The 56858-nt window shown below is 66.4% G+C and carries 50 protein-coding genes and 2 pseudogenes (1 of these 52 running past the window's edge); 21 read left to right on the plus strand and 31 right to left on the minus strand.

What is annotated here, in order from left to right; genetic code table 11:
- Positions 1 to 108: 108 nt before the first annotated feature.
- Positions 109 to 1002, minus strand: a complete 894-nt coding sequence (gene pdxY, locus POR01S_RS19685; protein ID WP_042137861.1) for a pyridoxal kinase PdxY — start codon at positions 1000 to 1002, stop codon at positions 109 to 111.
- 185 nt (positions 1003 to 1187) lie between these two features.
- On the opposite strand from pdxY, the gene POR01S_RS19690 reads away from it, so the two are divergent.
- Entirely contained in the window at positions 1188 to 1625 is a 438-nt protein-coding gene (locus POR01S_RS19690) for a DUF4345 family protein (RefSeq protein WP_017638634.1), read from the plus strand.
- Here POR01S_RS19690 and POR01S_RS19695 read toward each other — a convergent pair whose 3' ends face one another.
- Positions 1626 to 2558: a LysR family transcriptional regulator gene (locus tag POR01S_RS19695; RefSeq protein ID WP_042137863.1), complete on the minus strand. Its 933-nt coding sequence runs from the start codon at positions 2556 to 2558 to the stop codon at positions 1626 to 1628.
- 120 nt (positions 2559 to 2678) lie between these two features.
- On the opposite strand from POR01S_RS19695, the gene fpr reads away from it, so the two are divergent.
- On the plus strand, positions 2679 to 3458 hold the full coding sequence (fpr, locus tag POR01S_RS19700; RefSeq protein WP_007160677.1) for a ferredoxin-NADP reductase: 780 nt from the start codon (positions 2679 to 2681) through the stop codon (positions 3456 to 3458).
- A 137-nt stretch (positions 3459 to 3595) separates the two neighbouring features.
- Complete coding sequence (locus tag POR01S_RS19705; RefSeq protein ID WP_042137865.1) at positions 3596 to 4282, plus strand: dihydrofolate reductase family protein; 687 nt, start codon at positions 3596 to 3598, stop codon at positions 4280 to 4282.
- Here POR01S_RS19705 and POR01S_RS19710 read toward each other — a convergent pair.
- The 6 genes from POR01S_RS19710 to POR01S_RS19735 form a co-directional block, all read right to left on the minus strand.
- Positions 4279 to 6504 (minus strand): putative bifunctional diguanylate cyclase/phosphodiesterase, encoded by a 2226-nt coding sequence (locus POR01S_RS19710; protein ID WP_027601506.1) that lies wholly within the window; start codon positions 6502 to 6504, stop codon positions 4279 to 4281. The two genes, POR01S_RS19705 and POR01S_RS19710, sit on opposite strands and share 4 nt — an antisense overlap.
- Positions 6505 to 6855: 351 nt before the next feature.
- Entirely contained in the window at positions 6856 to 8232 is a 1377-nt protein-coding gene (ppnN, locus tag POR01S_RS19715) for a nucleotide 5'-monophosphate nucleosidase PpnN (RefSeq protein ID WP_042137868.1), read from the minus strand.
- Between the two features lie 119 nt (positions 8233 to 8351).
- On the minus strand, positions 8352 to 9047 hold the full coding sequence (gene tsaA, locus POR01S_RS19720; RefSeq protein ID WP_042137870.1) for a tRNA (N6-threonylcarbamoyladenosine(37)-N6)-methyltransferase TrmO: 696 nt from the start codon (positions 9045 to 9047) through the stop codon (positions 8352 to 8354).
- 31 nt (positions 9048 to 9078) lie between these two features.
- Entirely contained in the window at positions 9079 to 9345 is a 267-nt protein-coding gene (locus POR01S_RS19725; protein ID WP_007160672.1) for a hypothetical protein, read from the minus strand.
- A 69-nt stretch (positions 9346 to 9414) separates the two neighbouring features.
- Entirely contained in the window at positions 9415 to 10041 is a 627-nt protein-coding gene (locus POR01S_RS19730; protein ID WP_042137872.1) for a CatB-related O-acetyltransferase, read from the minus strand.
- Positions 10042 to 10095: 54 nt separating this feature from the next.
- The gene (locus POR01S_RS19735) at positions 10096 to 10839 is read right to left on the minus strand and encodes a haloacid dehalogenase type II (RefSeq protein WP_042137874.1); all 744 of its coding nucleotides are present in this window, start codon (positions 10837 to 10839) and stop codon (positions 10096 to 10098) included.
- A gap of 100 nt (positions 10840 to 10939) precedes the next feature.
- On the opposite strand from POR01S_RS19735, the gene POR01S_RS19740 reads away from it, so the two are divergent.
- On the plus strand, positions 10940 to 11527 hold the full coding sequence (locus tag POR01S_RS19740) for an HAD family hydrolase (protein ID WP_042137876.1): 588 nt from the start codon (positions 10940 to 10942) through the stop codon (positions 11525 to 11527).
- 92 nt (positions 11528 to 11619) lie between these two features.
- Positions 11620 to 13809 carry an ATP-binding protein gene (locus tag POR01S_RS19745; RefSeq protein ID WP_042137877.1) on the plus strand — a complete coding sequence of 730 codons (2190 nt, stop codon included), beginning with the start codon at positions 11620 to 11622 and terminating at the stop codon, positions 13807 to 13809.
- Here the strand turns inward: POR01S_RS19745 and POR01S_RS19750 are convergent.
- From POR01S_RS19750 to POR01S_RS19765, 4 genes are all read right to left on the minus strand, one after another.
- Entirely contained in the window at positions 13777 to 14814 is a 1038-nt protein-coding gene (locus POR01S_RS19750) for a lipoprotein (RefSeq protein WP_042137879.1), read from the minus strand. The genes POR01S_RS19745 and POR01S_RS19750 overlap by 33 nt on opposite strands.
- A gap of 20 nt (positions 14815 to 14834) precedes the next feature.
- A complete protein-coding gene (gene ypfJ / locus POR01S_RS19755; protein ID WP_007160666.1) occupies positions 14835 to 15695 on the minus strand; it encodes a KPN_02809 family neutral zinc metallopeptidase in 861 nt (286 codons plus the stop codon).
- Positions 15696 to 15957: 262 nt separating this feature from the next.
- Complete coding sequence (locus POR01S_RS19760; RefSeq protein ID WP_027598305.1) at positions 15958 to 17025, minus strand: NAD(P)-dependent alcohol dehydrogenase; 1068 nt, start codon at positions 17023 to 17025, stop codon at positions 15958 to 15960.
- A gap of 249 nt (positions 17026 to 17274) precedes the next feature.
- Positions 17275 to 18207 (minus strand): LysR family transcriptional regulator, encoded by a 933-nt coding sequence (locus tag POR01S_RS19765; RefSeq protein WP_042137881.1) that lies wholly within the window; start codon positions 18205 to 18207, stop codon positions 17275 to 17277.
- Positions 18208 to 18373: 166 nt separating this feature from the next.
- Between POR01S_RS19765 and POR01S_RS19770 the strand changes: the two genes are divergently transcribed.
- The 3 genes from POR01S_RS19770 to POR01S_RS19780 all read left to right on the plus strand — a co-directional run bounded on the left by POR01S_RS19770 (position 18374) and on the right by POR01S_RS19780 (position 21446).
- A complete protein-coding gene (locus POR01S_RS19770) occupies positions 18374 to 19438 on the plus strand; it encodes an SDR family oxidoreductase (protein WP_042137883.1) in 1065 nt (354 codons plus the stop codon).
- Positions 19439 to 19540: 102 nt separating this feature from the next.
- A complete protein-coding gene (locus POR01S_RS19775; protein WP_027598303.1) occupies positions 19541 to 20311 on the plus strand; it encodes a sulfite exporter TauE/SafE family protein in 771 nt (256 codons plus the stop codon).
- Positions 20312 to 20558: 247 nt separating this feature from the next.
- A complete protein-coding gene (locus tag POR01S_RS19780; protein ID WP_042137885.1) occupies positions 20559 to 21446 on the plus strand; it encodes an alpha/beta fold hydrolase in 888 nt (295 codons plus the stop codon).
- Between the two features lie 275 nt (positions 21447 to 21721).
- On the opposite strand, the gene POR01S_RS19785 is transcribed toward POR01S_RS19780, so the two are convergent.
- The 7 genes from POR01S_RS19785 to POR01S_RS19815 form a co-directional block, all read right to left on the minus strand.
- Complete coding sequence (locus POR01S_RS19785; RefSeq protein ID WP_027601515.1) at positions 21722 to 22693, minus strand: D-2-hydroxyacid dehydrogenase family protein; 972 nt, start codon at positions 22691 to 22693, stop codon at positions 21722 to 21724.
- 145 nt (positions 22694 to 22838) lie between these two features.
- Positions 22839 to 23645: an ABC transporter ATP-binding protein gene (locus POR01S_RS19790; protein ID WP_042137888.1), complete on the minus strand. Its 807-nt coding sequence runs from the start codon at positions 23643 to 23645 to the stop codon at positions 22839 to 22841.
- Entirely contained in the window at positions 23627 to 24640 is a 1014-nt protein-coding gene (locus tag POR01S_RS19795; protein ID WP_027598299.1) for a FecCD family ABC transporter permease, read from the minus strand. Before POR01S_RS19795 ends, POR01S_RS19790 begins: the two co-directional genes overlap by 19 nt.
- Positions 24637 to 25614, minus strand: a complete 978-nt coding sequence (locus tag POR01S_RS19800; protein WP_027601517.1) for a FecCD family ABC transporter permease — start codon at positions 25612 to 25614, stop codon at positions 24637 to 24639. Before POR01S_RS19800 ends, POR01S_RS19795 begins: the two co-directional genes overlap by 4 nt.
- 59 nt (positions 25615 to 25673) lie before the next feature.
- Positions 25674 to 26618 carry an ABC transporter substrate-binding protein gene (locus tag POR01S_RS19805; RefSeq protein WP_052382682.1) on the minus strand — a complete coding sequence of 315 codons (945 nt, stop codon included), beginning with the start codon at positions 26616 to 26618 and terminating at the stop codon, positions 25674 to 25676.
- A gap of 249 nt (positions 26619 to 26867) precedes the next feature.
- Positions 26868 to 28118, minus strand: a complete 1251-nt coding sequence (locus tag POR01S_RS19810) for a hypothetical protein (protein ID WP_042137890.1) — start codon at positions 28116 to 28118, stop codon at positions 26868 to 26870.
- 231 nt (positions 28119 to 28349) lie between these two features.
- Positions 28350 to 30473 (minus strand): TonB-dependent siderophore receptor, encoded by a 2124-nt coding sequence (locus POR01S_RS19815; protein ID WP_042137892.1) that lies wholly within the window; start codon positions 30471 to 30473, stop codon positions 28350 to 28352.
- A gap of 165 nt (positions 30474 to 30638) precedes the next feature.
- Between POR01S_RS19815 and guaB the strand changes: the two genes are divergently transcribed.
- The 7 genes and pseudogenes from guaB to POR01S_RS19845 all read left to right on the plus strand — a co-directional run bounded on the left by guaB (position 30639) and on the right by POR01S_RS19845 (position 38070).
- On the plus strand, positions 30639 to 32108 hold the full coding sequence (gene guaB, locus POR01S_RS19820) for an IMP dehydrogenase (protein WP_007160653.1): 1470 nt from the start codon (positions 30639 to 30641) through the stop codon (positions 32106 to 32108).
- A gap of 83 nt (positions 32109 to 32191) precedes the next feature.
- Positions 32192 to 33769 carry a glutamine-hydrolyzing GMP synthase gene (gene guaA / locus POR01S_RS19825; protein ID WP_027598294.1) on the plus strand — a complete coding sequence of 526 codons (1578 nt, stop codon included), beginning with the start codon at positions 32192 to 32194 and terminating at the stop codon, positions 33767 to 33769.
- A gap of 415 nt (positions 33770 to 34184) precedes the next feature.
- Positions 34185 to 35060 (plus strand): annotated as a pseudogene (locus tag POR01S_RS19830) (N-6 DNA methylase); the annotation flags it as partial.
- Positions 35057 to 35227 carry a hypothetical protein gene (locus POR01S_RS23745; protein WP_156045043.1) on the plus strand — a complete coding sequence of 57 codons (171 nt, stop codon included), beginning with the start codon at positions 35057 to 35059 and terminating at the stop codon, positions 35225 to 35227. The pseudogene POR01S_RS19830 and the gene POR01S_RS23745, both read left to right, overlap by 4 nt.
- Positions 35224 to 36612, plus strand: a complete 1389-nt coding sequence (locus tag POR01S_RS23525; protein WP_255211845.1) for a restriction endonuclease subunit S — start codon at positions 35224 to 35226, stop codon at positions 36610 to 36612. Before POR01S_RS23745 ends, POR01S_RS23525 begins: the two co-directional genes overlap by 4 nt.
- A gap of 172 nt (positions 36613 to 36784) precedes the next feature.
- A complete protein-coding gene (locus POR01S_RS24055; protein ID WP_420893626.1) occupies positions 36785 to 36952 on the plus strand; it encodes a hypothetical protein in 168 nt (55 codons plus the stop codon).
- A gap of 17 nt (positions 36953 to 36969) precedes the next feature.
- Positions 36970 to 38070, plus strand: a complete 1101-nt coding sequence (locus POR01S_RS19845; protein ID WP_042137895.1) for a DUF8606 domain-containing protein — start codon at positions 36970 to 36972, stop codon at positions 38068 to 38070.
- Between the two features lie 389 nt (positions 38071 to 38459).
- Here the strand turns inward: POR01S_RS19845 and POR01S_RS19850 are convergent, their stop codons facing one another.
- From POR01S_RS19850 to POR01S_RS19885, 8 genes are all read right to left on the minus strand, one after another.
- Positions 38460 to 40406, minus strand: coding sequence for a putative bifunctional diguanylate cyclase/phosphodiesterase (locus POR01S_RS19850; protein ID WP_042137896.1), 1947 nt, complete (start codon positions 40404 to 40406; stop codon positions 38460 to 38462).
- Between the two features lie 248 nt (positions 40407 to 40654).
- Entirely contained in the window at positions 40655 to 41332 is a 678-nt protein-coding gene (locus POR01S_RS19855) for a type 1 glutamine amidotransferase domain-containing protein (protein ID WP_042137897.1), read from the minus strand.
- Positions 41333 to 41468: 136 nt separating this feature from the next.
- Positions 41469 to 42713: a hypothetical protein gene (locus tag POR01S_RS19860; RefSeq protein ID WP_042137899.1), complete on the minus strand. Its 1245-nt coding sequence runs from the start codon at positions 42711 to 42713 to the stop codon at positions 41469 to 41471.
- Between the two features lie 177 nt (positions 42714 to 42890).
- Positions 42891 to 44066 (minus strand): chromate efflux transporter, encoded by a 1176-nt coding sequence (chrA, locus tag POR01S_RS19865; protein WP_042137902.1) that lies wholly within the window; start codon positions 44064 to 44066, stop codon positions 42891 to 42893.
- An 11-nt stretch (positions 44067 to 44077) separates the two neighbouring features.
- Positions 44078 to 44503 (minus strand): arsenate reductase (glutaredoxin), encoded by a 426-nt coding sequence (arsC, locus tag POR01S_RS19870; protein WP_042137903.1) that lies wholly within the window; start codon positions 44501 to 44503, stop codon positions 44078 to 44080.
- Entirely contained in the window at positions 44500 to 45546 is a 1047-nt protein-coding gene (gene arsB / locus POR01S_RS19875; protein ID WP_042137905.1) for an ACR3 family arsenite efflux transporter, read from the minus strand. The genes arsC and arsB overlap by 4 nt, the downstream gene beginning before the upstream one ends.
- A 79-nt stretch (positions 45547 to 45625) precedes the next feature.
- A complete protein-coding gene (locus POR01S_RS19880; RefSeq protein ID WP_027598283.1) occupies positions 45626 to 45949 on the minus strand; it encodes an ArsR/SmtB family transcription factor in 324 nt (107 codons plus the stop codon).
- A gap of 69 nt (positions 45950 to 46018) precedes the next feature.
- Positions 46019 to 46942, minus strand: a complete 924-nt coding sequence (locus tag POR01S_RS19885; RefSeq protein WP_081875243.1) for a LysR family transcriptional regulator — start codon at positions 46940 to 46942, stop codon at positions 46019 to 46021.
- Positions 46943 to 47007: 65 nt separating this feature from the next.
- Here POR01S_RS19885 and POR01S_RS19890 point away from each other — a divergent pair, with 65 nt between their 5' ends.
- Positions 47008 to 47541: a GNAT family N-acetyltransferase gene (locus POR01S_RS19890; RefSeq protein ID WP_042137909.1), complete on the plus strand. Its 534-nt coding sequence runs from the start codon at positions 47008 to 47010 to the stop codon at positions 47539 to 47541.
- Positions 47541 to 48701, plus strand: coding sequence for an MFS transporter (locus POR01S_RS19895; protein ID WP_042137910.1), 1161 nt, complete (start codon positions 47541 to 47543; stop codon positions 48699 to 48701). The genes POR01S_RS19890 and POR01S_RS19895 overlap by 1 nt, the downstream gene beginning before the upstream one ends.
- Positions 48702 to 48711: 10 nt before the next feature.
- Here the strand turns inward: POR01S_RS19895 and POR01S_RS19900 are convergent, their stop codons facing one another.
- Positions 48712 to 50025 (minus strand): methyl-accepting chemotaxis protein, encoded by a 1314-nt coding sequence (locus tag POR01S_RS19900; RefSeq protein ID WP_042137911.1) that lies wholly within the window; start codon positions 50023 to 50025, stop codon positions 48712 to 48714.
- A 101-nt stretch (positions 50026 to 50126) separates the two neighbouring features.
- On the minus strand, positions 50127 to 50576 hold the full coding sequence (mntR, locus tag POR01S_RS19905; RefSeq protein WP_027598278.1) for a manganese-binding transcriptional regulator MntR: 450 nt from the start codon (positions 50574 to 50576) through the stop codon (positions 50127 to 50129).
- 218 nt (positions 50577 to 50794) lie between these two features.
- On the opposite strand from mntR, the gene POR01S_RS19910 reads away from it, so the two are divergent.
- Both POR01S_RS19910 and POR01S_RS19915 read left to right on the plus strand, forming a co-directional pair.
- The gene (locus POR01S_RS19910; protein WP_027598277.1) at positions 50795 to 52141 is read left to right on the plus strand and encodes an Nramp family divalent metal transporter; all 1347 of its coding nucleotides are present in this window, start codon (positions 50795 to 50797) and stop codon (positions 52139 to 52141) included.
- A 125-nt stretch (positions 52142 to 52266) separates the two neighbouring features.
- A complete protein-coding gene (locus tag POR01S_RS19915) occupies positions 52267 to 53280 on the plus strand; it encodes a YrzE family protein (protein WP_042137913.1) in 1014 nt (337 codons plus the stop codon).
- Positions 53281 to 53376: 96 nt separating this feature from the next.
- Here the strand turns inward: POR01S_RS19915 and POR01S_RS19920 are convergent, their stop codons facing one another.
- On the minus strand, positions 53377 to 53934 hold the full coding sequence (locus tag POR01S_RS19920) for a TetR/AcrR family transcriptional regulator (protein WP_042137915.1): 558 nt from the start codon (positions 53932 to 53934) through the stop codon (positions 53377 to 53379).
- Between the two features lie 95 nt (positions 53935 to 54029).
- Here POR01S_RS19920 and POR01S_RS19925 point away from each other — a divergent pair.
- Positions 54030 to 55211 (plus strand): annotated as a pseudogene (locus tag POR01S_RS19925) (MFS transporter).
- Positions 55212 to 55350: 139 nt separating this feature from the next.
- On the opposite strand, the gene POR01S_RS19930 reads toward POR01S_RS19925, so the two are convergent.
- The gene (locus POR01S_RS19930; RefSeq protein ID WP_042137917.1) at positions 55351 to 56289 is read right to left on the minus strand and encodes a DNA/RNA non-specific endonuclease; all 939 of its coding nucleotides are present in this window, start codon (positions 56287 to 56289) and stop codon (positions 55351 to 55353) included.
- 148 nt (positions 56290 to 56437) lie between these two features.
- Between POR01S_RS19930 and POR01S_RS19935 the strand changes: the two genes are divergently transcribed.
- Positions 56438 to 56858, plus strand: partial view of an OprD family porin gene (locus tag POR01S_RS19935; RefSeq protein WP_052382686.1) — the beginning only. It continues 935 nt past the right edge of the window; 421 of the gene's 1356 nt are visible here — the first part of the coding sequence; the start codon lies at positions 56438 to 56440; the stop codon falls past the right edge of the window.

The following is a 56858-nucleotide window of genomic DNA, read 5'->3' on the forward strand; positions in this document are numbered from 1 at the left end:
CCAAGGGGAGAGGGGGCAAAGCGGATTGGTAGGTTGGGTTGAGACGGCTCCATCGTCGAAGCCCAACAGCGCCCGGCACCCTTGGGCTTCGCTGGCGCTCAACCCCACCTACGCCAGCCGCTGCGCCTCGAACAACTCGCCCGGTCGCACGATCTGCTCGCGGGCGGCGATCAGCGGCAGGTCACGGCTGCCGGGGGCGGTGCGGGCGACCAGGGCGTAGAGGGCGCTGACCGCATGGGACGCGGCGGCGGGCGTGGACTGGCCGTTGAGCAACTGGCCCAGCAGCACCGCGGAGAAGACATCGCCCATGCCGTTGGGCAGCGGCTGCAGATCCAGGTAGGGCGTCTGTACCAGCCAGGCGTCCGCGGCCTCCACCACCAGCGTGCTGAGGACGTCGGTCGGCAGATCCGGGGTGCGCAGGCTGGTGATGACGATGGTCTTGGGCCCCGGTTGACCGGGGCGGCCGAGCAGCAAGCGGGCAGCGGCCACGGCGTCGGCGGTGTCGGCCAGTGGCTGGCCGTGCAGCAACTCGAATTCGTACTGATTGGGGGTGATCAGGCTGGCCTGCTCGATGGCGCGGCGGCGCAGGAAGTCGGGAATGCCGGGGCGCACGAAGATGCCGCGGCCGACGTCGCCCATCACCGGATCGCAGAGGTACTGCAGGTCGCCGCGCTGACGACGGATCTCCTGCACCACGCCGAGGATCACCTCGCCGATGGCGGCGTCGCCCAGGTAGCCGGAGAGCACCGCCACGCAGCGCTCCAGCACACCACGGGCGCGCAGGCCGTCGAGCACGTCGTGGATGTGTTCGGGCGGAAAGACCTGGCCCTTGAATTCGCCGTAGCCGGTGTGATTGGAGAATTGCACCGTGTTGACCACCACCGGCTGCAGGCCGAGCAGTTGCAGCGGCAGGGTAGCGGCAGCGTTGCCGACGTGGCCGTAGGCGACATGGGACTGGATGGACAGCACCAGCGGCGGCTGGGCGGGCAGGGCGGCGGGCATGGTGATCTCTCGGGCGGCGGGCTCGGGGTCAGGAGCCGGAAAGGTGGAGGCCTGCAGCTTACCCCAGCGCTTCCGGCGAACCCTAACCCGCCTGTGGCGGTCTGCATCGGCAGTGCAGATCGCTCCCGGCGCTGGCTACACTGGAGCGGCTGTCATTCACCTCTGGCCCCAAGGAGAAACGGGGAATGTCCGAGCTTCGCTTCGCACGTCTGGTGTTGGGTCTGCAGGCCCTGGTCTGGTTTGGACTCGCCCTGGCGCATTGGTTCTATCCCTATGAGATGGCCAATGCCCGCGGCATGGTGCTGATGGATTCGGCCTCGGTGGCCGAGGCGCGGGTCTGGTACGGCGGCATGCAATTCGCCCTGGCGCTGTTCGCGGTCCTGGCCTTTCGCCGGGCGGAATGGCTGTCGGCCGGCCTGCTGCTGGTGGCCTTCGTGCAGCTGACGCTGTTCGTGGTGCGCCTGATCAGCGGCGTACTGGGCGAGTCGGCCACCGCCGAGCTGGATCTCTATTCCCAGGGTTATCGCCTGGTGATCGGCGTCCTGGCGCTGCTGGCGTTGCGCGCGCACCGCCGCCACGAGCAGCGGGAGCTGGAGAATCGCCGGATCTACCAGGGCCAGTGACTAGCGCCCGGGCCGGGGCCGCGCGGTGTCGATCTGATCGCTGCGGGCGAGGCCCAGGGTCAGCTGGCGACAGAGGTCGAGAAATTCGACCATGGCCCCGGTCTGGTACTTCTGCTTGTGCCATATGAAGCAGAACTGGCGGCGCAGATCCAGGGTCGGGGTCGCGATGGGCACCAGGGTGCCGCGGGCGAAGGCGTCTCTCAGCGCCAGCCGCGACAGGCAGCCGATGCCCAGTCCCGATTCCACCGCGCGCAGGATGGCCTCGGTGTGTTCCAGCTCCAGCCGCACGTCCAGCGGCTGGGCGTGATGGCGCATGGCTTGGTCGAAGGTCAGGCGGGTGCCGGAACCCTGTTCGCGCAGGATCCAGGCCTGGGCTTCCAGTTCGGCCTGGGTGGCCTCCCTGCCTGCCAGGACGTGTCCGGGCGTGCAGAACACCACCAGTTCGTCCTCGATCCAGGGCTGCACCTCCAGATCCGGATGCTGGCAGTCGCCTTCGATCAGGCCGAGGTCGATGTCATGGTTGGCTATGCGTTGCACCACGCTGGCAGTGTTGTGCACGTGCAGTCGCACCCGGCAGTCGGGATGGCGCTGCATGAAGTCGCCCAGCAGCAGGGTGGCCAGGTAGTTGCCGATGGTGAGGGTGGCGCCGACCTCCAGGGAGCCGAAGCCGGTCTTGCCGCGCAGCAGATTTTCCACCTCGGCGCTGCGGTCGAGCAGGGCCACCGCCTTGGGCAGCAATTGCCGGCCCAGGGCGTTGAGCGTCAAACGCTTGCCCGCGCGGTCGAATACCCGGCAGTCGAATTGCCGTTCCAGTTCGCCCAGGGCGGTGCTGGTGGCCGACTGCGACAGACTGAGCGCCTCGGCCGCCCGGGAAACGCTTTCCTGGCGCGCCACGGCGACGAAGACCTCGAGTTGACGCAACGTGAATCTCATATCTGCCTTTTGGATAACCTATATTCGAATTATTCATTTCACGGATATTTTCCCCCTCTATAAACTGTCGCGCAATTTCTATCCAGCCCCGGGCTGTACCGATTTTTCCTGGAGTCATCGATGAGCAACCTGTACACCGAGCGCGTCCTGAGCGTTCATCACTGGAACGACACCCTGTTCAGCTTCAAGACCACCCGCAACGCGGGCCTGCGTTTCGAGAACGGTCAGTTCGTGATGATCGGCCTGGAAACCGAAGGCGGTCGTCCGCTGATGCGCGCCTACAGCATCGCCAGCCCCAACTACGAAGAGCACCTGGAGTTCTTCAGCATCAAGGTGCCGGACGGCCCCCTGACCTCGCGCCTGCAGCACCTCAAGGAAGGCGACAACCTGATGGTCAGCCGCAAGCCCACCGGCACCCTGATCCTCAGCGATCTCAAGCCCGCCAAGCACCTCTATCTGCTGAGCACCGGCACCGGCATGGCGCCCTTCCTGAGCACCATCCAGGATCCGGAAACCTACGAGCGCTTCGAGAAGGTGATCCTGGTCCACGGCGTGCGCTACGTGAACGAACTGGCCTATGCCGACTTCATCACCAAGACCCTGCCGGAGCACGAGTTCATCGGCGATCTGGTGCGCGAGAAGCTGATCTACTATCCCCTGGTGACCCGCGAGGAATTCCGCAACCAGGGTCGTCAGACCGACCTGATGCGCAGTGGCAAGCTGTTCGCGGACATCGGCCTGCCGCCGATCAATCCGCAGGATGACCGCGCCATGATCTGCGGCAGCCCGAGCATGCTGGACGAGACCAGCGCCGTGCTGAACGAATTCGGCCTGACCATCTCGCCGCGCATGGGCGATCCGGGCGACTACCTGATCGAGCGCGCCTTCGTCGAGAAGTAACGCGACCCGGCTCCCCGAAAACCCGCCCTCCGGCGGGTTTTTCGTTTCCGCGGCCCGTCGGGCTGAACTCCCCCCGCGGCGGACCGGTCGGTTGCTGCAAGGCGTGTCATGGCGACACGCCACTGCCGGGAGTCCCCATGAAGCCCTATGTGATCTGCCATATGATGTCGTCGGTCGACGGTCACGCCCTCACCGATGGCTGGGATCGCGCCGTCAAGAAACAGGCCGATACCACCTACGAGCGCCTGGCCGAGCGCTTCGCCTTCGATGCCTGGGCCTGTGGCCGGGTGACCATGGAAGAGATCGCCCACGGCGAGGGCTATCCCACCGGCGTCGCCCAGTCGCCCATCCCGCGCACTCACCATTTCGCCAAGCGCGATGCCGCCAAGTACGCCATCGCCATCGATCCCCAGGGCAAGGTGGCCTGGAAAAAGAACGAGGCCCTGGATTCCCACGTGGTGGCGGTGCTGACCGAAGGCGTCAGCGATGACTACCTGACGCACCTGCAGAACATCGGTGCCTCCTACGTCTTCGGTGGCAAGGACGAACTGGATCTGGCAGCGGTGCTGGAATTGCTCAACGCAGAACTGGGCATCGAGCGGCTGGTGGTGGAGGGTGGTCCCCATGTCAGCGGCTCCTTTGTCGCCGCCGGCCTGGTGGACGAGATCAGCGTGCTGATCATCCCGCTGGTGGACGGCCGCGGCGCCCATCCGGCCTCCTTCGAGATTGCCGAGCAGGCCTGGCAGCAGCCGCTGTACCTCAAGCTGGATACGGCCGAAGCCCAGGACGACGGCAGCGTCTGGCTGCGCTATCGGCGCGGCTAGCCGAGCGCCCTGGCCAGCGCCAGGGCGTCGGCATCCACCTCCGCCTGGGCCTGCAGTGGGCAGACCCCGCTGGCATAGCGGGCGATCACCTCGGGCACCTGGGCCAGGGGGACCGGTCGGCTGATGTGATAGCCCTGGATGAAGTCGCAGCCCAGGGCGCACAGCAGCCGCAGCTGCTCCAGATGCTCGACGCCCTCGGCGGTGACCTTGAGCTTGAGCGGCCGGGCCATGCCGATGATGGCCTGGACGATCTGGTGATCGGCATTTCCCTCGGCCAGCCCGGTGACGAAGGAGCGGTCGATCTTCACGGTGTCGATCGGCAGGCGCTTGAGATAGGCGAGCGAGGAGTAACCGGTGCCGAAGTCGTCGATGGACACCGTCACGCCCAGGTCGCGAATGCGCTGCAACAGCTCGGCGGTGGGCTGCACGTTCTTGACCAGGGCATTTTCGGTCACCTCCAGTTCCAGGCGCCGCGGCGACAGTTGGTGGTCGTCCAGCCGCCAGGCGATCTGCCCGGGGAGGGCGTCGTTGCTCAGGCTCAGCGCCGAGCAGTTGACTGCGATGCGCAGCTCCGTGAGGCCAGCGGCGGTCAGCTCGGCCAGGTCCTTGCAGGCCCGCCGGAGTACCCAGGCGTCCAGCTCTTCGACGAAGCCATTGGCCTCGGCCACGCCGAGAAAGTGGTTGGGCGCCAGCATGCCGAGGCGGGGATGGTCCCAGCGGATCAGGGCTTCGGCCTTGTCCAGCTGACCGCTGGCGACGTCGAGGATCGGCTGGTAGTAGAGCTGCAGACCGCGCTCCTCGACCAGGGCTTCGCGTAGTTCGGCCTCCAGCTCCAGTTGCAGCGAGATCTTCTCGCGCAGGGTCTCGTCGAAGAAGCTGAAGGTGTTGCGGCCATTGCCCTTGGACAGGTAGAGCGCGAGATCCGCGCTCTTGAGCAGCTCTTCGCAGCAGCCGCCGTCGCGAGGATAGAGGCTGATGCCGATGCTGGTGGTCATCACCAGGGTGCGGTTGCCGATGGTGACCGGATTGCGCAGGCGCTCCAGGATGCGCTGGGCCAGGTGCCGGGCCTCGTCGGGTCCGGCGAGGCTGGCCAGGATGCAGAATTCGTCGCCACCGAAGCGAGCCACCAGGTCGCCGTCACGCACCGCCTCGCGAATGATCTTGGCCATGGCCACCAGCAACTGGTCGCCGGCGTCGTGGCCGAGGCTGTCGTTGATGCGCTTGAAGTGATCGATGTCGAGAAACATCACCCCCAGGCTGCGCCCCTGCTGGGCATGGCGCTCGAGGATCTCGGCGAAGGCCTGATTGAAGGCGCGGCGGTTGTGCAGGTCGGTGAGGGGATCGTAGTGCGCGGCCTGTTGCAGCGAAGCGCGCGCCTCGTCGAGCTGGCCGACCAGGGAATTGACCCGCTCCAGGTCGTTTTCCTTGCGCTGCAGCTGGCGATCGGCCCAGGCCGCGCCCAGGCCACCTACCACCAGCAGCAGGGCGATGATGGCGATGCCCACCCCCAGCTGCCAGGAATTGCTGGCGCCCTGCAGGGCGTCTGCGGTCTCGGCCGGGGCGACCAGCACCATGGACCACATGCCAGTGAAGTGCATGGCGGCGATCGCCAGGCCCATCACCAGGGCGGTGGCGATGCGCAGCCAGCGATAGATGCCGGTGTAGTGGCGACGGAAGATCTGGATCAGCTGCAGGGCGGCGAAGCTCGCCCCCACGGCGATGCCGATCGACAGCAGGAAGGGCAGCGGGCGATAGAGCACCATGGCCTCGGTGTGCACCGCGGCCATGCCGGTGTAGTGCATGAGCACGATGCCCACGCTCAGCACCGTGCCGGCCTTGAGTCGCTGGCCCAGAGTGAGATCGGGCTGGCTGAGGGCGGGCATGGCCATGAGTCCGGCCAGCACCACGATCAGCAGCGAGGCCAGGGTGATGAAGAGGTCGTAGTGCACCCGGGTGGGCACGGTAAAGGCCAGCATGGCGATGAAGTGCATGCCCCAGACGCCGAAGCCGAAGCTCAGGGCGCCCATCAGGCTCCAGGCGCGGCGCCGGGCAAGGGTGCGGGTCTGGCCGATGCGCTCGGCGAATACCAGGGTGACATAGCAGGCGCTGACCGCCACCAGATAGGCGAGGGCGACCAGCCAGCCATCATGCTGGCCGTGCAGGTGCACCTGCTCTTGGGCGAGAGGGGCGACGAGAAAGTCGAGTCCCAGCCAGTTGTTCATTCCGTGGCCTCGGCAGGAAGTCTGGCGCGGCTGGAGGAAGACGGCCCGGCGGGGTCTCCGCCCGGGTAGATTTCACTACGGCAACCTGCGCTCTGAGATTAGCTTGCCTTGCCCTATCGGCGTGGTGAAGAGGGGCTTTAACGCGGAGCCATGCAGTTAGCGCGCAAGGTTTTTTCAGGGCGGCAAAGTGACTTCCATCACCCTCCGGACGCGAATCAGCGAAGCGCTCTGGATAGCTGGCTAGCGACTTTTTGATATCACCTGGCTAGCATCATGACCGTTCGTCGAACAGGATGTGGACGAACGGTCATGGCGGGAGGAAATCGGCCAAAAAGGCCAACGTGAAAGGATTCAGCTGACCACGCGATAGCAGGGCTCGTAGGCCGCGCCGCCGGGCAGCTTCATCCGGTGCTGCTCGACGAAGGCCTGCAGCAGCCGATCCAGCGGCCGCATGATGTCGGGATCGCCATGGATCTCGTAGGGCCCTCGTTCCTCGATCAGCTGGATGCCCTTGGCCTTGACGTTGCCGGCGACGATGCCGGAAAAGGCGCGGCGCAGGTTGGCGGCCAGTTCGTGCGGCGGCACGGCATGGGTCAGCTGCAGGGCGGCCATGTTCTCGTGGGTGGGATCGAAGGGGCGCTGGAAGCCTTCCTCGATGCGCAGCAGCCAGTTGAAGTGGAAGGCGTCGTGGCGCTCGCGGCGGAACTGCTTGACCGCCTTGAGGCCCTGGGCCATCTGCCGGGCCACCTCGACCGGATCGTTGACCACGATCTGGTAGTGGCGCTGGGCGGCTTCGCCCAGGGTGGCGCCGATGAAGGCATGCAGCTGCTCGAGGTAGGGCGCGGCGCTCTGCGGCCCGGTGAGCACCACCGGGAAGGGGATGTCCCGGTTGTCCGGGTGCATGAGGATGCCCAGCAGATAGAGAAATTCCTCCGCCGTGCCGGCGCCACCCGGGAAGATGATGATGCCGTGGCCAACGCGGACGAAGGCCTCCAGGCGCTTCTCGATGTCGGGCAGGATCACCAGTTCGTTGACGATGGGATTGGGCGCCTCGGCGGCGATGATGCCCGGCTCGGTGAGGCCCAGGTAGCGGCCGCCCTGAATGCGCTGCTTGGCGTGGGCGATGGTGGCGCCCTTCATCGGGCCCTTCATCACGCCCGGGCCGCAGCCGGTGCAGATGTCCAGGCTGCGCAGGCCGAGTTCGTGACCGACCTTCTTGGTGTACTTGTATTCCTCGGTGCTGATGGAGTGACCGCCCCAGCAGACCACCATCTTCGGCTCAATGCCGGCGCGCAGGGTGCGGGCGTTGCGCAGCAGGTGGAAGACGTAGTCGGTGATCCCCTCGGAGCTTTCCAGATCGATGCGCAGGCTGCTCTGTTCGCTCTCGGTGTAGACGATGTCGCGCAGGGCGCTGAACAGCATCTCGCGGGTGCTGGCGATCATCTCGCCGTCGACGAAGGCGTCGGCCGGGGCGTTGATCAGTTCCAGGCGCACGCCACGGTCCTGCTGGTGGATGAGTATCTCGAAGTCCTGGTAGGCCTCGAGGATGGTCTTGGCGTTGTCGCTGTGGGCGCCGGTGTTGAGGATGGCCAGGGCGCACTGGCGGAAGAGCTGGTAGAGGTTGCCCGAGCCGGCCGCGCTGAGCTGCTGGACCTCGCGCTGGGAAAGGGTCTCCAGGCTGCCCTTGGGGCTGACCTGAGCGTTGATGACCTGTCTGCTTGGAGCCATAGATGCTTCCCTATCGGTGATACGGCCGAACGGCGGCCGTAGCCGGGTGCGGACCGCCTCATGCGATCCGGCAATGTCATTGTTGGGGCCTTGGCCGCCGGAATGCAAACCGGGCGGCGTCAGGACGCCGCGGTCACGTCCAGTACCCGGATCTGTTCCGCGGTCGGATAGTGCCAGTGCACCTCGACGTCCCAGAGGCGCACGCCATAGCGTCGCTCGGGCGTGGGCGCCTGGTAGGCCGGGCGCGGATCCTGGGCCAGGCACTGCTCGATCAGCTCGGCCAGGGGCTCGCCCAGGCGCTGGCCATGGGCCTCGGCCTGGACGCGCGCCGCGTCCGCCCAACTCACCACCAGCGCCGGTGGCGGCGCCTCGGCGATGGCGTTGTGGGCGCCCAGCGGGCTGTCGGCGTAGGGCACATAGGGCTTGATGTCCAGCACCGGGGTGCCGTCGAGCAGGTCGATGCCCGAGAGCAGCAACCGTCCCGGTTCGAGGCCGTCCAGCCGGACCACCGACTGGCCGATGCCGTTGGGTCTGTGGGTGGCGCGGGTGGCGAACACCCCCAGATAGCGATTGCCGCCCAGGCGCGGCGGCCGTACCCGCAGGCGCGGCCGGCTCTCCAGCGCCTGGTGGAAGAGAAACAGCAGCCAGACATGGCTGACGCCTTCCAGCCCTTCGACCGCCTCGGGCCGGTCGAAGGGCGGCAGCAGTTCCAGCACGCCACGGGCGGCCGGTGCCAGCGCGGGCTGCCGGGGAATGGCGAATTTCTCCTTGAAGCAGGAGCGGACATGGCCGATGGGGGTGACGCTGTGCTGCATGGGGCGGGGCCGTCTGACGCAGGGCCGGTCATTATGCCCTGCCCGAGACCTCGGCGGCGGCGGGCGCCTCGTCGGCGTTGCGGCGCACGCCGCGCAGATTCATCGCCGCCAGGCCCAGCTGCAGCACGATCAGGGCATAGGCCTCGGCCTGCAGGCCCCAGGCGATCCACAGGGCATTGCTCAGCAGGAACACCCAGAAACCCAGGCTGCGCCGGCCCTGGCGCTGGGAGGCCACCAGCCAGGCGGCGAGCAGGGTGATGGCCATGGCCGGCCATTGCAGCAGATCGAGCGCTTCCATGGAAAACCTTCAAAAGATTGACTAATGAAGGTGAGCCTTGGGAGGCGCCTCGAGTTCCAGACGCTGGATTCAGGACGCCGGATGGCGCGCCCGGGCGTAGGCGATGAAGCCGTCGATATCGGCGCTGCACAGGTATTCGCCGGCGGCGAGGATCTCCGCCTCGGGCCAGTCCCACCAGGCGATGTCGAGCAGCGCCTGGCAGGTGGCTTCGGTAAACCGCCACTTGATGAAGCGTGCCGGATTGCCGCCCACCACCGCATAGGGCGGCACGTCGCGGGTGACCACGGCGCCAGCGGCCACCACGGCGCCATGGCCGATGGTGACGCCAGAGAGGATCAGCGCATCGGTGCAGATCCAGCAGTCGCTGCCGATCACCACGTCGCCACGGGTGCCGCCGTAGTCCTTGATGTGGGCCAGGTCGTCGACGAAGGCGGGAAAGGGATAGGTGGTCACCCAGTCCAGCCGGTGCAGGCCGCCAAGCAGGATGCGCACCCCTTCGGCGATGGAGGTGTAGCGCCCCAGGCGCAGGGTGGCGCCTTCCTTGAGATCGAACACCTTGGGCGCGCCATAGGTGCCGGCGCCGATCTCGTAGTCGGGCAGCTCGCGGCGCAGGCGCGCCGTGCGCTGGTGCAGGCGGGGCAGGGCGGCCAGGGCCTGGCGTTCACGTTTCTTGCGCAGCTTGTCGAGAAAACCCATGGCGGTGCCCTGGCGAAAAGTATCCGGCAGGATACAGAAGCGCCTGGGCCGCGCTCAATCGCCGGGCTCGGCCCGCTCGCCCTCCATCGCCGGCAGGCCGAGCTGGTCGGCGAGATCCTGGAGGTCGCTCGCTTCCAGATCCCAGCCGCCTGCGGAGACTTCGCCACCGGCCGGGCCCTTTTCCCGCGGGCGCTGGATGAAGGCGGTGGCCAGGCCCAACTCCTTGGCCGCCTGCAGGTCGCCATTGTGGGCGGCGCAGAGCATTACCTGTTCCGGTTCCAGGTCGAGCAGGGCGCAGGCACCCAGGTAGACCTCCGCGGCCGGCTTGTAGCGCTGGAAGAGATCGGCGCCAAAGAGCATGTCCCAGGGCAGCCTGGCATGGCGGGCCATGTCCAGCAGCAGACTGACATTGCCATTGGACAGGGCGCAGACCGGATAGCCCTGGCGCAGCCGCGTGAGACCCGGCACGGCATCGGGCCAGGGGGTCAGCTGGTGCCAGAGTCTATTGATCCAGGCCACCTCGGCGGTGGTCAGGCCGACCAGGCCGTAACGGGGCAGCAATTCGTCCAGCGCCAGCCGATGCACCTCGTCGAGGGGCAGCCAGGGCAGGCTGCGGGCCTCGATCTGCGGCAGGATGGCCTCGTAGGCTTCGGCGCGCCAGGCATCGGCCAGCCGCTCCCAGTCGCCCTGGACGCCATGCTTGGCCGACAGTCCCTGCAAGCCCTCGACCAGGCTGCCACGCCAGTCCACCACGGTGCCGAAGACATCGAAAAGTAGCGCCCGGACGGTCGTCGTCATGGGTAGACTCCTGCAGAAGGTTGTCTCCACCAGACGGAGCACGGGTGACGGGGGTTCCCCCGGAGTGCCCGAAGGTCACCTCTCGCCAAAGGATCCCTGCATGACACTGCGTCACCTCAGCCACTGGGTGTTCGACCTGGACGGTACCCTGACCCTGGCGGTACACGACTTCGCCGCCATTCGCCGGCATCTGGGCATCCCCGAACAGGCCGACATCCTCCATCACCTGGCCGAGCTGCCGGCCACCGAGCGCGAGGCCAAGCACGCCTGGCTGTTCGAGCACGAGCGCGAACTGGCCGTCGCTGCCCGCCCGGCACCGGGCGCGGTCGCCCTCATCCGGCGCCTGCACGAGGACGGTCGCCCGCTGGGCATCCTCACCCGCAATGCCCGCGACCTGGCACTGCTGACCCTGGCGGCCATCGGTCTGGAAGACTGCTTCGCGCCCGCCGCGGTGCTGGGGCGCGACGAGGCGCCGCCCAAGCCCGATCCGGGTGGCCTGCTTCGGCTGGCCGAACTCTGGCAGGTGGCGCCAGACCGCCTGGTGATGATCGGCGATCACCGCTACGACCTGGAGTGCGGGCGGGCCGTGGGCTGCCGGACGCTGCAGGTCAATCAGCCGGGCGATCCCTGGCCGGCGGCGCGGGACCAGCGCTTCGAGACTTGCACCGAGATCCTGGCGGCGCTCTGACGCCAGGAAATTGCCCGTCAGGCGCAAATAGTCTGTTGTTTGCCGGGCCACTGGCTAAGATGCCGGCTTCGGATCCATCTCAGGCCAGCCCTATGAGCCTCCATGCCCCTTCCAGCGACCAGCCGTCCTCCAGCGATCTGCGTCAGTACGAGCGCCAGACGCTGGAAAGCCTTGCCACCGGGCTGCCTCTGACCAGCGTGCTGCATGCGCTGCTGCAGCGGGTGGAGGCCCTGGCCCAGGTTCGCCTGCATGCCTGCATTTTGTTGCTCAGCGAGGATGGCCGCTATCTGCAGGACGGCATCGCGCCCAGTCTACCGGAAGCCTACAGCCGCGATCTCGGGCGGCTGGAGATCGGTCCGCTGGCAGGCTCCTGTGGCACCGCCGCCTACCGGCGCGAAGCCGTCTATGTCGAGGACATCGCCTGCGATCCGCTGTGGGCGGGCGCCCGTGACCTGGCGCTGCGCTACGGCCTGCGGGCCTGCTGGTCGATGCCGCTGCTGGCCCTGGATGGCCGGCTGCTGGGCACCTTCGCCAACTACTATCTGGAGCCACGGCGCCCCCTGGTCGCCGAGCGCGACGCCTTCCGTCTGGTCACCGAGACCGCCGCCCTGGCCATCGAGCGCCACCAGGCGGATCTGCAGCTGCGCGAAAGCGAAGACCACTATCGGCATCTGGTGGAACTCAATCCCCAGTACACCTGGACCTGCGATCCCGACGGCGGGCGGATGGTCTTTTCGCCGCGCTGGCAGCAACTGACCGGCCAGCCGGCGCTGCACGCCGATACCTTCTGGACGCTGCTGCATCCGGACGACCGCCAGGCGACCCGGCAGGCCTGGGACGCGGCGCGCCGCGCCGGTCGGGCCTACGACCAGGAGCACCGGGTACGGGTGGCGGATGGCAGCCACTGCTGGCTGCGCACCCGCGCCTATCCGCGGCGCGATGAAGCGGGCGCCGTGATCCGCTGGTACGGCACCAGCGAAGACATCGATGACCGCCGCGAGGCCGAAGAGGCCCTGCGCCGCGAGCGCGCCACCCTGGAGGTCCAGGTGCAGGCGCGGACCGCCGAACTGGAGGAGAGCAATCGCCAGCTGCGCGAGGAGATGCACAGTCGCGCCCAGGCCGAGGAGCTGCTGCGCCAGGCGCAGAAGATGGAAGCCGTGGGCCAGCTCACCGGCGGCATCGCCCACGATTTCAACAACCTGCTGGCCGGCATCCAGGCCAGCCTGGATCTCCTGCGCCGCCGCCTGGCGCCGGAGGTCCTGGCCGGGGTCGGCAGTCTGCTCGACACCGCCACCCAGTCGGTCGGACGGGGCGCCAGTCTCACTCATCGACTGCTGGCCTTTTCCCGTCGCCAGACGCTCAATCCCCAGGCGGTCGACGTCGCCCGGCTGATCGGCGGCTTCCAGGAATTGCTGCTGCACAGCCTGGGTCCGCAGATCCGCTGCCAGCTCGAACTGGAGGCCGGACTCTGGCCGGTCGACGTCGATCCGCACCAGCTGGAAAACGCCCTGCTGAATCTGGCCATCAACAGCCGCGATGCCATGCCGGCGGGTGGCACCCTGACCATCCGCGCGCGCAACTGGGTGCAGTCCGACGCCGATCCGGGGCTGCCGGCGGGCGACTACCTCTTGATCGAGGTCGGCGACGATGGCGTGGGCATGGCGCCGGAGGTGCTGGAGCGGGTCTTCGAACCCTTCTTCACCACGAAGCCGGTGGGCCAGGGCTCGGGGTTGGGACTGTCCATGATCTATGGCTTCGTCCGCCAGTCGCGCGGCCAGGTGAGCGTGACCAGCGCGCCGGGGCAGGGCTGTCGGGTGAGCCTGCTGCTGCCGCGTCATCCGGCCCTGGCCGCCCAGGCACCCCAGCCGGTCGCCAGTGCCCCGACCGCCCGCGTTCTGCCCGGCGTCCGGGTGCTGCTGGTGGAAGACGATGCGGTCATCCGCGAATTGCTGGTGCAGGTGTTCGTCGACCTGGGCTGGGAGTATCGCGACGCCGTGGATGCCGAGTCGGCGCTGGCGGCCCTGCGCGAAGGCGAGGGCTTCGACCTGCTGATCACCGATGTCGGCCTGCCGGGGCTCAACGGCCGCTTGCTGGCCGGCGCGGCCCGTACCCTCAGGCCGCACCTGCCGATCCTCTTCATCACCGGTTATGCGGCGGGCAACGAGCCGCCCGTCCCGCTGGTCGGCGAGCGCATGGCGGTGCTGGGCAAGCCCTTCACCCTGGAAGCCTTCGTCGCCCAGGTGCAGGAGCTACTGGACGCGCCCGCCGCCCTGGCGCGCTGAAGCCTGGTCGCCGGTGCCGAACAGTGCCTGGCGGCCTGCGGGCGAGGTAAAGATGGCGTCGCCGTTGTGGCCCACGCCGGGCACCTCGATCAGCGCCTGGCGCAGCCCCGGATGGCGGCCCTGGAGATAGCGGTAGTAATTCAGCCCGCGGGCCAGGCGATAGGGGCCCTGGGCCTCGGCGGCGCAGCCCTTGTCCAGCGCCGGATGGTTGGGATCGGTGTCCTCGGCGCCCAGCAGATAGGTCAGGTCGAGTCCCGCATAGTGCTCTTCCAGGCTGGCGGCCGTGCGACCCGCGGCATAGGCCGGCAGGCCCTGCATGCCGTATTTCCAGGTGTCGAAGTCCGGGCAGCTGGCCGCCGCGGCGAAGGGCACGGGCTGGCCCTGGGCATCCGGACGACGGGTATCGAAATAGGCATAGGACGAGGGATTGGCCACCACGTATCTCAGGCGAATGCCCTGGGCGACGAGGGCCTGCTCGCCCTGGCCGAGCACGGCGTAGCGCTGCACCACCTGGCCACCGCCGGAATGTCCGGCGATCACCACCTCCTGCAGATTGGGCAGCAGCCGACGCTCCGCCAGACGGGCGAGCAGGGCATCGAACACCGCGAAGCTGCTCAGCGGCTGCGGACCCAGGGCGGGCTCGCCGCCCATCCAGGCATTGCCCTGCCAGCGCAGCAGGGTGTCCGGCAGCCGATGGCGTTGGACGTCCGTTTCATTGAGGAATTGCGGGGCGATCACCAGGGTGTCCGCCATGGCGCCGGCCGCTGTCGTGGCCGTTTCGCCGGAGCGAAAATAGGTCGCGGCATTGCGCAGGCGGCCATGCACGATGACCAGGGCGCGGCGGATTTCCGGATGGGGCCGGTCCCAGTCGGTGGACAGCTGCAGCGCGGCCTGCGCCTGGCCGATCGGCAGCCGGTCGCTGACGATACGGGCGACCCCCTCATGGGGCGCCGCCAGGGCGGAGCCCCAGGCCAGGGCCAGGCACAGCGCAAGCAGGCGACGCATCGGGGATCTCCCGCTAGAGGTCAGAGCGCCTTGGCGGCAAAGGTGTCGCAGCTCTCCACCTTGCCACTGTCGAAGCCGGTGCGGAACCACTTGACCCGCTGCGCGGAGCTGCCGTGGGTAAAGGAATCCGGTACCACGCGGCCCTGGGACTGGCGTTGCAGGCGATCATCGCCAATGGCGTTGGCGGCGTTCAGCGCCTTCTCCAGGTCCCCCGGCTCCAGCCAGTTCAGCCGCTTCTGGGCGTCGTTGGCCCAGACCCCGGCATAGCAGTCGGCCTGCAGTTCCAGGCGTACCGACAACCCGGTGGCACCCTCGGTGGGAATGCCACGGCGGCGCGCCGCTTCCATCTTGCTGGTGGTACCGGTGAGGTTCTGCACATGGTGGCCGACCTCGTGGGCGATCACATAGGCACGGGCGAAGTCGCCGTCGGCGCCGAAACGCTGCTGCAGTTCCTGGAAGAAGGTCAGGTCCAGGTAGACCTTGCTGTCCACCGGGCAATAGAAGGGACCGCTGGCCGCGGTGGCGCCGCCGCAACCAGATTGCACCTGGCCGTTGAACAGCACCAGCTTCGGCGGCTGATACTGCTCGCCATGGGCCTGGAAGATGCGCGTCCAGGTGTTTTCGGTCTCGCCCAGCACCACGCGGACGAAGTCCACCTGGCGATTGTCGGCCGGGGCGGTGGTCTCCTGCTGGCTCGGCGCGCTCTGGCCGCTGAGGCTGATCAGGTTGCCGAGGATCTGCGTCGGACTCTGGCCGCTGAGCAGGCCGAACACCACCACCAGGGCCACGCCACCCAGGCCGAGGCCGCCGCCGATCTTCATGCCGCGTCCACCGCTGGCCTGTTGCACGTTGTCGCTACGTTGTCCCTTGTCCCACTGCATGGCGGCCGCCTCGTGATTGTCGTTATCGCTTGCTTCTACCCGAAAAGCGTCTGCGCATCGGTGATGCTTCGTTGAGAAGCCCTTCGGAATGCTCATTTACCGCTCGTAAATTCCGCTTCCTCAGGACTTTTCGCCTCGCCTGACCTTCGCTCGACGACTTTTCGGACAGAAGCTAGGACCGCGGGGCGCGCCAAAAATGCGTTACCGGAAATGACAACGCCCGCGACGGGCGCGGGCGTTGTTGGCGGAGCGGAGCGCGGGATCAGGCCGCGGTCTGGCCCTGCTTGAGGCTCTGCATGTCGATCACGAAGCGGTACTTCACATCGCTCTTGAGCATGCGCTCATAGGCTTCGTTGATGTCCTGGATGGCGATCTGCTCGATGTCCGAGACGATGCCGTGCTTGGCGCAGAAGTCCAGCATCTCCTGGGTCTCGCGGATGCCACCGATGAGCGAACCGGCCAGCTGGCGGCGCTTCATCACCAGGTTGAAGACGCTGGGCGCCGGGTGCGGCTCGGCGGGTACGCCGACCAGGGTCATGGTGCCGTCCCACTTCAGCAGGGTGAGGAAGGCGTCCAGGTTGTGCGGCGCGGCCACGGTGTTGAGGATGAAGTCGAAGCTGTTCGCGTGGGCGGCCATCTCGTCTTCGTTCTTCGACACCACCACCTCGTCGGCGCCCAGGCGCAGGGCATCGTCCTTCTTGCCTGCGCTGGTGGTGAAGAGCACCACGTGGGCACCCATGGCATGGGCGATCTTGACGCCCATGTGGCCGAGGCCACCCAGGCCGACGATGCCGACCTTCTTGCCCGGGCCGACCTTCCAGTGGGCCAGCGGCGAGTAGGTGGTGATGCCGGCGCACAGCAGCGGCGCCACGGCGGCCAGGTTCTCGGTGTGGCTCACCTTGAGCACGAACTTCTCGTTGACCACGATGTGGTCGGAGTAGCCGCCCTGGGTGTTCTCGCTGCCACCGTAGAGGTTGCCGTTGTAGGTGCCGGTGAAACCGTTCTCGCAGTAGGACTCTTCACCGGCGTCACAGGGGGCGCAGTGCTGGCAGCTGTCGACCATGCAGCCGACGCCGACGGTGTCGCCGACCTTGAAGTTCTTCACGTGGGCACCGACCGCGGTCACCTTGCCGACGATCTCGTGACCGGGCACGGACGGGTACAGGGTGTTGTTCCACTCGTTGCGGGCAGTGTGCAGGTCGGAATGGCAGACGCCGCAGAAGAGGATGTCGATCTGCACGTCGTGGGCGCCGGGTTCGCGCCGCTCGAAGGAGAAGGGCGCCAGGGGCTGGTCGGCGGACTGGGCAGCGTAGCCTTGGGCTTGGCTCATGAGATACCTCATCTAGGTGGTGGAACTGAGTGGTGGAGCAGGGCGGCCAGGTTGGCCTGGCCCGGTGACAAACCGTCGATCCTGCTGAGCCAGAGCCGACGGCACCAATCGATCGTCTCGATAATCGTCATGCCGCCCATCGATGGAACTCAGGGACGAGCGGGCGTACGAGGTTTTACGACCGGGGTGTCCGAGCGGATGTTCCCGTCCGTGGCGCGGCGGCCGGGGCCACTGGTCGAGCGGTCGTGGTTAGCGCGAAAGCTTCGGCGCCACCGTGGGCAGCAGGCGACTGGCCAGGTGCTCCAGCAGCAGCCGGACCCGCGGCAGACTCTCGCGACTGCGCGGCCACACCAGGTTGATCGGCGAGCCCTCGACGCCGTGCTCGGGCAGCACGTCCACCAGGGCGCCGCTGGCTAGGTGCGTGGCGATCAGCCAGGTCGGCAACTGGGCGATGCCATGCCCGGCCAGGGCGGCCAGCACCTCGCCTTCGCCATCCCCCACCACCAGGCGCGGCTGGAAGATCCAGCGTTCGCTGTCGCCCGGCTGTTCGCCGCGCAGCTGCCAGGGGCTGATCAGGCCATCGGCCTGGCGAAAGCCGATGCACTGGTGATCGACCAGCTCGGCCGGGGTCCGGGGGCGGCCATGCTGGGCGAGATAGCCCGGGGCGGCGCAAAAGACCTGGCGCTGGGTACCGAGGAAGCGATGCCCCAGGCTGGCCGGCCAGGCATCGGAGCCGCCGATGCGCACCAGGATGTCGATGCCCTCGTGGACCGGATCGACGAAGCGATCCGACAGCGACAGGTCCGGTCGCAACAGCGGATAGCGGTGCAGCAGCTCTAGGATCAGCGGCAGCACATGCAGCCGGCCATAGGAGGCGGGCAGGTCGATGCGCACCCGGCCGTGGGGCTCGCCGTCCTGGGCGGCCAGGCCCACTTCGGCCTGTTCCAGCTCGGCCAGCACCCCGGTGCAGGTGCGATAGAAGCGGGTGCCGGCTTCGGTCAGGCTCAGCCGGCGGGTGGTGCGCTGGAACAGCCGCACGCCCAGCCGGCTTTCCAGCCGGGCCACGCTCTTGCCGACGGCCGAACCGGTGAGATTGAGGCGCTCGCCAGCCGCCGTGAAGCTGCCGAGATCGGCCACGGTGACGAAGACGTCGAGGCCCTTGAGGCGTTCGGAGGAATACAAGGCAGGCTCCCGATTGCGGAATCTGATTCCGGTTAAAAAGGAATTTATACCCAGGATACGCCGTTAATTCTCCAATAGGCTGGAATCAACCCTGAGACAAGGCACTCCCTTATCTACAGCGCCTGCGACCGCCGCAGGCCGTCTCCCATCCCTATCTGGAGGTTTCATGCGCAAGGGCACCGCTCTCATCGTCGGCGTGACCGGCATTTCCGGCTACAACCTGGCCAACACCCTGGTCGCCTCGGGCTGGACCGTCTACGGTCTGGCGCGCAAACCGGTGGCGCAGGAAGGCGTCATCCCGGTCGCCGCCGACCTGCTCGACGCCGAGTCCACCCGCCAGGCGCTGGCCGGTCTGCCGATCAGCCATGTGTTCTTCTGCACCTGGACCCGTCGCGCCACCGAGAAGGAAAACGTCGAGGCCAATGGCGCCATGATGGACAACCTCTGCCAGGCTCTGGACGGCGCGCCGCTCGAGCACCTGGCCCTGGTGACCGGCACCAAGCACTACCTGGGTTCCTTCGAGGAATACGGCAGCGGCAAGGCCGAGACGCCCTTCCGCGAAAGCGAGCCGCGCCAGGCCGGCGCCAACTTTTACTACACCCTGGAAGATATCCTCTTCGCCGCCGCCGAGCGCCATGGCTTCGGCTGGAGCGTGCACCGCTCCCACAGCATGGTCGGCCAGGCCAAGGGCACCAACGCCATGAACATGGGCCTGACCCTGGCGGTCTACGCCTCCCTGTGCAAGGCCACCGGCCAGCCCTTCGTCTTCCCCGGCTCCCGTACCCAGTGGGACGGCATCACCGACGTCACCGACGCCGCCCTGCTCGCGGAGCAACTGGAATGGGCCGCCCTGGCGCCGGCCGCGCGCAACCAGGCGTTCAACACCGTCAACGGCGACGTCTTCCGCTGGCGCTGGCTGTGGGGCGAGATCGCCGCCTTCTTCGACCTGGAGCCGGCGCCCTATCCCGAGCAGCCCATGCCGCTGGAAGCGCGGATGAAGGACGTGGCCCCGGCGCAGTGGCGCAAGCTCGCCGAGGAGCACGACCTGGTGGAAGCCGACGTCGACAAGCTGGCCTCCTGGTGGCACAGCGACGCCGACCTGGGCCGCGAGATCGAGTGCCTCAACGACATGACCAAGAGCCGCGACCTGGGCTTCTTCGGCTATCGCGACACCCGGGCGAGCTTTCTCGACCTCTTCACCCGGCTGCGGGCCCAGCGCCTGATTCCCTGAGCCGCTCTGGACCGCCGGTCCCCGTGAACGGGGGCGGCTGGCGGTTTTCAGAGGTTGCACGCGGGGCGCAGAATGCGAGCTCTTCTCGCAGGATGCGCCCCCATGCTCGACTCTCTGGTTGCCCTCGTTCCCGCCTTCAGCCCGCTCGACTGGCTGTTCATCGAAGCCATCGTGGTCCTGGCCTACCTGATCTTTGGCGTCGCCGGCTTCGGCAGCGCCCTGGTCGCCGGTCCCTTGCTCACCAGCTGGATGCCGCTGTCGCGCATCGTACCCCTGCTGGTGATGCTGGATTTTCTCGCCTCCTTCCACAACTGGCTCCCGGATCGCCGCGCCATTGCCGGACGTGAACTCAGGCGCCTGCTGCCCATGCTGCTGCTCGGCGCGGCCCTGGGCACCTACCTGCTGATGCGCACCGATGCCCGGTTGCTGATGCTCTGGCTGGGGCTCTTCGTGGTGGCCTATTCCACCTACAGCCTGCTCAGTCCCAAGGGCTTTCGCCAACTGGCGCCGGCCTGGTCGATCCCGGCGGGCGGGGTAGGGGGCTTGTGCGGCGCGCTGTTCGGCAGTGGCGGTTTCCTCTATGCGCTCTATCTGAATGGCCGCCTGGAAGACAAGAACGCCATCCGCGGTACCCAGAGTTTCCTCATCGGCTGCAGTGCCTCCATCCGCATCGTCCTGCTGCTGATCGCCGGCGCCTACAGCGATGGCAGCCTGCTGCTCCTGGCGGTTTGCCTGCTGCCCGCCATGCTGCTCGGCGGCTGGATCGGCCGCCACCTGCAGCGCCGCCTGTCCCGCGAACGCTTCACCCGCCTGGTGACCTGGCTGGTGCTGGTGTCGGGCGTGACCCTGATCGGGCGGTATTTGGCGGGGTAACCAACGAGCCTACGGTGGTCCGCTATCGAGTTTGGCGTTGTGATGATCGCGGCCATGCCGGTGCGCCGTAGCGACCGCTCCTACAGTGACCGGTGACTCCGTAGGAGCGGCCCATGGCCGCGATGCTCTCAGACGCCGTAGCCTGGGGTGGAAAACCGCGTAGCGTTTTCCACGCGACGCTGCCACCTCGGGAACTCCCAAGCCGATCCACCTCTCCGCTCTACAACACCCGTGGCGGAGATCCCCCATGCTCACCTCCATCCAGGCCGGCGTCCTGGACGTCGCCTACCAGGTCCAGGGCCCGGACGCCGGCCATCCGGTCCTGCTGCTGCATGGCTTTCCCTATGACATCCACGCCTACGCCGAGGTGGCCGATGAACTGGCCGCCGCTGGCTGCCGCGTCCATGTGCCCTTTCTGCGCGGCTATGGCGCGACCCGCTACCTGAGCGCCGACACCCCGCGTTCCGGCCAGCAGGCCGCCCTGGCCCATGACGTCCTGGCGCTGCTCGACGCCCTGGGCCTGGAGCGGGCGACCCTGGCCGGTTACGACTGGGGTGGTCGCGCCGCCGGTATCGTCGCCGCCCTCTGGCCGGAACGGGTGAGCGGGCTGGTGCTGGGCGACGGCTATCCGATCCAGGACATCGCAGCCGCTGCCACCCAGCCTGCCGAACCGGCGGCGGAGCTGCGCTATTGGTACCAGTACTACTTCCATGGCGAGCGAGGTCGCGCCGGACTGGCGAAACATCGCCGCGAATTCTGTCGACTGCTCTGGTCGCTGTGGTCACCCAGCTGGCGCTTCAGCGACGCCACCTACGCCCTTACCGCCGCGGCCTTCGACAACCCCGATTTCGTCGATACCGTGATCCACTCCTATCGCCACCGCTACGGTCTGGCCCCGGACGATCCGGCCTATGCCGAGACCGAGCGCCGGCTCGCCGCTCAGCCACCCATCCGCGTGCCCACCACGGTATTGGCCGGTGCCGACGATGGGGTCACTGCGGTGCAGGATGAAGCCGGGGTAGCGCAGCACTTCAGCGGACCCTTCCGCTACGAGGTGCTGCCCGGCTGCGGCCACAACATCCCCCAGGAAGCCTCCGCCGCCTTCGCCGCCGCGGTAAGGGAGCGCCTGCCGTAGGTTGGGTTGAGACAGCATCAGCGTCGAAGTCCAACAGCGTTCAAGCCTGGACAATGTCGGGCTTCGCTGCGCTCAACCCAACCTACGAGGCGTGCGCCGCCTTTCCCCCTCTGCCTCTGGGAGAGGGCTGGGGTGATACGGCTTCATCGTCGAAGCTCAACAAGGGCGGTAACGCCAAGACGGTGGAAAACGCTGCGCGGTTTTCCACCCTACAGAGCGCTGCGTAGGGTGGATAACGGCGCAGCCTTATCCACGCGATCCACGCGCCCCCAAGCCTACCGCCCCAACACCTCCGGGTTGGCCAGGCCGGTCGGTTCGCCGCTGAAGAAGCCCACCAGGTTGGCGAAGGCCTCGCCGAAATAGAGTTCGTAGCTGTGCTTTTCCACATAGCCCAGGTGCGGGGTGCAGAGCACCTGGGGGTGGGCGAGCAGGGGATCGTCCGGCGCCACCGGTTCCTGCTCGAAGACATCCAGCGCCGCCTGGCCAGGGTGGCCCAATTCCAGCGCCGTGAGCAGGGCACCGGGTTCGATCAGGCCGGCGCGGGCGGTGTTGACCAGCAGGGCGCTCTTCTTCATCCGCGCCAGGTCCTCGGCGCGCACGCAGCCGCGGCTGCGCTCGCTGTATCTCAGATGCAGGCTGATGACATCGGCCTCGGCGAAAAAGGCCTCCTGGCTGGGCGCCGCGCGATGGCCGTCGGCTTCGGCGCGGGCGCGCGAGGCCTCGCTGCCCCAGACCAGCACCGGCATGCCGAAGGCCTGGCCGTAGCGCGCCAGGCGCTGGCCGATCTTGCCGTAGCCCCAGATGCCGAGGATCTGCCCGTCCAGCCGTTCGCCCAGATTGACCTGCCAGCGCCCGGCATAGAGGGCGTCGATGGCCGGCTTGAGCTTGCGGCGGGCCATGAGGATCAGCGTCCAGGTCAACTCGGCGGTGGAGACCGGCGAGCCACTGCCTTCGCACACCGCCACGCCCTGGCGGGTGCAGGCGGCCACGTCGAGATGGGCGGTGGCCTTGCCGGTCTGGCTGATCAGCTTGAGCCGCGGCAGGTGCGCCAGTAGCTCGGCGTCGATGCGGGTCCGCTCGCGGGTCAGCACCAGGGCATCGGCGTCACGGAAGCGCTCCACCAGCACCCTGGGATCGCGTTCGGCGTCGTGATAGAGCGTCACCTGATGCCCGGCGCGCTGGAGCAGGGGATAGCAATCCAGGGTTTCGACGACGTGCTGGTAGTCGTCCGGGATGACGATATGCATGGCGAGCTCCGTTGTTGTTCTGGATCGCCAGTGGAGCACCTGCGGGGTCGTCCGACAAGATGGGGCGCAACGGTGGACGAAGCTGTGCCCTTGTCCACCCTAGCGATAGCCTGGAAAACCGCGCAGCGTTTTCCGGGGCCTGCGTCTAATAGGGAATCACCAGCGGCGTACCCGCCAGGGGATTCTCGATCACTGCGCATTTGAGGCCGTACAGCGCCTCGATCAGCTCGGGGGTGACGATCTCCGCCGGCGGGCCCTCGGCGAGGATGCGGCCGGCGCGCAGGGCGATGATGTGGTCGGCGTAGCGGCAGGCCTGGTTGAGGTCGTGCAGCACCGCCACCAGGGTGCGGCCGCCTTCGCGGTTGAGGCGGCAGAGCAGCTCCATCAGCTCCACCTGGTGGGCGATGTCGAGAAAGGTGGTGGGTTCGTCGAGCAGCAGCAGCGGGGTCTCCTGGGCCAGTGCCAGGGCGATCCAGACGCGCTGGCGCTGGCCGCCGGACAGACTGTCCACCGCCCGCTCGGCCAGCTCCAGGGTGTTGGTGGCTTCCAGGGCGTGCTGCACCGCGCGCTCGTCGGCATCGGTCCAGCCGGCGAAGGCCTGGCGATGCGGGTGCCGACCGCGCGCCACCAGGTCGCTGACCAGGATGTCGTCCGGCGCCACCGCGCTCTGCGGCAGCAGGCCGATGCGACGGGCCACCTCGCGGGTCGGCAGGTCCTGGATCAGCCGGCCGTCCAGGCGCACCTCGCCGGCACGGGGACGGATCAGCCGCGCCAGACTGCGCAGCAGGGTCGACTTGCCACAGCCGTTGGGGCCGATGATGACGGTGAAGCGGCCATCGGGCAGCCGCACATCGAGGTCGGCGCAGATCGGCTGGCCGCCGTAGCCGACGGTGAGACCGTGGGCGGCGAGGCGACTGGAAGGGGCGTCTTGGCTCATGAGGTCCGCCGCCATTCGCGGCTCAGCAAAAAGATCAGATAGAGGCCACCCAGGGCGCCGGTCAGCAAGCCGACCGGAATCTGGAAGGGCGCCAGCAGCCGCTGGGCCAGCAGGTCGGCCAGGGCGGTGAGACAGGCGCCGAGCAGGGCGGGAGCGAGGATGCCGAGATCGGCGCTGCGGGTCAGGCGCCGGGCCAGCTGGGGCGCCGCCAGGGCGACGAAGCCGATGGGACCGGCGGTGGCGATGGCCAGGGCGGCCAGGGCCACGGCAACCGCCAGCAGCAGATTCTGGCTGGGCAGCACGGCCAGGCCCAGGGCCCGGGCCAGGTCGTCGCCCAGCTCCAGCAGGCGCAACCGCCGCGCCAGCCAGGCGGCCAGCGGCAGGAGCAGCAGGCAGCCGGCGAGCAGGGTCAGGGTGCGACTCCAGGTCAGCATGTCCAGGCTGCCGAACAGCCAGAGCCGAGCCTCCTGGGCTTCGTCCAGTTCGGCGCGGGTCAGCAGGTATTCGTTGAGCGAGGCGAGCAGGGCGCTGACGGCGATGCCCAGCAGGATCATCCGCTCGCCGCGGATCCCGGCCAGGGCCGCGAGGCCGGCTACCAGTACCGCGGCCAGCAGCCCGCCGCCGAGGGCACCCAGCATCAGCGCCGCGCCGCCCAGTTGCAGCCAGAGCAGGGTGATCAGGGCGCCACTGGCCGAGCCGACGGTGAAGCCCACCAGGTCCGGACTGGCCAGGGGATTGCGCGCCAGGCGCTGGAAGATGGCGCCGCTGGCGCCCAGGGCGGCGCCGACGCCAAAGGCCGCCAGCAGCCGCGGCAGGCGCAGATCCAGCAGGATCAGACTGGCCAGGGCATCGCCCCGACCGAGCAGGGTGACCGCCACCCGGTGCGGCGCCGGGGCGAAGGCGCCACCGGTGAGGGTCAGGGCGCAGATGCCGATGGCCGCCAGCAGAAGCAGCAACAGGCAGGCCTTGAAGCGCGCCGAGCGGCGGGGAGCGAAGCGATGACGACTCAAGGGCGCACCCGCCGGGCGGAACGGATGATCAGCGCGAGCAGCACCGGGGTACCGAGCAGGGCGCAGACGATCCCGGCTTCCAGCTCGCCCGGCAGGGCCACGCGGCGGCCCAGGGTATCGGCCAGCAACAGCAGATTGGCGCCGGCCAGGGGCGCCAGGGCCAGGATCCAGCGCCAGTCGGCGCCCACCAGCAGGCGCAGGGCATGGGGCACCACCAGGCCGAGAAAGCCGATGGGTCCGGCCACCGCGGTGGCGGCGCCGCACAGCAGCACGATGGCGACGAAGGCCAGCAGCCGCAGTTGCCCCGGTCGGGCGCCCAGGGCGCGACCCAGGTCGTCGCCCAGGGCCAGGGCATTGAGACGGCTGCCCAGGGGCAGACCCAGCGCCAGGCCGATCAGCAGCAACGGCAGGATGCCGAGGGCGCCGCCCGGCGTCTGGCCGCTCAGGGCGCCCACCGCCCAGAAGCGGTAGCTGTCGAACACCGCGCTGTCGAACAGGGTGATGATGCCGGTGCAGGCGTTGAGGCTGGCGCTGAGGGCGATACCGGCCAGGATCAACCGTATGGGCTGACCACGGGCCGGGGCACTGCCACCGAGCAGATAGACCAGGCCGGCGGCCAGGGCCGCTCCCAGCAGGGCACAGGCCAGGCGCGTCGGGGCATCGTCCAGCCCCACCAGCGACAACCCGGCCACCACGGCGAAGGCCGCCCCGGCATTGATCCCCAGCAATCCGGGATCGGCCAGCGGATTGCGCGTCAGCGCCTGCATCAGGGCACCGGCCAGGCCCAGGGCGGCGCCCACCAGCAACCCGAGCAGGGTGCGCGGCAGGCGCAGCTGCCAGAGCACCACGGCGTCGGTAGAGTCATCGGGCGCGACGAGCAGGTGCAGGATCTGCGCCGCCGACAGCGACCGCGCCCCTATGCCCAGACTCGCCACCACCGCCAGCGCCAGCACGATCAGCAACAGGACCAGCACCAGGCCACCGCGGGCCGCGGATGCTCGTTGCGCCAGAGGCGCGGGGCGGGCCGATGCGGTCATGTCACCCCCAGGGCGCCGGCGACCGTGCTGATCACCTGGCGCGCGGCGAGGGGGCCGGCGTTGAGATAGAAGGCGTCGGTGTCCACGCGGATGGCTCGGGACTGGCTCACCGCAGTGAGTCGAGGCCACAGCGGCTGTCGCGCCAGGCTGGCCAGGGCGGTGCCCTGCTCGGCATAGAACAGCCAGTCGGCGTCGGCCAGGTCCAGCAACTCGGCGCTGACATCCCGCGAGGTGCCCTTGAAGCGCTGCGCCGCCGGACTGGTCATGCCCATCGCCTGCAGCAGCCCGCCGGCAAAGGAATCCGCGCCCATCAGGCGCAGTCTAGCGCCGCTGGAAAACAGCAGGGAGGCGGAGGGTGGCTGGGCGCCGAAGCGCTGCGCCAGGCCGGCCAGCTCGAGATCCAGGTCCGCCAGCAGGCGCTCGGCCTGCTGCCGGCGGCCCAGGGCATCGGCCAGCAGCAGGAAATCCGGTCGCCAGTTGCCGCCGGTGCCGCGCGCCACCACCGTGGGGGCGATGCGCGAGAACAGCTCCAGACCGCCGGCCTTGAGCACGGTGCGATTGAGCACGATCAGATCCGGAGCCAGGCGCGCCAGGGCTTCCAGATCCGGTGCCTGACGACTGCCCAGATCGACCATGGCCTCCAGCTCCTGCGCGCGGCTGGCGAGGGCGGTGCGCAGATAGCCTGGCGCCAGTTCGCGATTGTCCACCCGGGTGGTGCCCGCCGGGATCACGCCCAGGCTCAGGGCGGCGTCCAGCTGGCCGGTGGAGATCACGGCCACCCGCTGGGGTTGGCGCGGGATCAGGGTGCTGCCCACCACATGCTCCACCTGCCGCGGAAAGTCGCCATCAACGACCGCTGCACGCGCGAACACCCGACCGGACAGGCCGGCGAGCAGGACGGTACCGGTGGCGAAGTGCAGAAGGGTGCGGCGATCGAGCATGAGGGGGACTGGCTGAAGACGGAAAGAGGCCCGCCAGGCGGGCCGAGGCCCCGTGGCGGGGCGGCTAGGATAGAGCATCAGCACCTGGCTGACATCCGCTGTCCATTGCCTCTTTCCGGCTCAGGGCGATTTTCTTCGCCCGCTCTCGGCGGTGCTGTCGCCTCCATTGTTCCGAGCCGCCAGATCGCGCGAAAGCCACGGGACCCCAACGTCTGGGCAGGCAGGGATCCCGCGGCCGGGTGCCGGGCCCTAGCTGCCGATGCCGCGCGGACCGGCGGACACCGTACCGGCCACGTCCTGCAGATCCTGGATGCCCACCAGTTGGATCAGCGAATCGGCGGCGTCGATCTGACCGGTATCGCCCACGTTATGCAGAACGTAGGTGTCCGAGCCATAGTGAAAGACCGCGGCACGCTCGTTGTAGGCCATGGATTGCGCCACCTGTTGCAGTGCGCCGTACAGGCTGGTGGCGCCCTTCAGAGCCGCATCCGCCACCGTGGTGACCGCCTCGGGTTTCTGGATCGAAAAACCGAAGATGAGCTGGTCTTCACTGGCCTGGTAGTCGGTAATCGTGACGTGGTTGGCCGCCAGAGAGCGATTGGCGGCGGCGCTGCTGCTGCCATCGAAGTTGGCCAACGTGCCGTTGCCCAGGGTGTCGACGATGAGGTAGTCCCGGCCTTCACCCAGGGTGATGGTAGCGCCGTGACCGTAGTTGCCCCTTACGGTGGCATTGTGCGCCGCGCCGCCCTTTTCGATGGACAGGTCGATGGAGTCTCCACCCGCACCGGCGTTGATTACCATATCGGCCTGCTGGATGTAGGCCGAGATATCGTCCCCACCGGCACCCGTGTCTATCGTCAACGGCTTCACCCTGGAATTGCCGAGCGCGGCGACGCTGTCCAACTCCGCTGCGGCGATGGTGCTGACATAGAGAAAATCGCCCGCGCTGCCAGTCGTTACCGTCTTGAGAAAGGCGCTCTCGCTACGCACGTCGGGGCCATCGCTTCTGTAGGCATTGGTCAGGTCGATGAACAGGCCGACGGTGGACTGGGAGCCGTCGAACGTCTGCAGCCCGTCGAAGTTGCTCAGGTCGACGTGAGACCACAGGTTGAGGTCATTGGTGGGCACATCGGTGAGGCTGACGGTCAACTTGGCAATGCTCGAATCCAGCGAGGTGTCTCCCGGTGTGGTGCCGCGGGTATGGCCATCCAGGAGCGTTCGTTGCTCTTCGTAGTGACCGATGAGGTTCACTTCATTCAGTGTGGAGCCTGCCGTGTAGTGCGGACCGTTGGCGTCGAAGGTCTTGGCGAAACCGACCTTGGCCGCGGCGGCGTTGATGTCGAGGGTAAGGCGCGGCTGGTTCTGGAAGGCGTAGTAGCTGACGCCATCGAAGGTACCGGCCGGCGTGGCGGGTACGGCGGCCTGGGCTGCCCTGGCAAAGGCGGCGGAAGGATTGGAGAGGGTCTGGTCAGCGTCTAGCGGATGTTGCTTGGCAGTCATGGCGTTCATCCTTGGTGAAAGTCAGGTTGAGCGCTCGCTGAACTTGCTCAGAAGAGCAAACGACTTGAACAAACGAACGTGGGCTGGACAGTGCCTGCCTTTCCACGCCCCGTCAGTGAACCATGCCTCATTCGTTGGCGCTGAAAGACGTTGCCGGAAGGGGGCATCGCACCTCTCAGCCCTCGGCCTGTTTCGCACGCTGAGGGCTAAGAGGTAGACGTATTCCCTGGATCAGAAGCTCACCATGGCACTCAGCCGCGCCGTCCGCGGCTCGCCTACGGCCACCTGCAGCGGGCTGTTGGCGCTCGACGGGTAGTACTGCTTGTCGAACAGGTTGTCGACGTTGAGCTGCAGGCGGGTCTGGTAGCCGGTCACCGGCAGGTCCCAGCGTAGGAAGGCGTCGGCCACGGTGTAGCTGCTCATGTAGAAGCTGTTGGCCGCATCGCCGGCCCGCTCGCCGACGTAGCGCGCGCCACCGCCGAGGTGCCAGCCACCCAGGTTGGACGGCACCAGCAGGTGGTGGGTCAGGTAGAGGCTGCCGCTGTGCTTGGGCGCCTGCGTCAGGCGATTGCCCTCGTTGCTGGGATCGTCGAGCACCTCGGTGTGATCGTAGGCATAGGTGGCGACGACGTCCCAGCGCTCGGCCAGGCGACCGGTGAGATCCACCTCCACGCCACGCGAGCCGACCTTGCCGGCGGCTTCGCTGACATTGAGCCTACCCGTCGGTACCACGACATTGGTCTTTTCAATGTCATAGAGCGCCACGTTCAGATTGAGCCCGGGTGCGAGGTCATACTTGGCCCCCACTTCGTAGCTACGGCCTTCCTCCGGATCGAAGGTATTGCCGGAGCCGTCCTGGGTGTTCGGGACAAAGGAGCGGCTGTAGTTGCCGTAGAGCGACAGCGTATCGGTGGCCTGGAACACGACACCGGCCAGCGGCAGCAGGGCGTTGTCCTGGCGATCCAGGGTTTCGCGACGGCTGCTGCCGGTGCCCACGCGACCGTACTGGTCGAAGTGCTGATAGCGACCGCCCAGTACCAGGATCCAGCGATCGTTCAGATGCCAGTTGTCCTTGACGTAGAGCGAGGTGGATTCCAGTTCGCTGACCAGATCGCTGGTCGCGGGATCGACCCGGCTGGGCGCAGCCAGGCGACCATAGCTGGGATTGAAGATGTTGAAACTCGGTGTGGTGCCCGTGTTGCGGTAGGTCTTGCCACGCACCTGATTGTTGTCTTCGTGGTCGACACCGACCAGCAGATCGTGCCGTTGGCCGAACAGCTCCTGGCGACCGACAAAGTCCCAGCTGGCGTACTTGGTCTCATAGTCATAGTGCCCGCCATTCGCCTGGCGATTCAGCTGGCCAGTGGTCGCCAGTTGATTGGACGTTTGCGGCTGAGCGAACGAAAGCCCATAGCGGTCGTTGTTCCAGGCATAGGTCAAACGGGTCTTCCAGTCATCGCTGAGCTGATACTCGTAGCGCGCACTGGCGGTCTCGGTGATACCGCTCGTAGAGGCCCATTTCTCGTCCAACCGCTTGTCATAATCGATGTCAGCCGGATGCCCATTGACGAACACCGTCCCCCGATCCACCGGGCCGGTGTAATCGTTGTAGGAATAGGCCAGGGTCAGGCTGGCGCGCTCGCCGGTCCAGGACAGCGACGGCGCCACCAGGGTGTGCTGATCCACCCCGTAGTTGCGCCAGTAGTCCTCGCTCTGCCGTTCGGCGATCAGCCGATAGGCGAAGCCGCTGTCGCCCAGGGGACCGGTGGTGTCGACGCCGAGATTGCCGCCGCCTTCGCTGTAGGCCGAGCCGCTCAAAGTGGTGCGCTGTTGATACTGCGGTTGTTTGCTGACCACGTTGATCAGGCCGCCGGGCTCCAGGGCGCCATAGAGCAGAGAGGCGGGGCCCTTCAGGACTTCCACGCGCTCGGCGGTGGCGTCGAAGTTGTGCGACAGATTCGAGCGCACCCCGTCGCGGAAGATGGAGCCGTCGGCGTTGGTGCCGAAGCCGCGTTTGACGAAGGCATCCTTGGTCCCGGCCAGGGTGTTGCTCTGGGTCACGCCGCTGACGAATTTCGAGGCATCGTCCAGGGTCCGCACCTCGTAGTCCTGGATCAGCTGCGGAGTCACGGTCTGCACCGACTGCGCCTCTTCCTTGATCGGCACATCGCTCTTGCTCGCGGTCGAGGCCCGGGTCGCGCGATAGCCCTGGTCGGCCTCGGTAGCCGGGGCGGAAATGTCCATGGGCGCGAGGCTGGCGTTTTCCGCGGCCAGGAGGCCCGAACTGGTCGCCAGGGCCAGGGTGCTGAAGGCGAAGGGCGCGAAACGGCGAAGGGCTCTGGGCGGCGTGTTCAAGGGCGATCTCGAGAGGGGCGGGGAAAGTGGCGGCGATTCTATGTTGATAGTCATTCTCACGTAAATCGAATCCTCTTACCGTTGGTGTCCAGGTCCGTTGCCGCCCATCCCCAAGCGCAGGTATAATGTCGCGCTCCTAAATTTTCCCGCCCGGGAGCGCCCGCCATGCTGCGCATCAGCCAAGAAGCCCTGACGTTCGACGACGTTCTCCTCATCCCCGGCTATTCGGATGTCCTGCCGAAAGACGTCAGTCTCAAGACCCGCCTGACCCGTGGCATCGAGCTGAACATTCCCCTGGTGTCCGCCGCCATGGACACCGTGACCGAGTCCCGTCTGGCCATCGCCATGGCCCAGGAAGGCGGCATCGGCATCATCCACAAGAACATGACCGTCGAGCAGCAGGCCGCGGAAGTCCGCAAGGTCAAGCGCTTCGAGGCCGGCGTGGTGAAGGACCCCATCACCATCGACGCCGACGCCAGCGTGCGCGACCTGTTCGACCTGACCCGTATGCACAACATCTCCGGCGTTCCTGTGCTGTCCGGTCGTGACCTGGTCGGTATCGTCACCTCCCGCGACGTGCGCTTCGAGACCCGTCTCGACGTGCCGGTGCGCGAAGTCATGACCCCCAAGGATCGCCTGGTCACCGTGCGCGAAGGCGCCGACAAGCAGGAAGTCCGCGAGCTGCTGCACAAGCACCGCATCGAGAAGGTGTTGATCGTCGACGAAGCCTTCGCCCTCAAGGGCATGATGACCGTCAAGGACATCGAAAAGGCCAAGGCCTACCCCAACGCCAGCAAGGACGACGCCGGTAGCCTGCGCGTCGGCGCAGCCGTCGGTACCGGTGCCGAGACCCCCGAGCGCGTGGCCGCCCTGGTCGCCGCCGGCGTCGACGTCATCGTGGTCGACACCGCCCACGGTCACTCCAAGGGCGTGATCGAGCGCGTGCGCTGGGTCAAGGAGACCTATCCGCAGGTCCAGGTCATCGGCGGCAACATCGCCACCGCCGAAGCCGCCAAGGCCTTGGCTGACGCCGGCGCCGACGCGGTCAAGGTCGGCATCGGCCCGGGCTCCATCTGCACCACCCGCATCGTCGCCGGTGTCGGCGTGCCGCAGATCTCCGCCATCGCCAACGTCGCCGCCGCCCTCGAAGGCACCGGCGTCCCGCTGATCGCCGACGGCGGCATCCGCTTCTCCGGTGACCTGTCCAAGGCCATCGTCGCCGGTGGCTACTGCGTGATGATGGGCTCCATGTTCGCCGGTACCGAAGAGGCCCCGGGCGAGGTCGAGCTGTTCCAGGGCCGCTCCTACAAGTCCTACCGTGGCATGGGCTCCCTGGGCGCCATGTCCCAGACCCAGGGCTCCAGCGACCGCTACTTCCAGGATTCCGCCTCCGGCGCCGAGAAGCTGGTTCCCGAAGGCATCGAAGGGCGCGTCCCCTACAAGGGCCCGCTGGCGGCGATCATCCACCAGCTGATGGGTGGCCTGCGTGCCTCCATGGGCTACACCGGTTGCGCCACCGTCGAGCAGATGCGTACCAAGCCGCAGTTCGTGCGCATCACCGGCGCCGGCATGGCCGAATCCCACGTCCACGACGTACAGATCACCAAGGAAGCGCCCAACTACCGCGTGGGCTGATTTCCAACCTGTTTCTACGTTGCGATTCGGGGCTGTCTAGACAGCCCCGAATCGTCTGAACCTAGCGCTATCGAGACCTGGCCATGTCCCAAGACATCCACGCCCACCGCATTCTCATCCTCGACTTCGGCTCCCAGTACACCCAGCTCATCGCCCGCCGCGTGCGCGAACTGGGCGTCTATTGCGAGCTGCACCCCTTCGACATGGACGACGCCGACATCCGTGCCTTCGCTCCGCGCGGCATCATCCTCGCCGGTGGTCCCGAGTCGGTCCATGAGGCAGGCAGCCCCCGCGCACCCAAGGCCGTGTTCGACCTGGGCGTGCCCCTGTTCGGCATCTGCTACGGCATGCAGACCATGGCCGAGCAGCTCGGCGGCAAGGTCGAAGGCTCCAACATCCGTGAATTCGGCTACGCCAAGGTCGATGTGGTCGGCAAGAGCCGCCTGCTCGAAGGCATCGAAGACCACATCGACGACGACGGCGTGCTCGGTCTGGACGTCTGGATGAGCCATGGCGACAAGGTCGGCAAGCTGCCGGACGGCTTCCACATCGTCGCCAGCACCCCCAGCTGCGCCATCGCCGCCATGGGTGACGACGAGCGCGGCTGGTACGGCGTGCAGTTCCACCCCGAGGTGACCCACACCAAGCAGGGCGGGCGCATCCTCTCGCGCTTCCTCAAGGACATCTGCGGCTGCGAAGCCCTCTGGACCCCGGCCAACATCGTCGAGGACGCCATCGCCCAGGTGCGCGCCCAGGTCGGCAGCGCCAACGTGCTGCTGGGCCTCTCCGGCGGCGTCGACTCCTCCGTGGTCGCGGCCCTGCTGCACAAGGCCATCGGCGACCAGCTGACCTGCGTCTTCGTCGACAACGGCCTGCTGCGCCTGCACGAGGGTGACCAGGTGATGGCCATGTTCGCCGAGAACATGGGCGTCAAGGTGATCCGTTCCAACTCCGAGCAGCGCTTCCTGACCAACCTGGAAGGCGAAGCCGACCCGGAGAAGAAGCGCAAGATCATCGGCCGCACCTTCATCGACGTCTTCGACGCCGAAGCCAGCAAGCTCGACAACATCAAGTTCCTGGCCCAGGGCACCATCTACCCCGACGTCATCGAGTCGGCCGGCGCCAAGACCGGCAAGGCCCACGTCATCAAGTCCCACCACAACGTCGGCGGCCTGCCCGAGGAGATGAACCTCAAGCTGGTCGAGCCGCTGCGCGAACTGTTCAAGGACGAGGTGCGCAAGATCGGCCTGGAGCTGGGCCTGCCCTATGACATGGTCTACCGCCACCCCTTCCCGGGCCCGGGCCTGGGTGTGCGTATCCTCGGCGAAGTGAAGAAGGAGTACGCCGACCTGCTGCGTCGCGCCGACGACATCTTCATCACCGAGCTGCGCAAGGCCGACTGGTACCACAAGGTCAGCCAGGCCTTCGTTGTCTTCCAGCCGGTGAAATCCGTCGGCGTGGTCGGCGATGGCCGCCGCTACGCCTGGGTCGTCGCCCTGCGCGCGGTGGAAACCATCGACTTCATGACCGCCCGCTGGGCCCATCTGCCCTATGAGCTGCTGGAAAAGGTCTCCAACCGCATCATCAACGAAATCGACGGCATCTCCCGCGTCACCTACGACGTCTCGAGCAAGCCGCCGGCGACGATTGAGTGGGAGTGATGGCTAGAGCCAGTAAGCCCTGGTTCTAGCTTGTGCGGCAAACAATAAGGCCCGGATCGTATCCGGGCCTTATTGTTTTGAGGTTGTCAGCGCTTTTTAGCACGCTCGCGGCTGGCTAGGTCCAGGAAAGTTGGTCTAGAGCTCGAGGTTCTTCCCGCGAGACTGATAGTCTTTCAATCCTTTACCAGACGGCGATTGGATAGATATTGTGACCAGCATCGCATTAGGTGTGGTGTTGAGTTGTCCGCAGAAAGGATCGCCGCACCTGTTACTTTCGCTGTCCGCTCTGGCAAAGGACGGCCGTTCGATTTCGCGTAAGGCTGAAGCATGGATAAGAAAGCGCTTTCCGAAAGGGATATCTGCAGCAAGTTCATTTCCCCCGCGATTGGCAAGGCCGGCTGGGATCTGCACAGACACCTGCACCATCGAACATAAACGTAGCCGCTATGTGAACACCGCCGAAGACGAGCGCGCCTTGCAGGCCAGTATCTTCGGCGTGGAAAAGAAGCCGCTGCCACATCTGCTCGCCACCACCAATATGATCCTGCATGGCATTGAGGTGCCCAGCCAGATCAAGCATGACAACACCCTGGCACGTCCACTGATCAGTTGGGGCCCTGGTGAACGAGTCGACTGCATCGTCGCCAACCCACCCTTCGGCGGTATGGAAGAGGATGGTATCGAAACCAACTTCCCCCAGGCCTTCCGTACGCGTGAGACGGCCGACCTCTTTCTGGTGCTGATCATGCATCTGCTCAAGGACGGTGGCCGTGCGGCCGTGGTGCTACCGGATGGCTTCCTCTTCGGTGAAGGCATCAAGAGCCGCATCAAGGAAAAACTGCTCACCGAATGCAACCTGCACAGCATCGTTCGCCTGCCCAATGGCGTGTTCAACCCCTACACCGGCATCAAGACCAATCTGCTGTTCTTCACCAAGGGCACGCCTACCAAGGACGTCTGGTTCTACGAGCACCAATATCCGGCGGGCTATAAGAGCTACTCCAAGACCAAGCCCATGCGCATCGAGGAGTTCGCCGTCGAGGAGGCTTGGTGGGGCAGTGAAGCCGATGGCTTTGCCGCGCGGGTGGAGAATGAGTTCGCCTGGAAGGTCGGCTTCGAAGAGCTGAAAGCCCGCAACTGGAACCTGGACTGCAAGAACCCGCACGTCGGTGAGCAGATCAGCCACGACCCGGACGAGCTGCTGCGTGACTATGCCCAGTTGCAAGGTGAAATCGACGCCTTGCGGGACCAGCTCAAGGCCGTGCTGGCCGAGGCGCTGGAGCGGGCATGAGTCAGCAATGGCGTTACAGCGTGGAGCTTGCTGTTCACAACGGTTCTCCAGTTGTTGCAAAAAGTGCAACTACAAAAAAATTCTTAGCCGTTCAAATTTCGGGCAATGTGCAAAATGTGCACATTGCCGCCTCTCGGAAATCGTTCACCTTGGAGGCTTGTGCATGACCGCCTTGCTCACCGACAACCTGCCACTGCTGGCCGGCGCGCCCAATGGCATCAAAAAGCTGCGCGAACTGATTCTGGAGCTGGCCGTGCGCGGAAAGTTGGTGCCGCAAGATCCGAATGATGAGCCGGCCAGTGAGTTGCTGAAGCGCATCGCTGAACAAAAGGCGCGGTTGGTGGCAGAGAGCAAGATCAGGAAGCAGAAGCCGCTGGCGAAGATTGCGGACCAAGAAAAGCCATTCGTCATACCCACTGATTGGGAGTGGGTAAGGCTTGATTCTCTGCTCCAGAAAATTGGGGCCGGTAGCACTCCATTAGGCGGGAAGCAGGCTTACGTGGCTAAGGGGGTCAAATTCCTTCGATCTCAGAACGTTTGGAATGAAGGACTTCGTCTTAATGACGTTGCTTTCATACCTGAAGCGACACACCAAAAAATGTCAGGAACACATGTTGAAGCAGGTGACCTGCTCTTCAATATCACAGGCGCGTCCATTGGGCGCTGTGCCGCAGTTCCTTCTAACTTTGATACAGGTAACGTTAGTCAGCACGTAACTATTATCCGGCCAGTTTCAAGCAACACTCAGCCGTTCCTTCATGTGGTGCTGGTCTCGCAACTGGTCCAGCAGACCGTTATGGATGTGCAGGTAGGGGTTTCGCGTGAAGGCCTCAGCATCGGGAAGCTGTCTCAATTCCTAATACCTTTCCCCCCCGAAGCCGAACAACACCGCATCGTCGCCAAAGTCGATGAGCTGATGGCTCTGTGCGACCGGCTGGAAGCCCGTCAGGCCGATGCCGACAGCGCCCATGCCCAACTGGTGCAGACGCTGCTGGACAGCCTGACCCAGGCCCGCGATGCCGAGGACTTTGCGCAAAGCTGGCAGCGCCTGGCCGAACACTTCCATACCCTGTTCATAACCGAATCGAGTATCGATGCCCTGAAGCAAAACCTATTGCAACTGGCGGTGATGGGAAAATTGGTGCCGCAAGATCCTAATGATGAGCCGGCCAGTGAGTTGCTTAAGCGCATTGCTAAGGAAAAATCGAGGCTGTTGGCTGAGGGTGAGATCAAAAAACAGAAGCCAATAATAGAGATTAGTGACGAGTTAAAAAAAATTGATCTACCTGCTGGCTGGGAGTGGACTCGTTTAGGAAGTCAAGTTATTGAAAGTGGTGCTGGTTGGAGCCCTAACTGTGAATCGAGACCTAGGGAAGATGATGAATGGGGGGTGCTTAAAGTTAGTGCGGTGTCATGGGGCGTTTTCCGGCCTGAAGAAAATAAGGCTTTACCGGTCAACCTAAATGCTCGCCCTGAATATCAAGTGGTTGAGGGTGATTTTCTCGTTTCTCGTGCAAATACAACCGAGCTTGTTGCTAGAGGTGGTGGTTGAGAATACGCTGCCACGGCTTATGCTTAGTGACAAGATCATCCGGCTAAAGCTGACTTCGCTCTGTGATCGGCGTTATGTAAACTTGGTGAATAGTGCTCCATTGGCTAGAGCCTATTATAGCCAGGTTGCTGGTGGTACCAGCAGCTCTATGAAAAACGTCTCTCGTGAGCAGATGCTTAATTTGCCGCTTGCGCTTCCGCCTCTCGCCGAACAACACCGCATTGTCGCTAAATTCGATCAACTAATGACTTTATGCGATCAACTCAAGGCCCTTCTCAACCAAGCCCGTCAGATACAAGTACAGTTGGCTGATGCCTTGGTCGAGCAGGCCGTAGCCTAACCACCAGGAGTGCAGGGATGCCTATCCGTACCCAAATCTGGACCGTCGGTGTGCAACCCGCGCCGCTCAAGAGCGCGATACTGCCCAGCGAGCAGTTTCTCGAAAACATGATCGTGAGCGCCCCGGCATTGCTATCTGAGGACTGGCTGCTGATCGGTCGGCAGGAGAGCACCGGCCAGGGCGGGCGAATCGACCTGTTGGCGCTGGCGCCGGATGCCTCGCTGGTGCTGATCGAACTCAAACGTGACCGTACCCCGCGGGAGGTGGTGGCCCAGGCGTTGGACTATGCCGTTTGGGTAGAGCGGCTGCAGGCCAATGAGATCGAGGCCATCTACCAACGCTTCAAGCCTGGAGCCAACCTGGCAGCTGATTTCCAAGCGCATTTTGGCGCTCCTCTAGATGCCGAGGTGCTGAATCAAAGTCATCAGATCGTCATCGTTGCGGCTGAGCTGGATGCCAGTAGCGAGCGTATCGTCGGCTACCTGAGTGAGCGGGATATCGCCATCAACGTACTGTGCTTCCAAGTGTTCCAACTGGGTGAGCAGCAACTGATCAGTCGCGCCTGGTTGTTCGATCCCGTCGATGCGCCTCAGGCGAGTAGCTCTGCTAAGCCTGGTGCGCTATCTGAACCCTGGAATGGTGAATTCTACTGTTCCTTCGGACATGACCAGAGTCGTTCTTGGTCCGAAGCACGGCACTACGGCTTCGTCTGTGGCGGCGGCGGTAGCTGGTATAGCAATAGCCTCAAGATGGTCGCGCCCGGAGATCGATTGTGGGTCAACGTGCCGGGCACGGGCTATGTGGGTGTTGCAAGAGTGGTAGGTCATGCCGCTCCTGCGAGTGACTTCCGCGTATTGCACGACGGCGAGGAACGCTTAGCTTTGGAGGTACTGCAGGCTAACTATCATCGCGAGTTGGTAGATGATCCTGAGCGCTGCGAGTATTTCGTCCCCGTTGAATGGCTACATAGTCTGCCGCTCAATGAGGCCGTAAAAGAGATCGGACTGTTCGGTAATCAAAACACCATTTGCCGTCCAACTACGCCCAAATGGCGCTGGACTGTGGAACGGTTGAAGGAGTGCTTCAAGTTGGACGATTCCGGGCAAGCCAGAGCCTAAAGCCAGGGGCATAAGCGTTTAGGAAATAGCTTGGTCATGAGAATGTCTACCATTTAGTAGATTTTCCTATCCGAAGCTAGCTAATAAACATCGTCAACAACATATCTACCGGCGTTTCCGGCCTGCCGGATTTTTTCCCATTATCAGGTTGCCGTACTCGACCACGCATTAGCTCCAGTCCTGACCCTTTTTCTAGGAACGCCGAGTGTTTTGAGTTGGTCTTCCGCGAGGGAAGACCACCACATCGGTGGATTGCCCGCCAGCTTCTTCGCTGTTGGTAAATAGAAGCGCGGCGGAGTTTGTAGGATTACAGCCGTGACGGAGGGCTGACTCGATTAATGGTTACTGCAGAGACATAAGCGCCTATCGCACCTCGCCCTCTCGACAAGTCAAACCGCCAACACCTCAGCCAAATGCTCCCCCTCCAACCAACCCCTAATCTCACTCGCCCGCATAGGCTTGGCGAACAGATACCCCTGCGCCCTGGTACAGCCTAGATTCTTCAGCGCACCCAGTTCCGCAGCGGTCTCCACGCCTTCCACGATGCATTCCAGCTGCATGTCCTGGCACAGGGCGATCAGGGATTTGACGATCTTGAAGCTGGCCGGGTCGAGGTGGAGATTGGTGACGAAGGTGCGGTCCACCTTGAGTTTGGTCAGGGGTAGGGCGTGGATCTGGCTCAGGCTGGAATAGCCGGTGCCGAAGTCGTCGAGGGAGATGCCGCAGCCCAGTTCGCGAAAGCGGCTGATGGCGCGCTGGGTCTGGGGCAGGTCCTGGATGGCGGCGGTTTCGGTGATTTCCAGGTCGAGGCAGGCCGGGTCGAACGGGCTGTGCTTGATCAGTTCGACGATCTGCTGGGCGGCTTCCTCGGAGGCACAGTCGTGGGCGGAGAGGTTGAAGGCCAGGCGGATGCCTGCAGGCCAGCGTGCGGCCGCGTTCAAGGCTTTGTTCAGCAGCGGCAGGGTAAGGCGATTGACCATGCCAACGCGCTCGGCGGTGGCGATGAAATCGCCCGGCGGGACGTTGCCCAGCTCCGGGCTGTCCCAGCGGGCGAGGGCCTCGAAGGCCACGGTCTGCTTGCTGCGGATGTCCACGATGGGCTGGAAGACCATGTAGAACTCGCGCTCCAGGTCGGCCCGGCGCAGGGCTTGTTCGGTCAGGCCTTCGCGATTGAGCTGCTGGCGATGGGCGGTGCTGAACAGGCAGGCCGTGCCCGGGCGGTGGCGCTTGCTCTGGTACAGGGCGTAGTCGGCGTATTCATAGACGTCCGTGGCGGAAAAGGCCTGGTCGGGAAAGGTCGCGAGGCCCAGCGAGCCACTGATCTGGATGGGCAGGTCCACCAGCAGGAAGGGCTCGCGCAGACTGGCGCAGACCCTTTCGCCAAACGCCCGCAGCTGCTCATCGTTCAGGACCCCGGTGATGATCAGGCTGAATTCGTCGCCACCCAGGCGGGCCAGGTGGACGTCCTCACCCAGCAGCCTGCTCAGGCGCTGGCCGACCTGACAGAGCAGTCGGTCGCCCACGCTATGGCCATAGAGATCGTTGACCGGCTTGAAGCCGTCCAGGTCGATCAGGCCCACGGCCAGGCGGGTCCCCTGCGTACGCGCGTCGGCCAGCAGCGTATCGAGGCGGGAGAAGAATTGCCGCCGATTGGCGAGGCCGGTCAGGCTGTCCTGGTTGGCCAGCTTGAGATTTTCCTCGCTGAGTTTCGCCGTCTGCGCCTGCATGTTCACCAGGCGGGTGAAGTCGCCGTACTGCGCCTTGAGGATGACCAGCATGGCGATGGACACCAGCAGGACGTCGATCGCCGTGGCCACGAAGGTGCTGATGGTGGTGGAGGCGAAGAACACCACGAAGGCGGTGTTGACCACGGCGGTGGTGGCCAGGGCCGCGGGCAGCAGGTGCATCATGCAGAAGATGCAGCCGATCACGGTGATCGCCATGTAGAAGCCCACATGCGCCTGGGTGTAGCTGTCGCCATAGGGAAACAGCGCCAGCGCCCAGGCGGTGAAGGCCGAGGCCACGAAGGGCGCGAGCCGGTTGGTGCGCTTCAGGGCCGTGAGCATCTGCGTCGGACTGCGCGGCTGATTGCGCGTGCGGAACCATTCGGCCGCGCGGACCACGCCGAACAGCGTCATGACCAGCGGGCAATAGAGCACCAGCCAGCGTGGCGCCACGGCATAGTGGGTGCCGGCCAGCATCAGGGTGTTGGTCAGCAGGATGAAGTACATCATCGGCAGCTGGCGCGACAGCGCGAGGTATTGCGCCTTGATCAGGCCAGGATTGTCCTTGGGCACGGACATCAGGGCGCGCACGCCGAGCAGGAGTCTCTTCATCGGGCAGGGCTCTGAAAATACGACCAGGTAATAGCTTGCACGGAATATCCTTTCCAGCCTGGGCGGCGCAGGGCTAAGGCTGCGCTCATGAGAGGCTGTCGGCTGGCGCCAGGAATTCTGCAATCTTTACGACTAGTGGCACCTGGGCAGCAGAGCGGGGGCGCCGCGCGGAAAACTGCCGTGCGCAGGCGTTGGCGGGGCGCAGTAAAAAGCCCGCCAGTTGGCGGGCTTTTTCAGGTGCGCAGTTCTTAACCCAGCTTGGTCAGCAAGGCGTCCGCCGCGGCTTCCGAGCTGGCCGGATTCTGGCCGGTGACCAGGTTGCCGTCCTCGACCACGAACTCGCCCCAGTCCGGGCCCTTTTCGTAGCGGGCGCCGAGCTTCTTCAGTTCGTCTTCCACCAGGAAGGGCACCACGTCGGTGAGTTGCACGCCGGCTTCTTCGCTGTTGGTGAAGCCGGTGACGGTGCGGCCCTTGACCAGCGGGGTGCCGTCGGCGGCCTTGACGTGGCGCAGTACGCCGGGCGCGTGGCAGACCAGGCCGAAGGGCTTGTTGGCCTGGGCGAAGGCTTCGAGCAGGGCGATGGAGTCGGGGGATTCGGCGAGGTCCCAAAGCGGGCCGTGGCCGCCGGGATAGAAGACGCTGTCGTAGTCCTCGGCCTGCACCTCGGCGAGCTTGACGGTGCTGGCCAGGGCCTTCTGCGCTTCGGGATCGTTCTTGAAGCGTTCGGTGGACTCGGTCTGGGCGTCGGGGGCGTCGCTCTTGGGATCCAGCGGCGGTTGGCCGCCGGCGGGGGAGGCCAGGGTGATCTCGGCACCGGCGTCCTTGAAGACGTAGTAGGGGGCGGCGAATTCTTCCAGCCAGAAGCCGGTTTTCTTGCCGGTGTCGCCGAGCTGGTCATGGGAGGTCAGGACCATCAGGATCTTCATCTCGGTTTCCTCTTGCACGCGGGGTGGGTGTGGTTAGACAGACCCCGGATGCGTCCGGCTAGTGCCCCTGAGAGGTCAGGGCTGGGAGCCAGCGCTCGCTGCCCTGCCCGTGGAAGGGGCAGGGCAGCGTAGGGGATCAGCCCCAGTTGCCGATGCCGCGCTCGCCAGCGGCGACGGTGGAGGCCACGTCGGTGAGGTCGTGCGTACCCACCAGCTGGATCAAGGAGTCCGAGGCGTCGATCTGGCCGCGGTCACTGCCGTCATGGAAGACGTAGGTGTCCTTGCCATAGTGGAAGACCGCAGCGTGCGCGTCGCCGGTGGTGTTCTGGACCACCTGCTGCAGGGCGGCATAGAGGCTGGTCGCGCCCTTGAGTGTGGCATCCGCCACGGTGGTGACCGCCGAATCCACGAACAGCGAGGAGCCGAAGACGATCTGGTCGTCCTTGGCGTTGTAGTCGGTCACGGTCACGTGGTTGGCGGCCAGGGAGCGATTGGCGGCGGCGCTATTGGAATCGTCGAAGTTGACCAGGCTGGAGGTGAGCAGGCTGAGGGTGTCTCGGCCTTCACCCAGGGTGACGGTGGCGCCATGGCCATAGTTGCCGCGTACCGTGGCGTTGTGGGCAGCCACCCCTTCGGTGAACAGCAGGTCGACGAAATCGTTGCCGGCACCGGCCTTGATGACGATGTCGGCCTGCTGGATATGGGCGCCGATCTGGTCGTTGCCGGCGCCGCTGTCGACGGTAAGGGTCTTGACCCGGCAGTTGCTCAGGGCGGCCACGCTGTCGAGTTCCGGCGCGGCGATGGTGCTGACCTGGAGCAGGTCGTTGCCACTGCCGGTGGTCACGCTCTTGAGGAAGGCGCTCTGGCTGGAATAGAGGTGATCCAGGCCGTGCTCGTAGCCATTGAGGAAGTCGATCGACAGGCCGGCGGTGGACTTGGAGCCGTCGAAGGTCTGCAGGCCGTCGAAGTTGTTGAGGGTGATGATGTCGCCTTCGTGGAACTGGTTGTCAGCGGTGTCGGTGAGGCTGACGGTGAGCTTGGTGATGCTCGAATCCAGGGTGCCGTCGCTGGCGGTGGCGCCGCGGGTATGACCGTCGAGGCGCGTCAGCTGGCCTTCCCAGTGACCGGTCAGGTTCAGTTCGTTCAGGGTCGAAGCCGCCGCGTAGTGGGGGCCCTTGGCATCGAAGGTCTTGGCGAAGCCGACGTATTCGGGCGCGGTATTGATGTCGAGGGTCAGCCGCGGCTGGCTCTGGAAGGCGTAGTAGGTGACGCCGTCAGAGATGCCGGCCGGCTTGGCGGGGGCGGCGGTCAGCGGCGCCTTGGTGGTGGCGGCGGCGGTGAACAGGGGGGCAGCGGAGTCCAGGGGATTCTTGTAGGTCATTGCGGTCATCCTTAATGCATGTCAGGCCTTGCGCTCGCTGGACACGTTCTCGCGCAGGGCAAGACGTTTCACACAGCTGAACGTCACGCCGACAGTGCCTAGCTTTCCACGGAGCTACAGCGAACCACGCCGCAATTTCATCGGGCCACTAGTGGGATGCCGCTAAACGGTAGTGCGCTAAAAGTTCAATAGGCAGACGATTAAGGCGACCAGCAGCGCGATCAGCACCGGTGACCAGCGGGTGCGCAAGAGCAGCGCCAGGGCCAGGGCCGCCAGGACGACATCCGTCAGGCTGCGGATCGCCCCCGTCCACACCGGATCGTAGAGCGCCGCGAGCAGCAGACCGACCACCCCGGCGTTGAGTCCGGTCAGCAGGCGTTGCCAGCCGGGGTGCTGGCGCAGCGACTGCCAGAAGGGCAGGGCCGCGAGCAGCAGCAGGGCGCCGGGCAGAAAGATCAGCAGGGTCCAGAACAGGCCATTGAGCCAGGCGGGCAGGGCCGCGGGCACTAGGGCCCCCAGGTAGGCGGCAAAGGTGAATAGCGGTCCGGGCACCGCCTGGGCCAGGCCGTAGCCGGCCATGACCTGGCTGTCGCTGACCAGGCCGCTGGGCACCACCACCGCCTGCAGCAGCGGCAGCACCACGTGGCCACCGCCGAACACCAGGGCGCCGGTGCGATAGACACCCGCGGCCAGGTTGTCCCAGACGGGTAAGAGCAGCAGCGGCAGCAGGAACAGCAGCAGTGCGACGACACCCAGGCGCCGGGAGAGTCCCGTTTGCAGGCTCGGGGCCGGCGGCGTGGCGGCGGGCGCCAGGGCCAGGCGTCCGACCAGGGCGGCCAGACCCAGGCCCAGCAGCTGGCCCACCGAACCGGGCAGCCAGAGCGCCAGGCCGGCGGCGACCAGCGCCAGGATGCGGCGCGAGGTATCCGGGCAGAGGCTGCGGCCCATGCTCCAGACCGCCTGGGCCACCACCGCCACGGCAAAGACCTTGAGCCCATGCACCGCGCCCGAGTCGGCCAATCCCGGAAAGTGGGCGAGGCCCAGGGCGAACAGGATCAGCAGCAGGGCGGAGGGCAGGGTGAAACCCAGCCAGGCCGCCAGCAGACCCCAGCCACCGGCACGCCCCAGGCCCAGGGCCATGCCGACCTGACTGCTGGTCGGGCCGGGCAGCAGCTGGCAGAGCGCGACCAGCTCGGCATAGGCGGCTTCGTCCAGCCACTGGCGCCGCGTGACGAAGGTCTGGCGGAAGTAGCCGAGGTGGGCGATGGGGCCGCCAAAGCTGGTGCAGCCCAGGCGCAGGAAGATCAGGAAGACCTGCCAGGCGCTGTCCTTATCGCGGGCGATGTCGCGCATGGCGGCCCCGATCAGCCGCGCGGCGCCGCAGAGGGAACCACCACCTCGCCATCCTCCTTGACGAAGGGACCGCGCTGCGGCTCGGGCAGGATCTCCAGTACCCGTTCCGAGGGCCGGCAGAGGCGGGTACCCAGGGGGGTCACCACGATGGGTCGATTGATCAGCAGGGGATGCTGCAGCATGGCGGCGATCAGGGCCGCGTCATCCAGCCGCGGATCGTCCAGGCCCAGCTCGGCGTAGGGCGTACCCTTCTGGCGCAGCAGCTCGCGCACCGGCATGCCCAGGTCGGCGATCAGCCGCTCCAGCTGCGCCCGGTCGGGCGGTGTTTCCAGGTAGTGGATGACCGTCGGCTCGACGCCGCTGTTGCGAATCAGGCCCAGCACGTTGCGCGAGGTGCCGCAGGCGGGGTTGTGGTAGATCGTGATGGTGCTGGTCATGGACGGTCTCGACGGTGGGAAGGGGCACCCCGTTCGTACCAGCCACGCGAGCCGTTCACCAGGCGCACGACCAGCAGCATCAGCGGTACCTCGATAAGGACGCCCACCACGGTAGCCAGGGCGGCGCCCGAGTGGAAGCCGAACAGGCTGATGGCGGCGGCCACCGCCAGCTCGAAGAAGTTGCTGGCGCCGATCAGCGCCGAGGGACAGGCCACGCTGTGGCTCTCGCCCACCAGGCGATTCAGCCAGTAGGCCAGGGCCGAATTGAACAGCACCTGGATCAGGATGGGCACGGCCAGCAGGGCGATCACCAGCGGCTGCGCCAGGATGGCCTCGCCCTGGAAGGCGAACAGCAGCACCAGGGTCGCCAGCAGGGCGGCCATCGAGAGAGGGCCGAGACGGGCCAGGGTGCGGTCGAAGGCGGCCTGACCCTGGCGCAGCAGCGCGCGACGCCAGAGCTGGGCGAGGATCACCGGCAGCACCAGATAGAGGACCACCGAGAGCAGCAGCGTGGCCCAGGGCACCGTGATCGACGACAGGCCCAGCAACAGGTCGACGATGGGGGCGAAGGCGAAGACCATCAGGGTGTCGTTCAGCGCGACCTGGGACAGGGTGAACAGCGGATCGCCCTGGGTGAGTCGACTCCAGACGAAGACCATGGCGGTGCAGGGCGCCGCTGCCAGCAGGATGAGCCCGGCGATGTAGCTGTCCAGCTGCTCCGTCGGCAGCCAGGGCGCGAAGAGCTCGCGAATGAACAGCCAGGCGAGCAGCGCCATGGAGAAGGGCTTGACCGCCCAGTTGACGAACAGGGTGACGCCGATCCCGCGCCAGTGCTGGCGCACCTGGCCGAGGGCACCGAAATCCACCTTGAGCAGCATCGGCACGATCATGATCCAGATCAGCAGGCCGACCGGCAGATTGACCTGGGCCACCTCGATCCGGCCGATAGCGCGGAACAGGCCCGGAGCCAGCTGGCCAAGGGCGATGCCGGCGAGGATGCAGAGCGCGACCCAGAGGCTGAGGTAACGCTCGAAGGTGTTCATGGCGGGTGCTGCCGGAGGGCAGGCGGGGGGACTGTGCATGGCGGGCCTGGTCTTGTGGTTGGCGGTGGAGGGACGGAGGTCAGCAGGAGCAGCGCGGTGGTGCGCTGACCGCGCAGTCGCTGCCGGCGCAACAGTGCTCGGTCAGGTAGCCGAGCAGGGCATTCATCTGGTCATAGGCCGCGCGATAGATGAGATTGCGGCCCTGCTGTTCCACCGAAACCAGACCGGCATTGGCCAGTTCCTTGAGGTGGAAGGAGAGGTTGCTGCGGGCTACCTCGAGCTGATCGGCCAACTGGCTGGGGGTAAGGCCGGTCGTGCCGGCGACCACCAGGGCGCGGAAGACCTTCAGGCGCTGGGCGTGGGCGAGGGCGGCGAGGGCGGAAACGGCAAGCTCTTCATTCATGGTTCAATAATACAAGGATCGTTGAATCATCGAATGATAGGGCGTGGTGGGCGTCTGGTCGAGCCCCTATCAGCGGCGCAGCTGTCGCAGCGCTTCCAGCACCTGCTGCAGCGGGCGACTCAGGGGTTTGTCGCGGCGCAGCACCAGAGCCAGGGTGCGGGTCAGGGGCGGTGCCAGCGGCTGCACTCTTAGTCCGTGGCGATGGTGCTCGGTGGCCACGGCGATGCCGGGCACCAGGCTGTAGCCGAGGTCGGCGGCCACCAGTTCCTTGAGCGCCTCGATGCTGCCCAGCTCCATCACCGGCCGGCTGGCTTGGCCGGCGCGGCGGAACCAGTCGTCGATCAGCAGCCGGGTGCTGCTGCCGGTCTCGAAGGCCAGCAGCGGCGTCTCGGCCAGGTCGGCTGGCGCCAGCGCGCGCGCTGGCAGGGGACTGGCGGGGGGCAGCAGGGCGACGAAGGCATCCTCCAGCAGGGGTTCCACCTGCAGGTTGCGACCGCTGGCGGGCAGGGTGACCAGGCCCAGGTCGAGGCGGTTGTCTTCCACCGCCCGCAGGACGTCCAGGGTGTTGCCGGTGCTGACCCGCACATCCAGCTGCGGAAAGCGCTGGCGCAACTGGCCCAGCAGCGGCGGCAGGAGGTGGATGCAGGCGGTGGCGCCGGTGCCGATGGCGACCCGGCCGGCGACCGTCTCGCCATGGCTGGCCAGGGCCTGCAGGGCCTGGTCCACCGCGGTCTGGATACGTTCGGCATGGTCCAGCAGCAGACGGCCCGCTGCGGTGGGCTTGAGGCCGCGCCCCAGGCGCTCCAGCAGCTTGAGGCCCAGGCGCCGTTCCAGCTGGCGGATCTGCAGGCTGACCGCTGGCTGGCTCAGCCCCAGGCGATCGGCTGCGGCGGAAAAGCTGCCGGTAGCGACGACCTGGACGAAGGTCTCCAGCTGAGTGAGGTTGAGGTCGGCCATGCCAAGGTTTCGCTTATACCGGTGATAACCGAGCATAGCTTTATCTTTGGCTGGCCGTCCCGGCATGATCGTCTCATCGAACCCGCGAATGGACCTCTCCCGTGAACACCGCTCTGCTGTTGCGCGATGCCACCCCTGCCGATCTGCCGTCCATCCAGGCCATCTATGCCCCGCATGTGCTGCATGGCTGCGCCAGCTTCGAGCTGGAACCGCCGGACCTGGCCGAGCTGGGCCGCCGCCTGGCCGCGGTGCGCCAGGTCGGGCTGCCTTACCGGGTGGCCGAGCTGGAGGGCGAGGTGGTCGGCTATGCCTATGCGGTGCTCTATCGCCCGCGACCGGCCTATCGCCACACCGCGGAAGACTCGGTGTACGTGCGTGACGGCCTGGGCGGCAAGGGCATTGGCCGCCGCCTGCTGGAAGAGATCGTCGCGGCCTGCACGGCAGCGGGCTTTCGCCAGCTGGTGGCGGTGATCGGCGACAGCGCCAACCAGGGCTCCATCGCCCTGCATCAGCGGCTGGGCTTTCGCACCGTCGGCACCTTCGAGGCGGTGGGCTTCAAGCACGGGCGCTGGGTGGACACGGTGCTGATGCAGCGCAGCCTGGGTGAGGGCGAGCGGACCCCGGGTACGCGCTGATGACGCCGATGCCGAGCGATCGCGCCATCTGGCAGCTGGGGCTGATGCAGTTGCTGGCCTGGGGCCTGGCCTTCTATCTGCCCGGGGTCTATGGCCCGGCGATGGCCGCGGGGCTGGGCTGGGACGCGCGCTGGGTCTATGGCGGCTTTTCCCTGGCGATGCTGACCATGGGCCTGGTCTCGCCCTTCAGCGGCGCGGTGATCGAACGCCTGGGTGGCTGTCGCACCCTGCAACTCGGCCTGGTGCTCGATGCCCTGGGCTGCCTGGGCCTGGCCGCGGCCCAGTCGGCGCCGCTGTTCTACCTGGCCTGGGTGACCCTGGGCGTGGGCATGCGCCTGTCGCTGTACGACGCCGCCTTCGCCACCCTGGTGCGGCTGGCCGGTGAGCGGTCGCGGGCGGTGATGGTGCGCATCACCCTGCTGGGCGGGCTGGCCTCGGCGGTGTTCTGGCCACTGGGGCATTGGCTGCTGGAGTTGTTGGGCTGGCGCCTGGGGCTGGTGGTCTATGCCGGCATCGCCCTGGCCGGGCTGCTGTTGCTTCTGCCGCTGCCCAATGTGCGGGGGCGCCTGCCCAGTGCCGAGGTGCCCGTCGCGGCGGCGGCTGGTTCGCCACGCCTGGCCGGGGTGCTGTTCGCCACCGGGATGGCCTTGATCGGCTTTCTTTCGGCGGGACTGTCGGCGCATCTGCCGGCGCTGCTGGCCGAGCGTGGGGTGCCGGTGGGGGTGGCGGCGCTGTGGGGGATCGGTCAGGTCTGCGCGCGGCTGGCGGAACTGGCCTCCGGGCAGCGGCTTTCGGCGCGCCAGCTCAATCTGTTGCTGGGCCTGGGCCTGCCGCTGAGTTTCGCCCTGGCGCTGGCGAGCGAAGGCCACCTGGGCCTCACCGCCGGCTTCGTCTTTCTCTATGGCGCCCTCAACGGCCTGGTGGCGGTGCTGCGAGCCAGCCTGCCGCTGGAGCTGTTCGACCGGGCGCTCTATGCGCGGCTGACCGGCAAGCTGCTGGCGCCGAGCTTTCTGCTCTCGGCGGCCGCGCCCTGGTGCTATGCCCTGGCGCGGGAGAGTTGGGGGGATCGCGGTCTGCTCGGGCTGTGCCTGCTGGTCAGCCTGGGCGTGACCCTGGCCGCGCTAGGGCTGCTCGGCCGGCGGCGTCCGGCGCCGGCCTGAGACGGGCGCGCTAGTTGAGGCGGCGGGCGAACTGACCCACCGCGCCCACCACGCGCTGGGCGCCGTCCTGGATTTCGGTGATGCGGGTGCCGGCGGCGTTGGCCAGTTGCAGGCCCTGTTCCGCCTGGTGCTTGCTCGCCGCCATGTTGGCGACCGCGGTCTGCGCCAGCTGCTGGTTCTGCTGCACCACGCCGACGATCTCCTCGGTGGCCTTGCTGGTACGGCCGGCCAGTTGGCGGACCTCGTCGGCCACCACGGCGAAGCCGCGACCCTGTTCACCGGCCCGCGCTGCTTCGATGGCGGCGTTGAGCGCCAGCAGGTTGGTCTGTTCGGCGATGCCGCTGATGGTCTTGACGATGGTGCTGATCACCAGTGACTGCTCGCCCAGGGCCTCGATGCCGTTGGAAGCCACCTGCAGCTCCTCGGCGATCTTGCGCATCACCGAGACGGTGTTCTGCACCACCTCGGCACCCTGGCGGGCGCTTTCGTCGGTCTGCTGGGAGATGTCGAAGGCGACCTTGGCCGCCTCGGCCACCGCCTGTTCCTGTTCCACCTGCTCGGTGATCACGGTGGCGAATTTGACCACCTTGTACAGCTCGCCACGGGTGTTGAGCACCGGGTTGTAGGAGGCCTCCAGCCACACGGTACGGCCATGGCTGTCGAGGCGCTTGAAGCGGCTGGCGATGAATTCGCCGCGATTCAGTCGCGCCCAGAACGCCTGGTATTCGGCGGAATTGGCTTCTTCGCTGGTGCAGAACTGCCGGTGGTGCTTGCCCTGGATCTGCTGCAGCGAATAGCCCATGCCCTGCAGGAAGCGGTCGTTGGCGGTGAGCACCTCGCCGGCCAGGTTGAATTCGATGACCGCGGTGGAACGCAGCAGGGCGTTGATCAGCCCGGAGTGTTCGGTGGAGGTCTCGACCTGTTCGGTACGGTCGTTGCCGTAGCAGATGGTCTTGTGGATGCGGCCGTCGGCGTCGCGCAGCGGCTGCCAGGTGGCATAGAGCCAGGCTTCCTGGCCGTTGGCCCGCAGCAGGCGGTACATGCCACTGGTCTGGTTGCCCTGGCTGAGCGCACTCTTGAGGTCGCGATAGCAGGGCAGTTGTTTGACGTATTCCGGAATGAAGGCATCCAGCGGACGCCCCACTACGTTCTCGGCGCGATAGCCCATCTCGCGGCAGAAGCGTTCGTTGACCCGCTCGATGTTGCCGCGCTCGTCCACGGTAAGACTTAGCGCCTGGCTTTCGAAACCGGCGTGCAGCTGACGCAATTCGGCGACCTCGGCGCGCAGTTGGGCGAGTTCGGTCTTGAGAGGGCGATTGAACATGGCAGGACACCGATAGGAGTGAAAGTATGACTTCCACTACTTCGACGGTGCCGGGATTTTCTTAAGGGGAGCGCAGCGACTTTCGACTAAAGCCGCAGCCGTCAGGCCTGGCGACTGGCGATGAAACGCCGGAAGACTTCCAGGGTGGCCTCGCTGACATGGTGCTCCATGCCTTCGGCATCGCGCCGCGCGGTATCGGCGTCCACGCCCAGGGTCAGCAGAAAGGTCTCCACCACATGGTGGCGGGCGCGGCTGGCTTCGGCCAGGGCTTCGCCTTCGGGGGTGAGGAAGACGCCGCGATAGGGACGCTGCACGATCAGGCCGGCGGCGGCCAGGCGCTTGAGCATCTTGGCCACGGTCGGCTGGGCCACGCCGATGCGCGCGGCGATGTCCACCTGACGGGCTTCACCGCCGTCCCGGATGAGGTCGGAAATGAGCTCGACGTAGTCTTCGATCAGCTCCTGACGATGCGCCTCGCGGACCTGTTGAAAACCTTCCATATGAATGGATGGATCGACCAACCGATTCAGCAGTTCGTCGTCCTTTGTCATGTTGCCCACCTGAATGACCTTCTCCGCAAAGACCTGAGGCGCGTCGAGAGGACGCGATCGGGCGCCATTTTGACCGAGTTGCGGGCGAATACCAAAGATTCCTTCGCCAATGGGCGTTATCGACGGATGAGATAGAGATTTTTTATTGCTGGATGTGTGAATTTTAGCCTAGGCTAAATTCTCCAAAGGGTAGTCCTACCTTGCCGCACGAGTCCGCCATGAAAGAATCCGCCAGCTACGTCGAGCCTGCCTGGCAGGAGCCTGCGCCGTCCGCCCGGCCCAGTCTGGGACGGATGAATGCCAGCGTGCCGGTGCCCGAGGGCGGCAGCTGGTTGCGGCGGCTGCTGGCCTTTCTCGGCCCCGGCTACATGGTCTCGGTGGGCTACATGGATCCGGGCAACTGGGCCACGGACCTGGCCGGCGGCTCGCAATTCGGCTACCTGCTGCTGTCGGTGATCCTGCTCTCCAACCTCATGGCCATCCTGCTGCAGGCCCTGGCCGCACGGCTGGGCATCGCCACCGGGCTGGACCTGGCCCAGGCCTGCCGCGCGCGTTATTCGCGGCCGGTGAGCCTGCTGCTGTGGATCGCCTGCGAGATCGCCATCATCGCCTGCGACCTGGCCGAGGTGATCGGCACCGCCATCGCGCTGAATCTGCTGTTCGGCATCCCGCTGATGTGGGGCGCCATCCTCACGGCGCTGGACGTCTTTCTCATCCTGCTACTGATGAATCGCGGCTTTCGCTGGCTGGAGGCCTTCGTCATCGCCCTGCTGACGCTGATCTTCGTCTGCTTCGGCGTGCAGATGGTGCTGGCCCAGCCGTCCATCGCCGCGATCGCCGACGGCTTTCTGCCCAAGGCGGAAATCGTTACCAATCCGGCCGCGCTCTACCTGGCCATCGGCATCATCGGCGCCACCGTGATGCCCCATAACCTCTATCTGCATTCGTCCATCGTGCAGACCCGCGCCTATCCGCGGACCGAGGAGGGGCGCCGGATGGGCCTGCGCTGGGCGGTGGCCGACAGCACCCTGGCGCTGATGCTGGCGCTGTTCGTCAACGCGGCCATCCTGATCACCGCCGCGGCGGTGTTCCACAGCGCCGGGCGCACCGATGTGGCCGAGATCCAGGACGCCTACCATCTGCTGTCGCCGATGCTGGGCGTGGGTATCGCCTCGCTGCTGTTCGCGGTGGCGCTGCTGGCCTCGGGCATCAATTCCACGGTCACCGCGACCCTGGCCGGCCAGATCGTCATGGAAGGCTTCCTGTCGCTGCGCATTCCCGACTGGGCGCGGCGGCTGATCACCCGCGGCATCGCCGTGATCCCGGTGGTGGTGGTGACCGGTCTCTATGGGGAAAGCGGCACGGCCAAGCTGCTGGTGCTGAGTCAGGTGGTGCTGTCCATGCAGCTGCCCTTCGCGGTGATCCCACTGGTGCGCTTCGTCTCGGATCGCCAGCTGATGGGTAGCTTCGTGATCGGTCGGCTCACACAGGTGCTGGCCTGGGCGATCGCCGGACTGATCGTGGTGCTCAATGTGAAGCTGCTGGCCGATATCCTTCTGGGATAGCGGATAACTGAGGTCTGACGACCTTTGGTGGCTCTGGAATGCTGGTCTGGGAACTTCTAAAAGCGTGACGGTATCAATCCGTTACCACAATAAGTTCTTCCCATAACCACCCTGGAGCACTTGCCATGTCCTATGACGCCCGCCACACCCCAGCCTATGCGGCCACCACGGCCACCGCTACCGCACCGCTGCTGAAGCGTATTTCCTGGAGTTCGATCATCGCCGGCGTGGTCATCGCCCTGACCGTGTCGCTGCTGCTGAGCCTGCTCGGCACCGCCATCGGCTCGGCTTCCATCGATCCGCAGCAGGAAGCCAATCCGCTGGACGGCCTGGGCAAGGGCACCGGTATCTGGGTCGGCGTCAGCGCCGTGGTGTCGGTCTTCGTCGGTGCCTGGATCGCCGGTCGCCTGGCCCAGCGCGAAGGCGCCCTGCACGGCATCCTGGTCTGGGCCAGCGTGACCCTGGTCAGCGTCTATCTGGTGTCCAGCGCCGTGAGCGGCGTGGTGCGTACCGGTCTGAACGTGGCGGGCAGCGGTCTGTCGATGATCGGCAGCGGTTTGTCCCAGGCGGCACCGGCGCTGACCAACCAGGTTCAGGACCAACTGCGTCAGCAGGGCATCCAGCTCGACCTGGGTGATCTGCAGAACGAACTGGAAACCGCGCTGCGCCAGACCGGCAAGACCGAACTGCAGCCGGAGAATCTGAAGCAGCAGGCTCAGGGCGCCGAACAGGATGCCAAGAACACCGCCCAGAACAGCGCCAACAATCCGCAGCAGACCGATGACCAGCTGAATGCTCTGCTGGATCGTCTGAAGCAGCGTGGCGACCAGGCCTGGAACGCCGCCGACCGTCAGGCGCTGGTCAACCTGATCAAGGCCCGTACCGGCAAGAGCGACGCCGAGGCCAACGCCATCGTCGATAAGGCCCAGCAGACCTACCAGCAGGCCTATGCCAAGTACCAGGAGCTCAAGGCCCAGGCCGAGCAGAAGGCTCGCGAAGCGGCTGACGTGGCTGCCCGCAAGGTCTCCCAGGCCAGCTGGGTCCTGCTGATCAGCCTGGTGATCGGCGGCATCGTCGGTGCCATCGGTGGTGCCCTGGGTCGTCGTACCCAGCCGGCCAACAAGGTGGTTGCCGCCTAAGCGCAGCATCCAGCGGATCCCGCGGGATCCGCTGACCAAGCACGAGGCCCGGACTGGCGACAGTCCGGGCCTCGTCGTTCATGGATGACGCCTCGCCTAACGGTCTGGCCGCAGCACCCGGGCGAGCAGCTGCCGGCACAGCACCAGGTCCGGGCGCTCGGCGCCGAACAGGGTGCGATAGATCAGCGGGGCGACCAGGCCATCGAGCAGGACGTCCAGGGTCGGAGCCGGTTCGCCACGGCGGTGGGCGCGTTCGAGCAGCAGCTCCAGGCGTTCCCGGGTCGGCTCGGTGCAGCGCACCGCGCAGCCCGGATCGGTGGCCGCCAGGGCGTCCCTGAGCATGGCCTGGCCGGGGGTGGAGGCGAGGTCGTCGACATAGTGTTCCAGCCAGCGTTCGAGATCGCCTCTCAGGCTGCCGGTGTCCTCGGGCGGCTGGTCCGGGCGCAGACGCTGCAGGTCGACGTCGGCCAGGAGACTTGGCAGATTGCCCCAGCGACGATAGAGGGTCGAGGGCGTGACCCCGGCGCGCGCGGCGATCAGGGGGACGGTGAGGGCTTCCCGGGGCTGCTCCTGCAGAAGCGCCAGGACGGCCTCGTGGATGGCTTGCTGAACGCGGGCACTGCGGCCGCCGGGACGGGCTTGCTTGCTGGTCATGGTGACAGGATACCCGGCTCTTAACGCAAACGCATTGCTTTTGCTGCAGGAAGGGTTCAGGCTTTAAAGCAATTATTTAGCTTTAAGGTGCGGACATGTCTTCGCTGAACGGCTCCTCCTCTGCACGCCTGACGCTGCTGGGTTCGGTGCTGCTGACCTTCCTGGCCGCGTCCAGCGCGCCGACCCCCCTCTATGCCAGCTACTAGCAGGCCTGGGGCTTTTCCACCTTCTGGCTGACCTGGGTGTTCGCCGTCTATGCCTTCGCCCTGCTGGCCGCCCTGCTGGTGGGCGGGCGGCTGTCCGATCACCTGGGGCGGCGGCCGGTGATCCTGGCGGCGCTGCTGCTGGAGGCGGGTGCCATGCTGCTGTTCCACCAGGCGCATGACCTGGCGGATCTGGTGCTCGCCCGCGCCCTGCAGGGCCTGGCGACCGGGATTGCCACCAGTGCCCTGGGTGCGGCGCTGCTCGACGTGGATGCCGAGCGCGGTCCCTGGTTGAACAGCCTGACGCCGCTGCTCGGCATGGCGATCGGCGCCCTGGGCTGCGGCCTGCTGGTGGAATTCGCGCCGGCGCCGCTGCAACTGGTCTATCGGCTGTTCTTGGCGCTCTTTCTGCTGCAGGGCCTGGCGCTGCTGCGCCTGCCCGATAGCGGTCCGCGCCGACCGGGTCTGCTCGCCGCCTTGCGCCCCCAGCTGGCGGTGCCGCCCCAGGCCCGCGCCATGCTCTGGCGGGTCCTGCCGCTGGAGCTGGCGGTCTGGGCCGTGGGCGGCTTCTATCTGTCGCTGATGCCGGCGTTGGTCAAGGCGGCGACCGGTACGCCGTCGATCCTGGTCGGCGGGGGCGTGGTGGCCGGCCTCACGCTCACCGGTGCGGCCTGTCTGCATGGCTTGCGCCTCTGGCCGGCGGCGCGCCTGCTGCGGCTGGGGGCGAGCACCCTGGTGGCCGGTCCGGCGCTGCTCTGGCTGGCGGTGGCCAGCGGTCAGCTGGGACTCTTCGCCCTGGGCACCCTGGTGACCGGCGTCGGCTTCGGCAGCGGCTTTCTCGGCGCCACCCGCAGTCTGCTGCCGCTGGCGGAAGCGACCCAGCGCGCCGGGTTGCTGGCCGCCTTCTATGTGCTCAGCTACCTGGCGTTCTGCCTGCCGGCCCTGGCGGTCAGCGCCCTGGTGCCACGGCTGGGCCTGACTGGCGCCGCCGAGCTCTATCTGGTCGGGGTGATCCTGCTGGCGCTGCTGGGGGTGCGCAATAGCCTGCCCCGTGCCTGCGTGCAGCCGGGATAGGCTTTGTCTGAAAAGTGCCTGCGCTCGGTCATGCTGCGTTAAAAATCCGTTCGGAATGCTCATTTACCATTCGTAAACTCCGCTTCCTCACGGATTTTTGCCTTGCCTGACCTTCGCTCGGCGACTTTACAGACAAGCCTTAGAGCAGGATGTCGGCGGGACCGAAAATGGCCCGCTCGACGGGGCTGCCGGTGACCCGCTCTTCATTGGAGAAGCCGTCGTGGTCGCGCAGCGGGCCGAAGTCGATGCCGGTCAGCTGCTCGATGCGCAGGACGCTGCACTGGTAGGTGCGCAGGCGACCGAAGGCGATGGAGAGCTCGTCCAGCTCGCGGCGCTGGTCGATGAGGTAGGCGCTGGCGGAGGGCTTGCCGTCGTCACCGAGAAAGGCCACCACCTTCCAGAAGGCTTCGGGGATCCGGGCGTCGCGATAGGCGCGGTCATCCGCACGCAGGACCGGGCCGCTGAAGACGCTGACCCGTGCCTGCCAGCGCTGGGTGTTGTCGAGAATGTAGTCCTCCAATTCCAACCAGGTCTTCTGGTTGAAGGCGGCCATCTGCGGCGCGCAGTTGGTGAAGTGGAAGGTGTCCTTATTGGCCTGGGCCGCGGCGGCGCCCCAGTTGGGATCCTGGCGCCGTACCAGATGGCCACGGTCGAGCAGGTTGTCGGCATAGAGCGCCTCGCCGAGCTGGGCCTCCAGCGGCACCCGGCCGTCGTAGGCCCAGGCGTCGCGACTGCGGGGCACCTCGACGTGCTGGTCGCCAGCGATATTGACCCCGACCCAGAGCGCCATTCGCCGGCTGCGCGAGAGGCTGACTGAGAAGTGGGTGTAGTCCAGGTGGTCGCCCGAGGCGGGCAGGGGATAGACATCGCCGGCCAGGGCCGCGCTCGGACGGGGCCAGGGGACCTGGAAGTCCCCAAGGAAATCGGCCTGGTAACCCTGGCGGTCGGCCAGGCTGGTGGCGGGGGTGATGCGCGGCTCGGCGCTTCTCAGACCGGCGGGTTGCGCCGGCAGCAGGGGACGCAGGTCGGCGAGGCGCGGACGATAGGCGAAATCGACGGCAAAGGGCGGGCTGGACATGGCGGCGCTCTGGCGAAAAGGGGCGAACCGCCAGCGCAGCACAGGGAGGTTACCGGACGATGACGACGGTCAGCGAAGTGGTATGCACCGGCGCTAGCTGGCAAACTCGTTCGCGACCTAACGATTCCAACCCTTGAGTGAACCGCCCATGAAGCTATCGCTGTTTTCTCCCTTTGCCCGCCAGAGCGCCTGGCTGCTCGGCGTGCCCGGCCTGCTCCTCACCGGCGCCGCCCTGGCCAGTCAGCAGTCCGACGCCAAGGGCTTCGTCGAAGACGGTGACCTGACCCTGCTGCTGCGCAACTATTACTACCTACGCCAGAACGAAGGCGACGGCCATGGCGCTGAAACGCGCAACAGTCGCGATCCGCGCAGCTGGACCCAGGCCTTCCTGCTCAACTACACCTCGGGCTTCACCCAGGGCACCGTGGGCGTGGGTGTGGATGCCTATGGCTATCTGGGTCTCAAGCTGGATGGCGGCGATGGCCACGCCAACACCCCGAACATGCCGGTGGACGGCGACGGCAGCCAGCGCAGCGAATTCAGCAAGGGCGGGGCGGCGGTCAAGCTGC

It is taken from the genome of Pseudomonas oryzihabitans NBRC 102199, assembly GCF_000730625.1.
Taxonomy (GTDB): Bacteria; Pseudomonadota; Gammaproteobacteria; order Pseudomonadales; family Pseudomonadaceae; genus Chryseomonas; species Chryseomonas oryzihabitans.

Coding starts and splice junctions, on each gene's coding strand:
- arsC (WP_042137903.1), bottom strand. CDS start 44,503: ATGACCAGCACCATCACGATCTACCACAACCCCGCCTGCGGCACCTCG.
- POR01S_RS19735 (WP_042137874.1), bottom strand. CDS start 10,839: ATGACGACGACCGTCCGGGCGCTACTTTTCGATGTCTTCGGCACCGTG.
- ypfJ (WP_007160666.1), bottom strand. CDS start 15,695: ATGCAGTGGGACAAGGGACAACGTAGCGACAACGTGCAACAGGCCAGC.
- POR01S_RS23745 (WP_156045043.1), top strand. CDS start 35,057: ATGAGTCAGCAATGGCGTTACAGCGTGGAGCTTGCTGTTCACAACGGT.
- POR01S_RS19745 (WP_042137877.1), top strand. CDS start 11,620: ATGAGCCTCCATGCCCCTTCCAGCGACCAGCCGTCCTCCAGCGATCTG.
- POR01S_RS19810 (WP_042137890.1), bottom strand. CDS start 28,118: ATGACTGCCAAGCAACATCCGCTAGACGCTGACCAGACCCTCTCCAAT.
- POR01S_RS19705 (WP_042137865.1), top strand. CDS start 3,596: ATGAAGCCCTATGTGATCTGCCATATGATGTCGTCGGTCGACGGTCAC.
- mntR (WP_027598278.1), bottom strand. CDS start 50,576: ATGACAAAGGACGACGAACTGCTGAATCGGTTGGTCGATCCATCCATT.
- POR01S_RS19885 (WP_081875243.1), bottom strand. CDS start 46,942: ATGCTCGGTTATCACCGGTATAAGCGAAACCTTGGCATGGCCGACCTC.
- POR01S_RS19760 (WP_027598305.1), bottom strand. CDS start 17,025: ATGAGCCAAGCCCAAGGCTACGCTGCCCAGTCCGCCGACCAGCCCCTG.
- POR01S_RS19770 (WP_042137883.1), top strand. CDS start 18,374: ATGCGCAAGGGCACCGCTCTCATCGTCGGCGTGACCGGCATTTCCGGC.
- POR01S_RS19920 (WP_042137915.1), bottom strand. CDS start 53,934: ATGACCAGCAAGCAAGCCCGTCCCGGCGGCCGCAGTGCCCGCGTTCAG.
- POR01S_RS19915 (WP_042137913.1), top strand. CDS start 52,267: ATGTCCTATGACGCCCGCCACACCCCAGCCTATGCGGCCACCACGGCC.
- POR01S_RS19805 (WP_052382682.1), bottom strand. CDS start 26,618: ATGCTCGATCGCCGCACCCTTCTGCACTTCGCCACCGGTACCGTCCTG.
- guaB (WP_007160653.1), top strand. CDS start 30,639: ATGCTGCGCATCAGCCAAGAAGCCCTGACGTTCGACGACGTTCTCCTC.
- POR01S_RS19790 (WP_042137888.1), bottom strand. CDS start 23,645: ATGGCGGCGGACCTCATGAGCCAAGACGCCCCTTCCAGTCGCCTCGCC.
- POR01S_RS19740 (WP_042137876.1), top strand. CDS start 10,940: ATGACACTGCGTCACCTCAGCCACTGGGTGTTCGACCTGGACGGTACC.
- POR01S_RS19930 (WP_042137917.1), bottom strand. CDS start 56,289: ATGTCCAGCCCGCCCTTTGCCGTCGATTTCGCCTATCGTCCGCGCCTC.
- POR01S_RS19910 (WP_027598277.1), top strand. CDS start 50,795: ATGAAAGAATCCGCCAGCTACGTCGAGCCTGCCTGGCAGGAGCCTGCG.
- POR01S_RS19780 (WP_042137885.1), top strand. CDS start 20,559: ATGCTCACCTCCATCCAGGCCGGCGTCCTGGACGTCGCCTACCAGGTC.
- POR01S_RS19725 (WP_007160672.1), bottom strand. CDS start 9,345: ATGGAAGCGCTCGATCTGCTGCAATGGCCGGCCATGGCCATCACCCTG.
- POR01S_RS19690 (WP_017638634.1), top strand. CDS start 1,188: ATGTCCGAGCTTCGCTTCGCACGTCTGGTGTTGGGTCTGCAGGCCCTG.
- POR01S_RS19785 (WP_027601515.1), bottom strand. CDS start 22,693: ATGCATATCGTCATCCCGGACGACTACCAGCACGTCGTCGAAACCCTG.
- guaA (WP_027598294.1), top strand. CDS start 32,192: ATGTCCCAAGACATCCACGCCCACCGCATTCTCATCCTCGACTTCGGC.
- chrA (WP_042137902.1), bottom strand. CDS start 44,066: ATGCGCGACATCGCCCGCGATAAGGACAGCGCCTGGCAGGTCTTCCTG.
- POR01S_RS19850 (WP_042137896.1), bottom strand. CDS start 40,406: ATGAAGAGACTCCTGCTCGGCGTGCGCGCCCTGATGTCCGTGCCCAAG.
- pdxY (WP_042137861.1), bottom strand. CDS start 1,002: ATGCCCGCCGCCCTGCCCGCCCAGCCGCCGCTGGTGCTGTCCATCCAG.
- POR01S_RS19750 (WP_042137879.1), bottom strand. CDS start 14,814: ATGCGTCGCCTGCTTGCGCTGTGCCTGGCCCTGGCCTGGGGCTCCGCC.
- POR01S_RS19775 (WP_027598303.1), top strand. CDS start 19,541: ATGCTCGACTCTCTGGTTGCCCTCGTTCCCGCCTTCAGCCCGCTCGAC.
- POR01S_RS19710 (WP_027601506.1), bottom strand. CDS start 6,504: ATGAACAACTGGCTGGGACTCGACTTTCTCGTCGCCCCTCTCGCCCAA.
- POR01S_RS19900 (WP_042137911.1), bottom strand. CDS start 50,025: ATGTTCAATCGCCCTCTCAAGACCGAACTCGCCCAACTGCGCGCCGAG.
- POR01S_RS19695 (WP_042137863.1), bottom strand. CDS start 2,558: ATGAGATTCACGTTGCGTCAACTCGAGGTCTTCGTCGCCGTGGCGCGC.
- POR01S_RS23525 (WP_255211845.1), top strand. CDS start 35,224: ATGACCGCCTTGCTCACCGACAACCTGCCACTGCTGGCCGGCGCGCCC.
- ppnN (WP_042137868.1), bottom strand. CDS start 8,232: ATGGCTCCAAGCAGACAGGTCATCAACGCTCAGGTCAGCCCCAAGGGC.
- tsaA (WP_042137870.1), bottom strand. CDS start 9,047: ATGCAGCACAGCGTCACCCCCATCGGCCATGTCCGCTCCTGCTTCAAG.
- POR01S_RS19855 (WP_042137897.1), bottom strand. CDS start 41,332: ATGAAGATCCTGATGGTCCTGACCTCCCATGACCAGCTCGGCGACACC.
- fpr (WP_007160677.1), top strand. CDS start 2,679: ATGAGCAACCTGTACACCGAGCGCGTCCTGAGCGTTCATCACTGGAAC.
- POR01S_RS19880 (WP_027598283.1), bottom strand. CDS start 45,949: ATGAATGAAGAGCTTGCCGTTTCCGCCCTCGCCGCCCTCGCCCACGCC.
- POR01S_RS24055 (WP_420893626.1), top strand. CDS start 36,785: ATGCTTAATTTGCCGCTTGCGCTTCCGCCTCTCGCCGAACAACACCGC.
- POR01S_RS19895 (WP_042137910.1), top strand. CDS start 47,541: ATGACGCCGATGCCGAGCGATCGCGCCATCTGGCAGCTGGGGCTGATG.
- arsB (WP_042137905.1), bottom strand. CDS start 45,546: ATGAACACCTTCGAGCGTTACCTCAGCCTCTGGGTCGCGCTCTGCATC.
- POR01S_RS19845 (WP_042137895.1), top strand. CDS start 36,970: ATGCCTATCCGTACCCAAATCTGGACCGTCGGTGTGCAACCCGCGCCG.
- POR01S_RS19860 (WP_042137899.1), bottom strand. CDS start 42,713: ATGACCTACAAGAATCCCCTGGACTCCGCTGCCCCCCTGTTCACCGCC.
- POR01S_RS19730 (WP_042137872.1), bottom strand. CDS start 10,041: ATGGGTTTTCTCGACAAGCTGCGCAAGAAACGTGAACGCCAGGCCCTG.